General features: G+C 58.2%; 49 protein-coding genes and 1 tRNA gene (2 of these 50 cut by a window edge). 29 read left to right on the forward strand and 21 right to left on the reverse strand.

The genetic code is table 11. The features are described 5' to 3' along the window. Nucleotides 1-1,973 carry the 5' portion of an ATP-binding protein gene (locus tag Ga0074115_RS02565; protein WP_232432866.1) on the reverse strand. 142 nt of this gene lie to the left of the window's left edge, so only the first 1,973 of its 2,115 coding nucleotides appear in the window; the start codon lies at nt 1,971-1,973; the stop codon falls past the left edge of the window. 242 nt (nt 1,974-2,215) lie between these two features. Between Ga0074115_RS02565 and guaB the strand changes: the two genes are divergently transcribed. The 4 genes from guaB to Ga0074115_RS02585 all read left to right on the forward strand — a co-directional run bounded on the left by guaB (nt 2,216) and on the right by Ga0074115_RS02585 (nt 6,925). Next, a complete protein-coding gene (gene guaB, locus Ga0074115_RS02570; protein ID WP_060528189.1) occupies nt 2,216-3,679 on the forward strand; it encodes an IMP dehydrogenase in 1,464 nt (487 codons plus the stop codon). Between the two features lie 148 nt (nt 3,680-3,827). Continuing rightward, nucleotides 3,828-5,402, forward strand: coding sequence for a glutamine-hydrolyzing GMP synthase (gene guaA / locus Ga0074115_RS02575; protein ID WP_057957046.1), 1,575 nt, complete (start codon nt 3,828-3,830; stop codon nt 5,400-5,402). Then, nucleotides 5,403-5,894, forward strand: a complete 492-nt coding sequence (tadA, locus tag Ga0074115_RS02580; RefSeq protein ID WP_057957045.1) for a tRNA adenosine(34) deaminase TadA — start codon at nt 5,403-5,405, stop codon at nt 5,892-5,894. Nucleotides 5,895-5,932: 38 nt separating this feature from the next. Continuing rightward, entirely contained in the window at nt 5,933-6,925 is a 993-nt protein-coding gene (locus tag Ga0074115_RS02585) for a phospholipase A (protein WP_057957044.1), read from the forward strand. Nucleotides 6,926-6,932: 7 nt separating this feature from the next. Here the strand turns inward: Ga0074115_RS02585 and mltF are convergent, their stop codons facing one another. Continuing rightward, a complete protein-coding gene (gene mltF / locus Ga0074115_RS02590; RefSeq protein ID WP_087959716.1) occupies nt 6,933-8,336 on the reverse strand; it encodes a membrane-bound lytic murein transglycosylase MltF in 1,404 nt (467 codons plus the stop codon). Between the two features lie 360 nt (nt 8,337-8,696). Here mltF and Ga0074115_RS02595 point away from each other — a divergent pair. The 7 genes from Ga0074115_RS02595 to Ga0074115_RS02620 all read left to right on the forward strand — a co-directional run bounded on the left by Ga0074115_RS02595 (nt 8,697) and on the right by Ga0074115_RS02620 (nt 13,800). Next, nucleotides 8,697-8,787: transfer RNA gene (locus Ga0074115_RS02595), tRNA-Ser, on the forward strand. A gap of 299 nt (nt 8,788-9,086) precedes the next feature. Then, nucleotides 9,087-9,242: a hypothetical protein gene (locus Ga0074115_RS16110; RefSeq protein ID WP_157292618.1), complete on the forward strand. Its 156-nt coding sequence runs from the start codon at nt 9,087-9,089 to the stop codon at nt 9,240-9,242. 249 nt (nt 9,243-9,491) lie between these two features. Then, complete coding sequence (locus Ga0074115_RS02600; RefSeq protein WP_057956918.1) at nt 9,492-9,998, forward strand: Hsp20/alpha crystallin family protein; 507 nt, start codon at nt 9,492-9,494, stop codon at nt 9,996-9,998. Between the two features lie 59 nt (nt 9,999-10,057). Further along, nucleotides 10,058-11,533, forward strand: coding sequence for a DegQ family serine endoprotease (locus tag Ga0074115_RS02605; RefSeq protein ID WP_060528176.1), 1,476 nt, complete (start codon nt 10,058-10,060; stop codon nt 11,531-11,533). A gap of 51 nt (nt 11,534-11,584) precedes the next feature. Continuing rightward, nucleotides 11,585-12,541, forward strand: coding sequence for a DnaJ C-terminal domain-containing protein (locus tag Ga0074115_RS02610; RefSeq protein WP_057956919.1), 957 nt, complete (start codon nt 11,585-11,587; stop codon nt 12,539-12,541). A 6-nt stretch (nt 12,542-12,547) separates the two neighbouring features. Continuing rightward, on the forward strand, nt 12,548-12,859 hold the full coding sequence (locus tag Ga0074115_RS02615) for a chaperone modulator CbpM (protein WP_057956920.1): 312 nt from the start codon (nt 12,548-12,550) through the stop codon (nt 12,857-12,859). Beyond that, entirely contained in the window at nt 12,859-13,800 is a 942-nt protein-coding gene (locus Ga0074115_RS02620) for a zinc metalloprotease HtpX (protein WP_057956921.1), read from the forward strand. The genes Ga0074115_RS02615 and Ga0074115_RS02620 overlap by 1 nt, the downstream gene beginning before the upstream one ends. Before the next feature lie 273 nt (nt 13,801-14,073). On the opposite strand, the gene Ga0074115_RS02625 is transcribed toward Ga0074115_RS02620, so the two are convergent. Further along, entirely contained in the window at nt 14,074-14,715 is a 642-nt protein-coding gene (locus Ga0074115_RS02625) for a hypothetical protein (protein WP_057956922.1), read from the reverse strand. 77 nt (nt 14,716-14,792) lie between these two features. Next, on the reverse strand, nt 14,793-14,921 hold the full coding sequence (locus Ga0074115_RS17145; protein WP_324617005.1) for a hypothetical protein: 129 nt from the start codon (nt 14,919-14,921) through the stop codon (nt 14,793-14,795). Here Ga0074115_RS17145 and Ga0074115_RS16115 point away from each other — a divergent pair. Further along, nucleotides 14,865-15,077 carry a transposase gene (locus tag Ga0074115_RS16115; protein ID WP_157292620.1) on the forward strand — a complete coding sequence of 71 codons (213 nt, stop codon included), beginning with the start codon at nt 14,865-14,867 and terminating at the stop codon, nt 15,075-15,077. The two genes, Ga0074115_RS17145 and Ga0074115_RS16115, sit on opposite strands and share 57 nt — an antisense overlap. Before the next feature lie 102 nt (nt 15,078-15,179). On the opposite strand, the gene Ga0074115_RS02635 is transcribed toward Ga0074115_RS16115, so the two are convergent. Together Ga0074115_RS02635 and Ga0074115_RS02640 are read right to left on the reverse strand one after the other, a co-directional pair. After that, the gene (locus tag Ga0074115_RS02635; protein WP_087959717.1) at nt 15,180-16,046 is read right to left on the reverse strand and encodes an HDOD domain-containing protein; all 867 of its coding nucleotides are present in this window, start codon (nt 16,044-16,046) and stop codon (nt 15,180-15,182) included. 41 nt (nt 16,047-16,087) lie between these two features. Next, nucleotides 16,088-18,109: a putative bifunctional diguanylate cyclase/phosphodiesterase gene (locus Ga0074115_RS02640; protein WP_060528178.1), complete on the reverse strand. Its 2,022-nt coding sequence runs from the start codon at nt 18,107-18,109 to the stop codon at nt 16,088-16,090. A gap of 691 nt (nt 18,110-18,800) precedes the next feature. Here Ga0074115_RS02640 and Ga0074115_RS02645 point away from each other — a divergent pair. Then, the gene (locus Ga0074115_RS02645) at nt 18,801-19,205 is read left to right on the forward strand and encodes a Fur family transcriptional regulator (protein ID WP_006474242.1); all 405 of its coding nucleotides are present in this window, start codon (nt 18,801-18,803) and stop codon (nt 19,203-19,205) included. Between the two features lie 64 nt (nt 19,206-19,269). Here Ga0074115_RS02645 and Ga0074115_RS02650 read toward each other — a convergent pair whose 3' ends face one another. Genes Ga0074115_RS02650 through Ga0074115_RS02660 form a run of 3 tightly spaced genes read right to left on the reverse strand, consistent with a single transcriptional unit; the run spans nt 19,270 to nt 23,025 of the window. Beyond that, complete coding sequence (locus Ga0074115_RS02650; RefSeq protein ID WP_057955968.1) at nt 19,270-20,322, reverse strand: ABC transporter ATP-binding protein; 1,053 nt, start codon at nt 20,320-20,322, stop codon at nt 19,270-19,272. 9 nt (nt 20,323-20,331) lie between these two features. After that, entirely contained in the window at nt 20,332-22,017 is a 1,686-nt protein-coding gene (locus Ga0074115_RS02655; protein WP_060528179.1) for an ABC transporter permease, read from the reverse strand. Between the two features lie 3 nt (nt 22,018-22,020). Next, nucleotides 22,021-23,025, reverse strand: a complete 1,005-nt coding sequence (locus Ga0074115_RS02660; RefSeq protein ID WP_060528191.1) for a Fe(3+) ABC transporter substrate-binding protein — start codon at nt 23,023-23,025, stop codon at nt 22,021-22,023. 376 nt (nt 23,026-23,401) lie between these two features. Between Ga0074115_RS02660 and Ga0074115_RS02665 the strand changes: the two genes are divergently transcribed. Next, nucleotides 23,402-23,680, forward strand: a complete 279-nt coding sequence (locus tag Ga0074115_RS02665) for an RtcB family protein (protein ID WP_057955970.1) — start codon at nt 23,402-23,404, stop codon at nt 23,678-23,680. A 301-nt stretch (nt 23,681-23,981) separates the two neighbouring features. Here Ga0074115_RS02665 and Ga0074115_RS02670 read toward each other — a convergent pair whose 3' ends face one another. Beyond that, nucleotides 23,982-24,716 carry a hypothetical protein gene (locus Ga0074115_RS02670; RefSeq protein WP_060528192.1) on the reverse strand — a complete coding sequence of 245 codons (735 nt, stop codon included), beginning with the start codon at nt 24,714-24,716 and terminating at the stop codon, nt 23,982-23,984. An 84-nt stretch (nt 24,717-24,800) separates the two neighbouring features. Further along, nucleotides 24,801-27,578, reverse strand: a complete 2,778-nt coding sequence (locus tag Ga0074115_RS15630) for an MMPL family transporter (RefSeq protein ID WP_082626806.1) — start codon at nt 27,576-27,578, stop codon at nt 24,801-24,803. Nucleotides 27,579-27,867: 289 nt separating this feature from the next. Between Ga0074115_RS15630 and Ga0074115_RS02680 the strand changes: the two genes are divergently transcribed. Next, a complete protein-coding gene (locus Ga0074115_RS02680) occupies nt 27,868-30,981 on the forward strand; it encodes an efflux RND transporter permease subunit (protein WP_232432868.1) in 3,114 nt (1,037 codons plus the stop codon). A 37-nt stretch (nt 30,982-31,018) separates the two neighbouring features. Here Ga0074115_RS02680 and Ga0074115_RS02685 read toward each other — a convergent pair whose 3' ends face one another. The 5 genes from Ga0074115_RS02685 to Ga0074115_RS02705 all read right to left on the reverse strand — a co-directional run bounded on the left by Ga0074115_RS02685 (nt 31,019) and on the right by Ga0074115_RS02705 (nt 35,532). Continuing rightward, nucleotides 31,019-32,203: a GGDEF domain-containing protein gene (locus tag Ga0074115_RS02685; protein ID WP_232432869.1), complete on the reverse strand. Its 1,185-nt coding sequence runs from the start codon at nt 32,201-32,203 to the stop codon at nt 31,019-31,021. Between the two features lie 115 nt (nt 32,204-32,318). After that, a complete protein-coding gene (locus Ga0074115_RS02690; protein ID WP_057955972.1) occupies nt 32,319-33,446 on the reverse strand; it encodes an NAD(P)/FAD-dependent oxidoreductase in 1,128 nt (375 codons plus the stop codon). A 162-nt stretch (nt 33,447-33,608) separates the two neighbouring features. Next, nucleotides 33,609-33,842, reverse strand: coding sequence for a hypothetical protein (locus Ga0074115_RS02695; protein ID WP_057955973.1), 234 nt, complete (start codon nt 33,840-33,842; stop codon nt 33,609-33,611). Nucleotides 33,843-34,096: 254 nt separating this feature from the next. Beyond that, entirely contained in the window at nt 34,097-35,164 is a 1,068-nt protein-coding gene (locus tag Ga0074115_RS02700) for an efflux RND transporter periplasmic adaptor subunit (protein ID WP_057955974.1), read from the reverse strand. A gap of 11 nt (nt 35,165-35,175) precedes the next feature. Continuing rightward, a complete protein-coding gene (locus Ga0074115_RS02705) occupies nt 35,176-35,532 on the reverse strand; it encodes a S24 family peptidase (protein ID WP_006475339.1) in 357 nt (118 codons plus the stop codon). Between the two features lie 131 nt (nt 35,533-35,663). Here Ga0074115_RS02705 and Ga0074115_RS02710 point away from each other — a divergent pair, with 131 nt between their 5' ends. The 5 genes from Ga0074115_RS02710 to Ga0074115_RS02730 all read left to right on the forward strand — a co-directional run bounded on the left by Ga0074115_RS02710 (nt 35,664) and on the right by Ga0074115_RS02730 (nt 41,575). Continuing rightward, nucleotides 35,664-37,451 (forward strand): ABCB family ABC transporter ATP-binding protein/permease, encoded by a 1,788-nt coding sequence (locus tag Ga0074115_RS02710; protein WP_057955975.1) that lies wholly within the window; start codon nt 35,664-35,666, stop codon nt 37,449-37,451. After that, a complete protein-coding gene (locus tag Ga0074115_RS02715) occupies nt 37,448-38,635 on the forward strand; it encodes a tRNA nucleotidyltransferase/poly(A) polymerase-related protein (protein WP_232432870.1) in 1,188 nt (395 codons plus the stop codon). The genes Ga0074115_RS02710 and Ga0074115_RS02715 overlap by 4 nt, the downstream gene beginning before the upstream one ends. 10 nt (nt 38,636-38,645) lie before the next feature. Then, nucleotides 38,646-40,289 (forward strand): ATP-binding protein, encoded by a 1,644-nt coding sequence (locus Ga0074115_RS02720; protein ID WP_060528181.1) that lies wholly within the window; start codon nt 38,646-38,648, stop codon nt 40,287-40,289. Then, a complete protein-coding gene (locus Ga0074115_RS02725; protein WP_005960775.1) occupies nt 40,290-40,937 on the forward strand; it encodes a response regulator in 648 nt (215 codons plus the stop codon). It abuts the gene before it with no gap. Between the two features lie 173 nt (nt 40,938-41,110). Then, the gene (locus Ga0074115_RS02730) at nt 41,111-41,575 is read left to right on the forward strand and encodes a rhodanese-like domain-containing protein (RefSeq protein ID WP_057955977.1); all 465 of its coding nucleotides are present in this window, start codon (nt 41,111-41,113) and stop codon (nt 41,573-41,575) included. 70 nt (nt 41,576-41,645) lie between these two features. Here Ga0074115_RS02730 and cysG read toward each other — a convergent pair whose 3' ends face one another. Beyond that, nucleotides 41,646-43,070: a siroheme synthase CysG gene (gene cysG, locus Ga0074115_RS02735; protein WP_057955978.1), complete on the reverse strand. Its 1,425-nt coding sequence runs from the start codon at nt 43,068-43,070 to the stop codon at nt 41,646-41,648. Nucleotides 43,071-43,237: 167 nt separating this feature from the next. On the opposite strand from cysG, the gene Ga0074115_RS02740 reads away from it, so the two are divergent. The 3 genes from Ga0074115_RS02740 to dsrE2 all read left to right on the forward strand — a co-directional run bounded on the left by Ga0074115_RS02740 (nt 43,238) and on the right by dsrE2 (nt 44,466). Continuing rightward, on the forward strand, nt 43,238-43,567 hold the full coding sequence (locus Ga0074115_RS02740) for a rhodanese-like domain-containing protein (RefSeq protein WP_005960772.1): 330 nt from the start codon (nt 43,238-43,240) through the stop codon (nt 43,565-43,567). Between the two features lie 143 nt (nt 43,568-43,710). After that, a complete protein-coding gene (locus tag Ga0074115_RS02745; protein ID WP_057955988.1) occupies nt 43,711-43,941 on the forward strand; it encodes a sulfurtransferase TusA family protein in 231 nt (76 codons plus the stop codon). Between the two features lie 45 nt (nt 43,942-43,986). Next, nucleotides 43,987-44,466, forward strand: coding sequence for a sulfur carrier protein DsrE2 (gene dsrE2, locus Ga0074115_RS02750; RefSeq protein ID WP_057955979.1), 480 nt, complete (start codon nt 43,987-43,989; stop codon nt 44,464-44,466). Nucleotides 44,467-44,571: 105 nt separating this feature from the next. Here the strand turns inward: dsrE2 and Ga0074115_RS02755 are convergent, their stop codons facing one another. Then, nucleotides 44,572-45,843 (reverse strand): OmpP1/FadL family transporter, encoded by a 1,272-nt coding sequence (locus Ga0074115_RS02755; protein WP_060528182.1) that lies wholly within the window; start codon nt 45,841-45,843, stop codon nt 44,572-44,574. 636 nt (nt 45,844-46,479) lie between these two features. Between Ga0074115_RS02755 and Ga0074115_RS02760 the strand changes: the two genes are divergently transcribed. From Ga0074115_RS02760 to Ga0074115_RS02780, 5 genes are all read left to right on the forward strand, one after another. Continuing rightward, nucleotides 46,480-48,831: a PAS domain-containing hybrid sensor histidine kinase/response regulator gene (locus Ga0074115_RS02760; protein ID WP_057955980.1), complete on the forward strand. Its 2,352-nt coding sequence runs from the start codon at nt 46,480-46,482 to the stop codon at nt 48,829-48,831. Continuing rightward, nucleotides 48,821-49,420: a response regulator transcription factor gene (locus tag Ga0074115_RS02765; protein WP_232432871.1), complete on the forward strand. Its 600-nt coding sequence runs from the start codon at nt 48,821-48,823 to the stop codon at nt 49,418-49,420. The genes Ga0074115_RS02760 and Ga0074115_RS02765 overlap by 11 nt, the downstream gene beginning before the upstream one ends. Nucleotides 49,421-49,796: 376 nt before the next feature. After that, nucleotides 49,797-50,711: a selenium metabolism-associated LysR family transcriptional regulator gene (locus Ga0074115_RS02770; RefSeq protein WP_057955982.1), complete on the forward strand. Its 915-nt coding sequence runs from the start codon at nt 49,797-49,799 to the stop codon at nt 50,709-50,711. Next, the gene (locus Ga0074115_RS02775) at nt 50,708-51,103 is read left to right on the forward strand and encodes a hypothetical protein (RefSeq protein ID WP_057955983.1); all 396 of its coding nucleotides are present in this window, start codon (nt 50,708-50,710) and stop codon (nt 51,101-51,103) included. Before Ga0074115_RS02770 ends, Ga0074115_RS02775 begins: the two co-directional genes overlap by 4 nt. A 29-nt stretch (nt 51,104-51,132) precedes the next feature. Continuing rightward, nucleotides 51,133-52,185, forward strand: coding sequence for an AI-2E family transporter (locus Ga0074115_RS02780; protein WP_057955984.1), 1,053 nt, complete (start codon nt 51,133-51,135; stop codon nt 52,183-52,185). 49 nt (nt 52,186-52,234) lie between these two features. On the opposite strand, the gene Ga0074115_RS02785 is transcribed toward Ga0074115_RS02780, so the two are convergent. The 3 genes from Ga0074115_RS02785 to Ga0074115_RS02795 form a co-directional block, all read right to left on the reverse strand. Further along, nucleotides 52,235-52,423: a YgaP family membrane protein gene (locus tag Ga0074115_RS02785; RefSeq protein WP_005960763.1), complete on the reverse strand. Its 189-nt coding sequence runs from the start codon at nt 52,421-52,423 to the stop codon at nt 52,235-52,237. A 137-nt stretch (nt 52,424-52,560) separates the two neighbouring features. Beyond that, entirely contained in the window at nt 52,561-53,247 is a 687-nt protein-coding gene (locus Ga0074115_RS02790) for a Crp/Fnr family transcriptional regulator (RefSeq protein WP_057955985.1), read from the reverse strand. 18 nt (nt 53,248-53,265) lie between these two features. Further along, nucleotides 53,266-55,638 carry a response regulator gene (locus Ga0074115_RS02795; protein WP_060528183.1) on the reverse strand — a complete coding sequence of 791 codons (2,373 nt, stop codon included), beginning with the start codon at nt 55,636-55,638 and terminating at the stop codon, nt 53,266-53,268. A 268-nt stretch (nt 55,639-55,906) separates the two neighbouring features. Here Ga0074115_RS02795 and Ga0074115_RS02800 point away from each other — a divergent pair, with 268 nt between their 5' ends. Next, nucleotides 55,907-57,407 carry the 5' portion of a hybrid sensor histidine kinase/response regulator gene (locus Ga0074115_RS02800; protein WP_057955333.1) on the forward strand. The gene runs 1,316 nt beyond the window's last position, so the window shows 1,501 of its 2,817 coding nt (coding positions 1-1,501); the start codon lies at nt 55,907-55,909; the stop codon falls past the right edge of the window.

Genomic DNA, 57,407 nt, shown 5'->3' on the forward strand with positions numbered 1-57,407 from the left:
TCTTCAGCGGTGTTGGCGGAGAGGGCGATGATCGGTAGGTGGGTGCCAGGCTTCTCCCGGCTGCGGTAGATGCGGGTGAATTCGATGCCGTCCATGTGCGGCATGCGAACGTCCACCAGGGCGAGATCAAAGCCGCTGGAACGGCTCAGGTCGAGGGCCTGTTTGCCGTCCTGCGCACGCTTTACTCGGTAGCCGGCCTTCGTCAGCATGGTATTGATCAGCTGAAAGCTGATGCTGTCATCCTCAGCCACCAGCACGTGGGTCTCGCGGGTGGCCTCCAGTAGCGGTACAAAACCGCTCTCCAGGGCGAATTTCGAGTCTTCGTCCAGGGGCTGGTCGTCGATCAGCTGTTCGATGGCATGCCACAGATCGACCGGGTTGATCGGCTTGCGCAGGTTGAGATTGTGGTTGTCGCTGCTGATCGCGTGGGTGAAGGTCAGAAACAGTACTGGCGCGCTCTTTCCCAGATAGTTGAGGAGCCGTTCGGCGCGTTCCCGGGTGTCATCGGTGGCAGGGGATTCTGCCACCAGCAGCAGGTCTACCGGATTGCCGTTGAAGCCGGAGTCTGGATCGATCTGGCGATTGTCGTAATGATCCAGCAGGATCACCTGAATGCCAGCCTGGCAGCAGTAGTCGACCAGTGCATTGCGGCTCTCCGGCGAGGGTTCGGAGATGGCGACGGTAACCCCCTGCAGCGCCTCTGGAGGGCTGGGTGGGTCGTCCGGTATCTCTCTCAGGCAGGGTAGCTTCAACCAGAAGCAGCTGCCCCTGCTGGTCTCGCTGCCGAAACCGATCTCACCGCCCATCATCTTTGTCAGATCCCGTGCGATGGTGGTGCCGAGGCCGGTACCGCGGTACTCGCGGGTACGGGAGGAGTCCGACTGCCAGAATTCGTCGAAGATCCGGTTGCGCTTCTCTTTGTCGATGCCGATGCCGGTATCTTGCACCTCGAGCTGCAGATAGTGCTGTTCATCGTTATGCAGCGTCAGTGTGACGGTTATATGGCCGGAGGGGGTAAATTTCACTGCATTGCCGATCAGATTGTAGAGGATCTGGCGAAAGCGCAGTTCGTCGGCGAGGATCTCGTTCGGTACATTGGCGTCGATGCGGCAGACCAGCTCCACCCCCTTGCTGGCAGCGCTGGTGCCGAGGCCGTTGCAGACGTCGATGACGCAGCTGCGGAGATCGAACGCCGAGGGGTGCAGCTCCAGCTTGTTGGCGTCGATCTTGGAGAAGTCGAGGATGTCGCCGATCAACGCCGCCAAGGTGTCGGCGGAGGAGCTGATGGAGCCGATGTAGCCGCGCTGTTCGCGGTTGAGCCGGGTGGCGCCGAGCAGCCGAGAGAGGCCGATGATACTGGAGAGCGGGGTGCGCAGTTCGTGGGTCATGACCGCGAGGAAGTTGCCGCGGGCGCGGCTGGCAGCCTCGGCGGTTTGACGTGAGAAGTGTAGCCGGCGCAGCAACATAAACTGATAGAGCGGCAGGATGATCAGGCCAACCAGCAGGAACAGGGTGTAGAGAAAATGCTGCGACCAGCCGTCCATCAGGGTGATCACCAAGCTGTAGCCGATGATACTGGCGGCGCAGGAGAAGAGCAGATTGTGGGTGCCGTAGCGGGTGCCTTGGGAGACGAATGACCAGAGGTAGATGAGGAAAAAAGGGCTGAAGGGGTTGCCGCTGAGATAGATGCAGAAGGAGGTGCCGCTGACATCCGCAAGTGCGGCGTGCAACTGCCGTCTGGGGTTCGCTTGGGGTTTCCATATGGTATGCAGCAGCAGCCCGATGAACCAGGCGAGATGGATGCCAAAAAAGAGGATGAAATCCTCCCAGGCAAAGGGAAACAGCTCGCGCCATCTGCCGATGATGAGCACGCTCGCCATCATCACCCAGGCCAGCAGCCGTACCACGGATGATTGCAGTTCATCGCTGTTGCGCAATCTCGTCAGTATGGGGTGGTTTGCGTGTGTGAGCATTGGGGCGACCTAGTCTCTACTCAGCCTCTTTCTATTGCGGGCAGTATATCCCGGATCTTTTCAGGATGGTTGATAGCGATGTTTTCCAGCTACCCTGCTGAGGTGCCTGTCGATGACCAGACCATTCAACCAGCCGATCTCTGTTTGAGAATTTTGGCCCGTGGTAGGTGATCCAGTTTACCGGTACCGTGGCAGATTCTATAATGCCCCGCCTGATCCACTCCGATGCGGAAACGAAGACTATGCGTGTAATCGAGGATGCCCTCACATTTGATGATGTCTTGTTGGTGCCGGCCCACTCTACGGTGTTGCCCAACGATGTCGATCTGCGGACCAAACTGACCCGCGATATCAACCTCAATATCCCGCTGGTCTCAGCTGCCATGGATACGGTCACCGAATCCCGTTTCGCCATTGCGCTGGCCCTGGAGGGTGGTATTGGCATCGTCCACAAGAACATGACCCCGGAAGAGCAGGCCCAACAGGTCGCCAACGTCAAAAAGTATGAGGCGGGAGTGATCCGCAGCCCGATCACGGTGGCGCCCAACATCAGCATCGGCGAGGTGGTGGAGCTGACCAGTGCGCACAATATCTCCGGTGTGCCGGTGGTGGATGGCGACAAGCTGGTGGGTATAGTTACCGGACGCGATCTGCGTTTCGAGACCAAGATGGACGATCCGGTGCGCAACATTATGACCCGCAAGGATAAGCTGGTCACCGTCAACGAGGGCGCCGATCGTGACGAGGTGTTGCAGCTGCTGCACAAATACCGCATCGAGAAGGTGCTGGTGGTGAACGGTGAGTTCAAGCTGCGTGGCATGATCACGGTGAAGGATATCCAGAAGGCGAAGGATAACCCCAACGCCTGCCGCGACGATCAGGAGCGGCTGCGGGTTGGCGCCGCGGTCGGCGTTGGCGCGGGCACTGAGGAGCGGGTCGAGCGGCTGGCCGAGGCCGGTGTCGATGTGATCGTGGTGGATACCGCCCACGGCCACTCCCAGGGGGTGCTCGACCGGGTCGCTTGGGTCAAGAAACACTATCCCGAGGTGCAGGTGATCGGCGGTAATATCGCCACTGCCGAGGCGGCCCAGGCGCTGGTGGATGCCGGTGCGGATGCGGTCAAGGTGGGGATTGGCCCAGGCTCGATCTGTACCACCCGCATTGTCGCTGGTGTCGGCGTGCCCCAGGTGACGGCAGTCTCCAACGTGGCGAAGCAGCTGGAGGGCAGCGGCGTGCCGCTGATCGCCGATGGCGGGCTGCGCTACTCCGGCGATATCGCCAAGGTACTGGCGTCAGGCGCCTACTCGGTGATGGTCGGTGGCATGTTCGCCGGCACTGACGAGTCGCCCGGCGAGGTGGAGATCTTCCAGGGACGCTCCTACAAGTCCTATCGCGGCATGGGCTCGTTGGGCGCGATGTCCGGCAAGCAGGGCTCCAGCGATCGCTACTTCCAGGAGAGCACCGACAAGGAGAAGCTGGTGCCCGAGGGTATCGAAGGACGCGTCCCCTACAAGGGCTCGGTGACCAACATAATCTACCAGCTGGTGGGTGGTATCCGCTCCAGCATGGGGTACACCGGTTGTGCGAATCTCGATGAGATGCGCACCAAGCCGCGCTTTGTGCGAGTTACTGGCGCCGGCATGACCGAGTCCCATGTGCACGATGTGACCATTACCAAAGAAGCGCCCAACTACCGTCGGGACTGATTGACTGTAGGTCCGCCTTCAGGCGGACATCTCCGGCTAAAGCCGGACCTACGATACTGGATCGATCCAGAGAGGCACGAGGCTCGGGTTTTCGGTAGAAAACGCCCTGTAGCTTGGTGCCTTTCTGGTTTAAACGACTGGAAAAAACATGACCACTGACATCCACGCCCATCGCATCCTGATTCTTGATTTTGGCTCCCAATACACCCAGCTGATCGCCCGCCGGGTGCGCGAATCGGGGGTCTACTGCGAGATCTTTCCCTACGACAATGCGGGTATGGGGCTGGAGCACAAGCCCAGCGGGGTGATCCTCTCTGGCGGACCGGAGACGGTGACTGCCGACGAGGCGCCGCGCGCGCCGCAGCAAGTGTTCGAGCTGGGGGTGCCGGTGCTGGGCATCTGCTACGGCATGCAGACCATGGCGGCACAGCTGGGAGGTAAGGTGGCGGCCTCCGACAAGCACGAATACGGCTATGCTCAGGTGCGCGCCCGCGGCCACTCCAAGCTGTTGAAGGATATCGAGGACCATACCAATGAACAGGGCTATGGCCTGCTTGATGTCTGGATGAGCCACGGCGATCGGGTCGAGGTGCTGCCGCCCGGCTTCCATGTGATCTGCGAGACCGACAATGCGCCGCTGGCGGGGATGGCCGATGAAGAGCGTGGTTTCTACGGCATCCAGTTCCACCCGGAGGTGACCCACACCCGCCAGGGCAAGCGCATTCTCGATCACTTCCTGTTCCAGATCTGTGGTTGTGAGGCGCTCTGGACCCCGGGTCAGATCATCGAAGAGAGCATCACCCAGGTGCGCGAGCAGGTGGGGGATGCCCAAGTGGTGCTCGGCCTCTCCGGTGGTGTCGACAGCTCAGTGGTGGCGGCCCTGCTGCACCGGGCGATCGGCGATCAGCTGACCTGTGTCTTCGTCGACAATGGCCTGTTGCGGCTCCATGAGGGTGATCAGGTGATGGCGACGTTTGCCGAACATATGGGGGTGCGGGTGATCCGGGTCGATGCGGAGGATCGCTTCCTCAAGGCGTTGAAAGGGGTCTCGGACCCGGAGCAGAAACGCAAGATCATCGGCAACCTCTTCATCGACATCTTCGAGGAGGAGGCGAGCCGGCTGGAGGATGTGGCCTTCCTCGCCCAAGGCACCATCTACCCTGACGTGATCGAGTCCGCCGGCGCCGCCTCCGGCAAGGCCCACGTGATCAAGTCACACCACAATGTGGGCGGCCTGCCCGACTACATGAAGCTGAAGCTGGTGGAGCCGTTGCGCGAGCTGTTCAAGGATGAAGTGCGCAAGATCGGTGTCGAGCTCGGTCTGCCCTCCGAGATGATCTATCGCCACCCCTTCCCAGGGCCGGGACTGGGGGTGCGCATCCTCGGCGAGGTGAAGAAGGCGTATGCCGACATCCTGCGTCAGGCGGATCACATCTACATCGAGGAGCTGCGCAAGCACAACCTCTACGACGAGGTGAGTCAGGCGTTTGCGGTGTTCCTGCCGGTCAAGTCGGTGGGCGTGGTGGGCGATGCGCGCCGCTACGAATACGTAGTCTCGCTGCGCGCGGTGAAGACGATCGATTTCATGACCGCCAGCTTCGCCCATCTGCCGTTCGATTTTCTCGAAGAGGTGTCGCGCCGCATCATCAACGAGGTGGCGGGGATCTCGCGGGTCGCCTACGATATCTCGAGCAAGCCGCCGGCGACGATCGAGTGGGAGTAAATGACCCCAGACGAACAAGACCACCACTTCATGCAGCGTGCCCTTGAGCTCGCCGCCAAGGCGGAGGCCGCGGGCGAGGTGCCGGTCGGTGCCTTGCTGGTGCGTGATGGGGAGGTGATCGGCGAAGGCTGGAACCGGCCGATCGGCAGCCATGACCCCACTGCCCATGCGGAGATCTGTGCGCTGCGGGATGCGGCTCGGCGGGTCGGCAACTACCGTCTGCCCGATACCACGCTCTATGTCAGCCTGGAGCCCTGCCCGATGTGTGCCGGCGCGATCGTGCACGCGCGGGTCAAACGGGTGGTCTATGCTGCCTCTGATCCGCGTAGCGGGGCTGCCGGCAGTGTCTTCGATCTGCTGCCTTCGGATCAGCGTTTCAACCACCGAGTTGAGTCAGAAGGGGGGCTGCTGGCAGAGCAGAGCGCGAATCGTCTGCGGGATTTCTTTCGTGCGCGAAGAAACAAAGATCAAATAAAAGGGACATTGGGATGAGGGAATCGGCCGTTTCTATATGGGGCTGGGGTTATTCAATGACTCTGTGTGGAGCCATCTGTGGCCTCTCATTTGCCGTCTCGGCAGCCGACTCATTCAGTGAACGGGAGCGTTGTCTGCTGGATGCTTTGGCCAAGGCAGAGGGCTCAACTCCGGTGGCCCGGTTGCGCGAACAGTGCCTGCTGCAGTCACAATCGTCGCAGATGGTTGAAACGGTTCAGCTAATACTGCGCCAGGATGATGAGTCGCTGATCGCTCAGCGGGTTGAGGATGAGCACCGCACCCAGGACGATCCGTTTGTGATCACCCCCCACAAGCGCAACTATGTGATGTTCGCCAGCTACAACGCTTCCCCCAACTCCAGGCCCTACGCTGTGACGGATGAGGACTTCAGTAATACTGAGATCAAATTCCAGTTGAGCTTCAAGGTCCCGGTGGTGGATGACCTATTTGGCGACAATGGTGATCTCTATGTCGCCTACACTCACCTTGCTTTCTGGCAGGCCTATAACCAGAAGTTTTCATCACCCTTTCGTGAGACCAACTATGAGCCGGAGGTGTTTCTCTTGTTCGACAACGATTGGGAACTGTTTGGCTGGAAAAACCCGAAGATCAGGTTGGGGATGGTGCACCAGTCGAATGGGCGGTCAGAGCCACTCTCACGCAGTTGGAACCGGCTCTTTGCCCAGTTTATCTTCGAAAAGGACAATCTCTTTCTCGGGGTAAAGCCCTGGTATCGGATTCCCGAGTCTGAAGAGAACGATAACAATCCGGATATCCTTGACTATATGGGGTATGGCGAGCTGCAAGGGATCTATAAAAATGGTGAGCACAGCTACAGTTTCATGCTGCGCAACAATCTCAATTGGGATGAGAATCGGGGCGCGATTCAGCTCGACTGGATCTTCCCGTTACATCGCCGTTTTCATGGTTATCTGCAGTATTTTAACGGCTATGGAGAGAGTATGGTCGACTACAATGCCAGCAGTAACCGATTGAGTTTTGGAGTGGCGTTGACTGATTGGTTATGAGGCCAGCTCAGAGCGCTTCCGGTGAGATGGCGAGTGCCGGGTGGGATGGCTGCTCAGGGGGCGGTTCCTGTTTCTGCCGCTCTGTCCACTTCAGCAACTCATGGTAGGCGCGTACGTTATCGACGTAGTTGACCGGCTCCTGGCCGCGCGCATAGCCGTGTCTGACGGTGGAGTACCACTTTTTCCGGCTCAGCAGCGGTAGGTGCTGTTTTACGTCTGCCCATTTATCCGGGTTACCGCCATCACGCTCGGTGATGATGCGCGCATCCTCCAGGTGGCCAAAGCCGACATTGTATCCGGCCAGGATCAGCCAGGTCCGGTCCGGGTTTTCGATGCGCGGCGGGATCCGCGTATCCAGGTATTTCAGGTAGCGTGAACCGCCAAAGATGCTCTGCTCCGGGTTGAGGCGGTCTTCCACCTGCATCTGTTTTGCGGTGTTCTTGGTCAGCATCATGATGCCACGTACCCCGGTGGGGGACTTGGCATTGGGCCTCCAGTGGGACTCCTGATAGCCGATCGCCGCTAGCAGTTGCCAGTCGAAGCCAGTCTCTTCCGCGGCGGCCCGGAAAAATGCCTCATATTTGGGCAGGCGGTCCTTTATGTGACGCTTGAAGTCCCGTGTGTCGACAAAGTTAAGCCGCCCGATATGGCCGTAGTGGCGCTCCTTCAACTGGGCAAGGGTGCCGTTTTTCTTGATCACCGTGAAGAAGTCGCGGATCGCCTCGTAGAGGCTGGTATCATCCTTGTGCGCCATCGCCCAGGCTAGTTGTTGAGGCTTGGTCAGGTCGAAGCCGACACGGATATTGGGCATGAATCGGCGGTTGACGGCAACCTCGTTGGAGTCGGCGATAGTGAAGTCGATCTGGCCATCCTGCACCATCTGCAGCAGGTCGGAACTCTCCAACTCCCGGTGGGCGGTCCAGGAGAGTCCGGTATATTGCTTCTGTAGCCGTTGTAACTCCTCCTCGTGGCTGGAGTCGGCCAGAATCTCCAGTCGCTTGCCGATCAGATCGTCAACTTTTTTGGGGCGCAGGCTGCCACTACGGTAGACCACCTGTTGGGTGATCTCATGGTAACTGGGGCCAAAACGGATCCTGGTCTCGCGGTTGGGAGTGATAGTGAGGCCGGCGGCGGTAATGTGGGCTTTGCCTTCGATGATGCTGGAGAGTAGGCCGTCCACCCGGTTGGGGACGATAAACCGAACCTTGACCCCGATACGCTGGGCGAACAGTTTGACCAGATCGTACTCGAAACCGGTCATCTTTCCGTCCGGTCCCTCATAGTAGGTGGTTCCACTGTTGCGGGTGGCGACCACAAGCTCACCCCCTGCCTTGATGCGGTCCAGCAGGGGAGGGGGGATGCTACAACCTGAGAGGGAGAGCAGCAAAGCAAGTACAACAGCCAATCGCATCATTCAGATTGAGAAAATGTCAGTGTTTTATGTAGAATAGCCGCCCGTCCATTGATGGCCTCTTTAAGATACGAAAAACAGATACCTGAGTGTCTGTCAAGAATCAAGTGCCGCGGGAAAAATAGCGGGCAGCGCGCACAAAGGTACGGCAGTCTTCAAGTGAGTAACGCTGCGCCAGCGCAGTTTATCACGACGTATCAGGAGAGGTGCGGGAACTGGCCGAACGGCTTGAGTCGAGCAAATGGGCAGGAGGCCCGTTTCACAACGCCGTAGGCGTTGCCCACAGGGTGAGGCACATGGCTGTGCTGAATGAAATCAAGTGAACCGCAGCCCTATGGGCTGCTAGATAGCAGAGTTTTTGGAGAGGTGCCGGAGCTGGCCGAACGGGCTTGACTCGAAATCAAGTGAACCCTTGCGGGTTCCGAGGGTTCGAATCCCTCCCTCTCCGCCAAATAGTCTATAAAAACAATAAGATGTGGATTTTTGCAATGCTTCGATACCGTACCAGTCAACCAAGATAATCTTCCATCAAATCAGCCGCTTGTAAGATTTTTACTGAGCCGGCCCCCTGATAACTCATACTAATTAAGAGACGGTTTGCGTCGCGCCTGTCGGCGGAAATTCTAGGCTTATCCCGATTGGTTCGATTTCCAGGGCTGCTCCGGGAAACTCATCCAAACTCAGTCATGAGAAGGTCGTCTGCGTCTATGCCTCTCCAAAGGTGCAGCCAGCAAGTACGTCAATCTTACTGTGGCTCAGAGCATCAGCTGGTCGCTGTCCGAGGGTGTCAACGAGGCCCGTCTGTTTCCAATCCAAGCTAAATTCAATCGCTTTATCGAGTCGGGTTACTTCCGTATCTACCAGAAGCTGAAACGCAAAGGGGTGACCCTTCAATTATTGTGGTAACCGGCTGACGTGCTGTATCAGGAACGGGCGAGGTACTGCAGTGCCCAGGTCTTTGTTTCGGTGCTCGGTACCTCCAGCTACACTTTGATAGGGTCGGGAGCCGCCTTCTCAGGAGAGAAATGAACCTCTGTCGCTGCATGATTTCGGCTGGATGGAGAGGAAGAGGTTGCTCTTGAAAAATCGATCGTCAATTCCCACGTCTTTAGCAGTACCAGTAAAGGGAAAGATATCAATTTGGAGTAGGCGACGATGTCAACACTAGAGCAACTTGGTGAAGGAATGAATCACGCATGGGATGCATTGGTGGATGGCTGGCGTGATCTCTATCGCCGCGCGACAAATGCCATAACGCGATTCACGCCACATGGTTCTAAGGGGGAGCTTAGATCCAGAGATGGGGGGGAGATTGCTATCCGCAGTTCCGGCTGGGGCGTATTGGCAGCCGAGGTCTTTGATGATGATGACCGGGTGATCGTACGTCTGGAGGTGCCGGGTATGGAGCCGGATGAATTCAGGCTGGATGTCGTCGATGACATGCTGGTGGTTTGTGGTGAGAAGCAACTCCAGAGTGAACGCACTGAGGGGCGCTATCAAATATCCGAGTGTGCCTATGGTCATTTTGAACGCGCGATATGGTTGCCGGATGAAGTAGACAGCGATAAGGCCTCAGCCCGGTACAGGCGCGGCGTTCTGCGGGTGGAGTTGCCGAAATCGTCGGCCCGGCGCAGTAGAAGAATTAAAGTGAAAGTGCGCTGACAGCGCCCTCAAGAATTTAGCCAATACAGCTTTCTACACTTGTCACTGAGGAGTATGACATGAAGATAAATCGAATCGTTCCACTCCTGGTTTTGCTCTTGTGCATTGTATCGCCAGCTTATGCGCAGGACGGTGGTATCGAAAACCTGCGGGAGACTGGCAAGGCCTTTGCGTCGGTGGCCCGAACGGTCTCGCCATCGGTAGTTTTTATCCAGGTTGAAGGCAAGGCATCTGGCTCTGCAGTCACCGGGTTTTCTTCACCTTTCGGTGACAGGTCGCCATTCAACGATGATCTGTTCAAGCGATTTTTCGGTGACCGGTTTCCAGGAATCCCCCACAGTCCACGTTCTGAGATGCCGCGAGGTGAACGCCGTACAATCAGTCAGGGCTCGGGTTTTGTCTTCGCAACCAAAGATGGCCTGTTGTCCGATCAGAGCTATATCCTGACTAACAATCATGTGGTGGAAGATGCCGATAAGATACGGGTGAAGCTTCAGGACGGACGTGAATTCGATGCCAAGATTGAGGGTAGGGATCCGCAGTCCGACGTAGCCGTGCTTGTGATCAATACAGGCGGGCTTCCGGCGCTATCGTTGGGCGACTCCTCGAAGCTTGAAGTTGGTGAGTGGGTGGTAGCCATTGGCAATCCCTTTGGTCTGAGCCATACCCTCACGGTGGGTGTAGTCAGCGCCAAGGGACGCACCAGTCTTGGCATCAACGACTATGAGGATTTCATCCAGACTGATGCGGCCATTAATCCCGGCAACTCCGGAGGCCCACTGGTCAACCTGGACGGTGAGGTTGTCGGTATTAATACTGCAATTTTTTCTCGTAGTGGTGGCTATATGGGGGTTGGCTTCGCCATACCCATTAACCTGGCTAAGGCTATCGCCAATCAATTGATGGATGGTGGCGAGGTGACACGAGGCTATCTCGGGATTGTTATCCAGGCGCTAACCCCTGAATTGGCGGAATCTTTCGGCCTTGATCAGAACCTGGGCATTCTGATAGCCCAGGTATCAGAAGACTCCCCGGCCGCTCAGGCAGGTTTGCGGCAGGGTGATGTGATCGTTGCATATCAAGGCAAGCCTGTGACCGATGTTGGCCGTTTCCGTAACCAAGTCTCGCTTACCTCGCCGGGAAGCCGAGAACAACTAACCATTGTCCGTGACGGTAAGCGCCGAGGCATCACTGTAACCATCGGCACACTCGCCAAAGACAAACTAATTGCCGAGGGCCCTGCCCAAAGTGCTGATGAGCTTGGCCTGAGCGTGCAGACGTTAACACCTCAGTTGGCCGATCAGTTTGGCACCAAAGCGGGTGAAGGTGTGGTGGTGACGGAAGTCAGGCCTGGATCTATTGCCGCCATGGCGGGGATTAAGCCCGGTGCGGTGATCATGCAGGTGGAGCATAAACCAGTGAAAAGCGCTGCCGAGTTCAAGCATGCGGTGGAAAATGGTAGCAATGACAAGCGTGTGCTGTTGCTCATCCGTAGAGGTGATATGCAGCAATATGTGGTGCTGAACTGGCAATGACAACCTGAGTGATTTCTATTAGAGGCTTAGGGCAGAGACAACAGTACTACTATGGAATACAAAGACTACTACAAGATCATGGGTGTCGAAAAAGGCGCTACTCAGGATGAAATCAAGCGAGCCTACCGCAAATTGGCGCGTAAATATCATCCGGATGTGAGTAAGGAGCCGAATGCCGAAGCCAAGTTCAAAGAAGTGGGTGAAGCCTACGAGGTGCTGAAAGATCCGGAGAAGCGGGCGGCCTACGATCAACTTGGCGCCAACTGGAAGGCTGGCCAGGAGTTCCGGCCGCCGCCGGACTGGGATGCAGGGTTTGAGTTCCGCGGTGGCGGCTTCACGCCGGGGGACGCCTCGGCCTTCAGTGACTTTTTTGAGACCCTTTTTGGCAGGGGAGGCAGTGGTGGTTTTGCTGATGCACGGAGAGCCGGGCCGCATTTCCGCACTCAAGGAGTAGATCATCATGCCAAGGTGTTGATCGATTTGGAGGATGCCTTCCATGGTGCCACCCGCACGATCACTCTACGTGCACCTGAACTGGACGCCCAGGGGCATGTGATTACCCATGAGCGCACTTTGAACGTGAGAATCCCAAAAGGGGTCAAACAGGGACAGCAGATCAGGCTGGCGGGACAGGGTTCTCCCGGTGTGGAGGGTGGAAGTGCTGGCGATCTCTATCTGGAGGTGGAATTCAGGCCGCACCCCTTCTACCGCGTTGAAGGACGGGATCTCTATCTGGAACTGCCGGTAGCCCCCTGGGAGGCAGCGCTTGGGGCCAAAGTCAAAACCCCGACTCCAGCGGGGATTATCGATTTGAGGATACCTGCCGGCTCCACCTCGGGGCGCAAGCTGCGGCTGAAAGGACGGGGTATCCCCGGAAAGAATCCTGGTGATTTCTATGCCGTTTTGCGTATTGCGTTGCCGTCTGGGGATACGGAGCGCGCACAAGCCCTTTATCGCAAGATGGAACAGGAACTGGCGTTCAACCCACGCGCCAGATTGGGAGTTTAGCTGAGCATGAGCAAAGATATTCTGACTGGTTTTCTGCTGGATGAAGAGAGCTTCCTGACTCTGGGTGAGCTGAGCCGTGCCTGTATGGTGCATGCCGAATGGATCATTGAACTGGTGGATGAGGGCGTTCTGGAGCCGAGTGGCTGTGATGCCGTCCACTGGCGTTTTTCCGGACTCTGCCTGCATCGGGCGCGTACCGTCAGGCGTCTCCAGCAGGATCTCGGAATTAATATTGCTGGTGCCGCGCTGGCGCTGGATCTGATGGACGAAATTGACGGTTTGCGAGCACGACTGCACTGGCTGGAGCGGGGTTGCTAATGGCCATAGACTCACAAATCTGGCATCAACACGCATTGGCAAATCGCATTCAATCTTTGTTGTTGCTCGTGGCTATGGTGAGCTTTCTGTCTCTGCTGGGCTGGGTGCTATGGGGAGTTGACGGCATCTTCTGGCTGTTGCTACTGGGTTTTGTGTTGTTGTTGTTCAATCCAGTCGCTTCACCCTGGCTGATCATGCGCATGTACCGGGCTACTCGCCTGACGTCGGTTAAGGCGCCAACACTTGATTCAACTTTGAGGGAGCTGGCCCACAGAGCAGGGCTCCACAGGGTTCCTGAGCTTTTCTATGTCCCTAGCCCTATGGTCAATGCCTTTACGGTGGGAAGCCGGAACGAAGCGGTAATCGCGGTGACCGATGGCCTGTTGCGTTCACTGGATACACGGGAGACAGTCGGAGTATTGGCACATGAAGTGAGCCATGTTCGCAATAACGACATGTGGGTGATGGGGATGGCTGATCTGTTCAGCCGTTTGACCAGCCTACTCTCCCTGCTTGGTCAGTTCCTTCTGCTGCTCAACCTGCCACTGATCGTGATGTCGAATGTGAGCATCAACTGGTTCGCTATTCTGTTGCTTATCTTTGCCCCCAATCTGAGCGCGCTGGCCCAGTTGGGGCTCTCTCGTACCCGGGAATATGAGGCGGATCTCAGCGCAGCCCGTCTCACGGGTGATCCAGAAGGGCTGGCCAATGCCCTGGTCAAGATCGAACAGCGCTCCGGTTCTTTGCTTGAACGACTTTTTCTGCCCGGACGGCGCATCCCGGAGCCTTCACTGCTGCGGACCCACCCGCCGACTAAAGAGCGGGTGCGCCGCTTGATGGCACTCAAGCCACCCGTTGTGGAACCTTTATCCTTTATCAGGCGTGAGCGTGGCTTCTTACAAGACGATGCCCCAGTTTATTTAGTGAGTCGAAGGCCGTGATGGCATGTAACAGGTTTGTGGCATTAATGTTTCTGGAGGATTGTATTCATGAAAGATCCTTTTCATATGGCCTGCTCCCATCGCGCGGCGATCAACCGGTAATGGAAGAAGAGTTGGCTGGCGCCGGTGTGACCTTGACCCGGCAACAGCAGGAAATTGTCCTTGTGGCCAGCGTGCCTTAGCCGAGGGGGCCTGGCGCTCCTTGGGAGAGGGAGCGGTTGTCGTATTGGCGGGCGGTGAGGTTATGGAAGCCAGCTGGCAGGTTGGCCCGATTTATCTATCTTCTCCGTCTTGTGAGGCGGGAGACGCGGTTTTCTTCAAAGTGGCGATCTCCTGCCGCAGGGCCTTCAGCCTAGCCGTATAGGCGTCAGCATCCCCATAGTCCACAAATCGCTCAACCAATCGATGGGGGTCTGGAGTGCGTCGTGCATGTTTGATGGGGCACCAGTATTGTTCAGTTCTGGCGGCAATCTCACGGACATACTCGATCAAGCCGCTGCCATAACCACAGTAGATGCAGTTAAGTTTTTGGATGGCGTTGAGATAAGCCAGGTGCTGCCGGTCAATGACCAGGTAATCCCTGCGCACCACGCGTGGAATGCCGTACACACGGAAACAGATATGCTGGTAGAGCGTAGCTATGATGTCCAGCAATACGAAAGGGATGAACACACCATAGATAACAGGTGCAGTGAGCAGATGTCCAAGCCGTGCCGCACGAAGATAGGTCCAAATCCCCACTTTCTGATGGCGTTGCAACGCCCGCATGCCCTGTTCAAATCGGACCCTGCCTTGTTCCAGGGTGTAGTGGAAGAGTTTGCGTTTTTCGTCCAGTAGTTGGTCGATCTCACGTTCCAATTCCGCCTGCAGGGTATGCAGACGGTGGAGGATGTCGTCTATGGGGGAACTGGGCATGAATGATCCTTTGAATGAATGCTCGGTAGGTAATTTAGAGGTCGCATTGTTGTGCTGCACGAAACGCATCGGTCAGATTAATATTGCACAATTATTTTGTGCGTATCATCGATCACGGGCATCGCCTCTAATTCAAACTCCATCATACGATGCAGCACATTATCCAGTTTCTCACCTGGAGCTGCAGAGACAAGGTCCCTCCCCATCAGCTCCCTTGCAATGGCCTCGCCGAAGGGAACAATCGTCGCATCAAAGTGGTCAGGGTACGGAGCAGAGGATTCCATAATAAGCAGCACTTCGCTACGCCCACCTACTTCCATCTTGGAGGACTGAATCGCTACCCCGAAGGGGTTGAGCTGTAGGAGTTGCCCACCAAATTAGGGGAAGAGCCATCTGGAACTTCCGGCTTGTAGCAGAAAATTTGATCTCGAAATTCTGCTCGTCCCGCGTCGTTCAGCGGCTCCTCAATTGTTTTGGAAAAGCTCCTTGGCCAATTCTTGGGTTCGTTCGAACTGATCGGCAAGTTTTTGAAACACGCTCTCCAGCTCGGATTCGTCGAATTCAAGTTTTTTCACTCTGGGGTCTTCTGCTTGAAAATCCTCACCTCGATAGAGTCTGGAAACCATATTGGCGGCGCTGCCAACTAGTGCTGCGGTCTGCCATGATGTGCCGTGGTAACTCTTGTCGCAGTGGTATCTCATGGCATTTGTCAGAACATCGGGTAGAGCCCAGGCCTGGCCCAAGCATCCGCCGACGCTACAGTAGTCATCGCCAACTGTTTGTCTGAGGGCTTGGCGAACGCTGGAGGTTGGATCTGCTTCGTCGAGGCTGAGCGCCTGTGCGGTTTCTTCCGGTATGTTGTCGGCGAGCCACAACAGCCCCAGGCTGTGTAGCAGTCCGGCGGTACGCGCTGTCTGTGGGTCGCATTCGAGTCGTGCTCCGGCCTGTTCGCTGAGTCTGCCGGCCCCTTCGCCAACCAGCATGCAGGTGCACCAGAATCGTTCGGCGTGGAATGCCGGACAGCGTGATGGGCTGAAGGGTGATGAGATAGCGAGCGCGATGCTCAGGCTCCGTACTACCTGTAGTCCAAGTTGCACACAGGCCTGATTCAGGTTGGTGACCGGGCTACGGGGGGATGCCCAGGCGGAGTTGGCGAGGGAGATCAGTCGAGCGGTGATAGTGGGGAAGCGCTCAATCTCATGGGCCAATTCGTGAAATCCAATCTCGTCATCCATGACCACCTTTAGTAGATAGGAGACCCCGGGGGGTAATACCGGAAGTCTGGTGTTTCCACTCAGGCGTTGGTTCAGGGTAGCGTTGTTACATTCCATGTGTAGCCGGTTGTTTGCTGTGATGTGGAGCTATCAGCCTGCTAAAAATGTACTTTGCTGACCAGTGAGGGGATCTGATCGGCTGGTACTGGCGGGCTGAAATAGTAGCCTTGGACTTGGTGACATCCCAGCCCCCGCAAGATCTGAATCTGTTCGAGTGTTTCGGCTCCTTCGGCAACCACCTTGTAACCCAGTGCCTGGGCCATGCCAATAATGGTGCCGACGAGCACAGTGGATTTTGCCTCGTGTTGCAGATCCTTGATAAACAGCCGGTCCACCTTGAGGGTGTCGATCGGCAGCTGTTTCAATACCGCGAGGGAAGAGTAGCCGGTGCCAAAGTCATCAACCGCTACCTTTATCCCGAGTGCATCCAACTGCTGGCAAGTGATGGAATAGTTGTCACCCAGCTGTATAACACTTTCGGTGACTTCGATCTCCAATCGCTTCGGATCAATGCCGGTGGTGTTAAGCACCCGCGTGACCATATTCACGAAGTCGAGATCAGTGAAGTGGATGGCGGAGATGTTGACCGCAACCTGGAGTTGATCGAGAGCATCGTGATGCCAGCTAGCGGCCTGACGGCAGGCGGTTTCTAGAACCCATTCACCGATCTCCTGGATCAGGCCGATCCGCTCGGCGAGGTTGATGAATTCGCTCGGAGGGATGTCACCAAGTTCGGCGTGGTGCCAGCGGATTAGGGCTTCAACGCCGGTGACTTTGCCGCTGCTCAGGGATATCTGTGGCTGATAGTGGAGTGTGAAGTCGTTGTTGTCGACCGCTACCCGTAGCTGCTGCTCAAGGGCGAGGCGTTGGCTGGCCTGAGTGGTCAATTCGGGGATATAGAAGGCATAGCGGTGTTTGCCCGCTTCCTTGGCGGCGTACATGGCGCTGTCCGCCGCTTTGAGCAGTTGCTGCATGTCGCTGCCATCCTTGGGAAACAGAGCAATGCCCAAGCTTGCCATCGGGCGCACTGTCTGGGTGCCGAGCTCGACCGGCTGATGGATCTCTTTTAGACAGCGGTTGGCCACCTCGGCGGCGTCGAACTCATCAGTAATATTGTCGACGATGATGCAGAACTCATCGCCGCCAAAGCGGGCCGCGAAGTCGACATCGCGCAGCGGTTTTTCGAGGCGTTGGCCGATAATGGCGAGGAGTTGGTCTCCCGTCTCATGCCCCATGCTGTCGTTGATATCCTTGAAACCGTCCAGATCGAGGAAAATCAGCGCCAGCTGTTCGTCACGCCGGGTTGCCGCCTTGAGGGTGTCGCTGAAGCGCTGCAGAAAGTGCGCCCGGCTGGCGAGGCCGGTGGTTTTATCGAAGAAGGCGAGTTGGCGGATCTCCTTTTTCCGGCTCTCGTTGATCCTCAGGATTCGGCTCAGAGTATTGACCGAGTCGGCGAGCCGGATCAATTCCTTGCCGCTGGAGATGTGAACCTCACTGGTGAGATCGCCTTGAGCGATCATGTGGAGTCGTTTGTTCAGGGTGTTGATTGGTTTGGAGATCAGCAGATAGATCCAGAAAAGGATCAGGCCGGTTAGCGCAATCAACACTGCGGTACTGAAGAGGCGCATGCTGAGAACATGCAGGTCGATCTGTTGTTGTAGTGGTTGGATGTTCCAGTCGATGAAGATGCGTCCGAAGTGTTCGCCGTCGAACAGGATATCCTCGGCAAAGGCGAGGTGAGTCATAGCGCCGGTATCGCTGATTCGCTGCCAGTGGGCGAGAGTTTCTCTTCGCTCATTCTCCATTGTCAGGGAGAGGATGTTCGGGTCCAGGGTTGCCAACTGGGTGATGATGGTCTCGAGTCGCGCCTGATCTTCGCTGATTACCGCATCGATACTGGTGGCTGAGAGGACGCTCAGGATTCTGTGATTCTGTTCTTCCAGATTTTGCCTGAGATAATCTGTCTCTAGTTGCTCGAACACTATGCCGACGGCATACCCGACCAGCAATATGCTCCCTCCAAGCAACAGCAGGATCTGCCGCCAGATCGGCAATTGGGAGAATGTGAAGTTGTTGCGTGGGTTGACCATGCCCTGTCTGACGGTTTCAACTTGATGCATGGGGTGCTTCTGCTTTCTGCAGGAGAGGCGTCCCCCCGATCTCTAGTACAGCCCTGGAAGGTCTAGCTTGTAACGATTTTTCAGCAACTCCGGCTTCTCTATGCAGTGGGGCTGAGATGAGTGTTTGACCCGGCGGCAAGATCAAAGTGCTATGGAGAAAGGCTGCTCTGGGGGGCTGCTGGTTCGGAATGTGGCGGCTGGTCCTTTTCATGTGTACTAATTCCAATACCCTCTTCGAATCCTTCCAGCAATAAGTATTGGAGACCTGGCTTTGGAATTATCTGAGGTCGCTAAACGCCGATGCGCGGGTTGTGCTTCGGTTCAGGAGTCGCGCAGATCCCCTTCTGCCCCCCCCACTTCATCCTAGTGGATTCTGCCGAAAATGCATCGTTACCCCCATGGGGGGTAATGCCCAGTGCAATCCCCTGTATCGGTGCTGAATTCAGCTCTGAGGGGAAAGGTGATCAGCGGAAAATCTTGCTGGGGCAGATGCAGCGCTCTACTGCATATTTGTGGTGGCCGGTGCAGTGGTTTTCTGAAGATCTTTTGCAACCGGAGTAGTGGGCAGAAAGGGAATCAAAGTTGTGCCGTACCGATGCTGGGAGAATAGTTGACAAAAACATTTGGATTTGACGCGACAAGGTGAATTATACTGGTCGCCATGAATGAAGCTTTGCGCAGAGCTGACGATATGGAACCAGCAGTAGATGTTGAGTCGATGCTGCGTTCGAGTGGTATCTATCCGACGCCTCAGCGGGTCAGCATCGGCGAGCTGTTGTTTGCCCGCAAGCAACATCTAACGGCTGAGCAGATCCATGAGCGGGTCAGTCAGCGTTTCAGGCGGGTCTCCAAGGCGACTGTCTATAACACCCTCGCGCTGTTTGTCTCGAAAGGGCTGCTACGGGAGCTGGTTGCCGATCCGGCACGTACCTTCTACGACAGCAATACCCAGCCTCATCACCACTTTTTCAATATCGATACCGGTGAGCTGAGCGACATCCCAGGCGATCAGCTACTGAATCTTCCAGAAGGCATTCTGCCGGAGGGGACCAAAGTGAAAGCTGTCGATATCGTTGTGCGGGTTTGCAATCGCTAACCCCCTGTAGCCACGACGGCGGGGCGACCTTTATCGGCGATGATCCCCTCTTGCGTGGGCTATCTTACTGCGGCCCCTGACGGAACAGGATCAAGTGTTCCACCTGTATCTTCACCCCAGTCCGCTCGCCCACCCGATAGTCGTTGTGGCTCGGTAGCAGCGAAAGCAGCTCACCCCCCTCCGGCAGCGCCAGAGTATAGAGCGTTTGGGCGCCGCGAAAGGCGCGCTCGATGATGCGGCACCCAAGGCCGGCGCCCGGGGCCAGGGTGATATCGTCCGGGCGTAGCAGCACCTCCACTGCGGCGCCCCTGGGCCAGCCGTAGGCGCGATTGCCCTGGATCTCGCCGAGTGGGGTCTCAACTCGATCGGGTGCGCTCAGCCGGCCTTTGAGAAAACGCCCCTCGCCGATGAAGTCGGCGACAAAACGGTCCGCCGGTTCGTGGTAGAGATTGAACGGGCTGTCCCACTGCAGGATCTTGCCCGCCTGCATCACTCCCACCTGTTCGCCCATCACAAACGCCTCATGCTGGTCATGGGTGACGAAGATGGCGGCGGTGCCACGGGCCTTGAGGATATCCCGCACATCAGCGGCAAGTCGTTCGCGCAGCTCCACATCGAGATTGGAGAAAGGCTCGTCGAGCAGCAGCAACGGCGGCTCCGGGGCCATCGCCCGGGCCACCGCAACGCGCTGCTGCTGGCCCCCCGATAGCTCATGGGGAAAACGTTGGCCGTAGCCCTCTAACCCCACCAGCTCCAGCATCTGCTCCACCTTGCGCCGGCGCTCAAAGCGGCTGATGCGCTGCAGGCCGAAGTCGATATTGTTGGCCACGCTGAGGTGAGGGAAAAGTGCGTAGTCCTGAAACACCATGCCGAGCCCGCGCCGCTCCGGCGGCAGCGTGTAACCAGGGCTTGAGACGATCTGACCGTTGAGGCGGATCTCGCCCTGTTTGATCGACTCGAAACCGGCGATGGCGCGCAGCACTGTGGTCTTGCCGCAGCCACTGGGGCCGAGCAGACAGCTCAGCATACCGGCGCTGACGTTGAGTGATAGATCAGTGACCACATCCTGATCAGCGTAGCGGCAGTGAAGGCCTTCGATTTCCAGCAGTTGTGTCATGGCAAGAGGTCAGTGTGGTTGGGTTGAATGGGGATGGCTGGAGCTGCGTACTAGCAGGATCACCGGCAGCAGCCCGGCCAACACCAGGGTTACCGCCGGCAGCGCGGCACGCTCCCACTCGCCTTCGGATGTCATCTCGTAGATGCGTACTGCCAGGGTGTCCCAGCCGTAGGGGCGCAGCAGTAGGGTGGCGGGCATCTCCTTCATTACATCCACCAGCACCAGCAGCAGTGCGGTGAGCAGGCCGGGGCGCAACAGTGGCAGGTAGACCCGGCGCACCACCCCGAGCGCACGACAGCCGAGGTTGTGAGCGGCATCGGAGAGACTCGGTCGGATGCGCTCTAGGCCGCTCTCGATAGGGCCGTGGGCGACTGCCAGAAAACGGGTCAGATAGGCGCTAAGCAGCGCCAGCAGGCTGCCGCCAAAGATCTGCCCAGGGGGGGTGTTATCGAAGATGCGCCAGATTGCGTTGATCAGATTATCCAGGCCGCTAAAGGTCAGCATGATGCCCACCGCCAGCACTGAGCCGGGCAGGGCGTAGCCGAGGGTGGCGATGCGCGCCGAGCTGGCGGTGAGTCGGTTGTCGTGAAAGCGCCGTGCACAGCCGAGCAATAGTGCCGCGATGATGGTGATCAGTGCGGAGATGCCGCCCAGCGCCAGAGTGTGGGCGAGCAGCTCGAAATAACGGGGGTCGAGATCCTGCTGCACCACCTGCCAGGCCCAGATCAGCAGTTGGATCAGCGGCAGCAGAAAGGCGAGACTGAACACCAGTCCCGCTGCTGAACTTGCTACACCGCCCCGCCAGCCCTGCAGGCGGAAGCGCTGTGGCGGGGCGCCGCGACTGGTCTCGTGGTAACGGGCGCGGCCGCGCAGGCGGCGCTCTGCGACCAGCGCCAGGGCGACAAACAGCAACAGCAGCGAGGCGAGCTGGGAGGCGGCCTGTAGGTTGAACAGGCCGAACCAGGCCTTGTAGATGGCGGTGGTGAAGGTGTCATAGTTAAACACCGATACTGTGCCGAAATCGGCCAGGGTCTCCATCAACGCCAGTGAGGTACCGGCGACGATGGCGGGGCGGGCCATCGGCAGGGCCACGCGAAAAAATGCAGCCCGTGGTGTCAGACCGAGGCTGCGCGCCGCCTCCAGGGTGCTGCGCCCCTGGGTGAGAAAGGCGGAGCGGGCCAGCATGTAGACATAGGGATAGAGCACCAGTACCAGCACCACGGTCACCCCGCCGCTGGAGCGCACCTCGGGAAACCAGAAGCCGCCTCGGCCGAATAGCTCCCGCAGCAGCCCCTGCAGGGGGCCGGTGAAGTCGAACAGCCCCAACACCACGAACGCCAGCACATAGGCGGGTACCGCCAGCGGTAGCATCAGCGCCCAGTCGAAGAATCGCCGTCCAGGGAACTCACAGAGGCTGGTGAGCCAAGCCAGCCCGACGCCGAGCAGCAGCACTCCGACTGTGACTCCAGCGAGCAGGATCAGAGTGTTGTACACCAGTTCCGGCAGCACCGTCTCAGCAAGGTGGTGCCAGACCGCGTTCTCTCCCTGCAACCAGCCGGAGAAGATCAGCAGCAGCGGTACTGCGATCAGTGCCGCGAGCGCCAGGCAGCCCAGCTGCCAGCCTGGTAGCCGTACTCCTGAATCAGACAGCCGGGCCGCATGAGTTGACTGAAGATGAGAGGGAGCGGTGGGCATGGCTCAGCGGTAGCCGGCCCGGTCCATCAGCATCACCGCCTTGGCCTGCAACCTTCCTGCCTCAGCAACGTTGAGCGGGTCGCCCTTGAACTCGCCCCAGGTGGTCACCATCGGATCGGGCTGGACTGCCGGATTGACCGGGTACTCCATATTCAGGGCCGCAAATCGGGCCTGGGCCTCGGGGGAGGCGAGCCACTCCAGCAGCTTCACCGCTGCGTCGCGGTGCTTGGCATGACGGGTGACGCCGGCGCCGGAGACGTTAATGTGTACGCCGCTACTCTGCTGGTTGGGCCAGAACAGTGCCAGCTTGATCGATGGATCTTTTTTCTGCAGCCGGCCAAAGTAGTAGGTGTTGACTATGCCCAGGTCACACTGGCCGGCGAGGATTGCCTGCATCGTCTTGGTGTCGTTGGAGAAGGGCGGCGCGGCCAGGTTGGCGACCCAGCCCGCGACGATCTGCTGCGTCTTCTCCTCCCCCAGACGGGCGATCATCATCGCTACCAGCGACTGATTGTAGACTTTCTTCGAGGTGCGCAGACAGAGGCGGCCCTTCCATTTGGGATCGGCTAGCGCCGCATAGCTGCTTAGCTCTCCCGGCTGTATCCGCTCGCTGCTGTAGACGATAGTGCGGGCGCGCACCGAGAGGCCGAACCAGCTGTTGTCGGGGGCGCGCAGATGCTCCGGCACGTTGGCGCTGAGGATCTGCGAGTCGATAGGGGATAGTACACCCTGTTCGGCCGCCTGCCAGAGATTGCCCGCATCCACCGTGATCAGCAGATCCGCCGGGGTGTTGGCCCCCTCCGCCTTTAGCCGCGCCAGCAGCGGTCCGGCTTTGTCGGTGATGTAACGGATCTTTACACCGCTTTTTTGCGTGTAGGCGTCGAACAGCGGCTTGATCAGATGCTCCTTGCGGGCCGAGTAGACGACGATCTCATCGTTGGCCTGGGCGGCGGGCAGCAGCATCAGGGTGGCGAGCAGCAGTAGCATCGGTTGGTGCAGATATTTCATGATCGTCTCGAATGGATGTGCAGGGATGTGAGAGTGGCTGGTTGGGCAGATGGCCTCATCGAGCACCGTCTGCCCAGCGGAAGTTGGTGCCAGATTGCCCAGATGCTGTCCGGCTAGCGCAACAGGGCCTTGCGCATTAACCGCCAACGTCTTGTTCTATGGTTCTCTGAGTGCTGTTTTGCCTGGCGATGGAGTAGCCAGGCGTGGGCTAAGGTGGCAGGTGTTGCAGGGTGGCTGATCTTGCTGGTTGTTTCGGCGTACATTGTTGATCTCACCAAGTGACCTAAAAATAGACCTTGATTTAAATATTATTGCAAATCGTTCGTATTTGCAAGTGAGTCACTCCCACTCTCCTGTTGGTGGGCAAGAAGACGTTATGCCAGTGAAGATGATCCTCGACCAGGGACGGGGGCCGATGCGGATCTACACCGATGAGGTGGAGTCCGCCGCGCTGCAGCAACTAGGCAATATCGTTAGGTTCGACCTCGTGCACCACCATGTGGCGGCGATGCCGGATGTGCAGCTGGGCATTGGCGCCACGGTGGGCGCGGTGATCCCCACCAAGGGGGCGATCATCCCCTTGGTGGGGGTGGATATCGGCTGTGGCCCAGCCCCCCTAGGCTGGCTCAGAACCCCACTGCCAGATGGACGGTAGCGGTTGTCGGCGGTCTCGCTGCTGCTGCCGCCGTCTACAGTGTCGTAGTCTGCGTCGAGGGCCCACTCGAAAGCGAGGGCTGCGGTCCACGGGGCTTTGACAGCTCAAGGGCTAACGCTTCGACCATCGCCGCTGGCCAAATGAATTCTTCGTTAATGCGGGATCTTGCACCTTATCAGGAGCCTGGATATTGGTGAGCCAGTCACGATGAGGCAAGGACCGGCTGGAGAGCCATGCGTGGGAGAACCATACGCATGGTTTGGAGGGCGGGGAAGCTCCCTAACCCTATCGTATTATTACATCAGGGTCTGGGCACGGGACCGGGCAGGTTCTGTGGAATGGTAAAAGGTCCATCTGCCTGTTTGCGGGTTAACGGCAGGATTAGAGGGCCGCGTCTACCGCCCCGTCCTAGGGGCAACAACCGCAGGGTGACATCCTGATAACCATCGCCATTCACATCGGCATAGTCGATGGCAATCACCCGAAAACCGGTGGCCAAGGGATCGGTCTCGCAGTCGAGACCTGTCGATTTGAAGTCGACGCGACCACGGAAAAGGCCGTTTTTAATGCGGCAGGCCTGGAGATCGTCCGCCGGTTTCTCACTGCTGGGCTCGACTCTGGTCAGAATACGGGTGAGGTCGGGTACACCGGGCGGTAGGGGGCGGCAGTTGCCTGAGTCACTCTCTGGATTACAATCGGCCTGAATTGGCAGATCGTGCAGTTTGGCATTCATGAAATCATAACCACTGACAAAGTCATGGGTTGGTGGTCCATTAAACCGGTATAGAAAATTCACATAGTCACAATCCTGTTGCACCTTGCTCCAGATAGTGCGCTCCACGCGATTACACCACTGTTGGGCTCCCTGTCGGAAGGCAGTCTGTGCCGCAGCACAGTCGGCAGGGATACGGAACGGCTTTTTAATATGCCGGCTGATCGGCAGGTTGACTTCATATTCGGTGACCTTTTGGCCGCTGTAGGGTGCACTGAAGTAGAGATCGGCATGGCCGGCCTCGGAAGCGGTAGAGATGGTCATCAGAAGGAGGAGCCAGCAGAGTGGGTGACGCATTGCACGTGCGGTATTAGGTTGTTGGTTTAGAGACTGTTTCATCGAATCACCTTATTGGATTCCATTCTGCCTCTCGTGTTCCGGGCCAGCAACATTTCTATCCCCTCGCTTTGCTGGGACCGTGTCAGTGGATGTTGGTGGATTGATCTTGTCTATGAATGTGACCCAGCGGCAGCTGACATCGGTGGCGAGGTTGTAGAAGAGGCGGCTGCCTATAAACGGATGGAGTAGGGTGACACTGCGGAGGCTGCTCTTCTCCAGAGCCACCGCCTGGGTCTTGCGCGGTTCGTCGGCGAGCAGAGCGATATCACCGAACAATTTGCCGGGGGCAAAATGATTGACGACCAGTCTCTTTTCCGAGTTCTCTCTGCCCGGCATGCTTACCTCCACCGCACCCTGCATTACCAGATACATGGCATGGCTTTTGTCGCCGGGTTTGAACACCTGCTCTCCTGCGGCGTACTCAGTCACGGTGCTGGCGAGGATGAAGCGACGGATTTGCCAGGGCCGCATCTCCCGGAACAGTACACTCTGCGGGATGACCTCCTGACGCAGTTGAGCTGAGAGCAGATCCCACAGGCTGACCAGTCGCAGGGAAGAGATCACCAGTGGCGTGATGACGAAATCGGCGATCAGAGCGGTGGCGATGACCAGTGCGCTCAACAGCCCGAAGAACGCGATGGGCTGAAAATCAGACAGGGTAAAGACCAGGAAGCCGGCAATTAGCGCCACTGAGGTGGAGACCACCGGCAGCGCTTCGTTGGCCAGCGTGGCGTGCATCGCCAATGCCTGATGGCGGGATGAGCGCAGCTCCTGGTTGTAGCGCAGCATGAAGTGGAGGGTATCGTCCACCGCGATGCCGATGGCGATGGCTGCCGCCATGGTGGTACCGATGTTGAGGGGAATGCCGGCAAAACCCATCACGCCGAACAGCACCACCACCGGGAAGGCGTTGGGCAGGGCGGCTAGCAGGCCGACCCGCAGATCGGTGAAGAGCACCGAGATGATCAGCACAAAGAAGAACAGCAGCAGCAAGATCGACTGCAACTGTCCATTGATCATGGATCGGGTGGCTGAGAGGGTGAGTACCGAGGAGCCGGTGATGTGCGCCTGCAGACCGGGATCGAGCTGCTGGTCGATGAATCCCTGCAGGGCATTGACGAAGGACTGCAGTTCGCGGGTCGAGTCGGCGGCGTGCCGGACCAGGATGCGTACCCGACTGTAGTCCTCGGAGACGTAGGCATGCACATGCTTGTGGTCGAGAAAGATCATCAGTTCGTTCACCACATCGTCCGACTCCGGCAACTCGGCCTCATCCAACTCCTGAAAGGCGCGATTGAGGATCGACAGGTAGTTGGCGAATGAGGTGGTAGAGCGGGAGATCCCCTGGCTGTCGATAAACTGCTGTATCTCAACGATCTCCTCCAGATAACGGACCTTGAGGAAGGTGTCCTGGATGCCGGAGTCGAGGATGATGGAGAAGTTCTCAAGCCCGGCCAGATCACTATTCACTGCCTCCACTTGCTGCCGCACGGCCGAATCCCGGCCAAGGCTTTCGATGGTGCTGTGGTTGACCTGGATGGCGGGTACGCCCAGGGCGGCAACCAGGGTGATGGTGAACAGAACCAGCAGAATGAGCCAGCGGTAGCGCTGCAATCCCCGCCAATAGGCGTCTGCCAGCCTGCCCGGCTTGGCCTGGACGAAGCGCGATTTGCCGTCCAGTTGCCAGCGTCCGGCAAGCGACAGTAGGGCAGGGATCAGCATGATGGTGGCGATGAAGTTAAACAACAGCCCGGTGGAGGCGAGGATGCCGAACTGCCAGAGCACCTCGATGCGGCTCAAGCCCACCGAGAGAAAACCGACGTAGGTGGTGACGAAGGTGAGCAGCACCGTGCGCCCCATCTTGCGCGCCATGTGCTGGATGGCGACCTGGGTCGTCATGCCCTGGCGCTGGCCGTGGCGGAACTCGGAGAGCAGGTGGATATCCTCGGTGGAGCCGACAATGATCAGCAGGATCGGCACGATCGATGTCACCACATTGAGGGGGATGCCGCTGAGCCCCATCAAGCCCAGAGTCCAGAGGATGCTGATGCCGGCAGTGAGGATTGGGGTGAGGATATCGACAAACTGGCGCAGCAGCAGAAACAGGGCGATCAGCAGGGCGGCGATGGCGATGGGGAAGAGGTCGGTCTGTTCCTGCTGGATCTGCCGCGTTATGGCGGTGCGTACATAAGGGTAGCCGATGGTGAAAAACTGCGCGTAGTGGCCTGACAGCGGCCTGGTCAGCTGGTCGATCGATGTGGTGATGCGAAGATCATCGAGGCCGCTGACCGCCTCCTTCAGGACGATCGCTGCGGTCATCACTTGGCCGTCATCGGAGAGCAGTACATGTTTGATGAAGGGGTCGGTGAGCGCCTGCTTTTCCAACGTCCTGCCTGCGGTGAGATCCTTCGGCAATTTGGCTAGGTAGGGGTCTTTGTTGAGATAGCCATCGACGCTCTTCAGGTAAGGGACCGAGAACAGGCTCTCCACCCGATCGACGAAAGGCAGCGCCTTGATCGTGCCGATCACCTGTTGCAGAGCCCGCAGCTTTTTCGGCGCCATCAGCTCAGCATCCCGCAGATAGAGCAGCACGATCTTCTCGTCGCCGAACTGTGCGCTGATCTGCTCGTAGTAGTCCCGCTCCGGATCATCGAGCAGCAGCAGCTCCTCCGCCGAGATATGCACCTGAACTTGCTGCAGCTGGGTTGCCGCCAGCAGCGAGAGGATCAGCAGTGTGGCGAGCGCCCACCGGGGATGGTTGGCGCAAAGCATCAGAATACGCTGCATCAGGGTCTTCTGATGTGCCAGCTCAGGTCCGTCGGACGGAGCGGATGGTAGATATCAAAGTGGCAACTCATCTGCTGGAGCATAGGCAAGATGCCTGGCTAATGCGAATATGCGAGGTTCATCAAGGGGCGGAGTCGATTGCGTTGAGATTGTGGGAAAATACAGATCCATTTGCCGCAATTGACTCCGACCCTGAGCTTCATACATCTGAATGTGCGTCTATTGGCGTTCATTTGCGGCATTATGATCTGCTTTGAATCTGGCTGGTGCTGAGAGCGGGGCATTTTTCATGACAAAGAACATCGGTGGCGGGCTGGCTGCCTGGTCGATTCGCCACCCGATCGGGGTGGTGATGATCACCCTGGCGGTGATGGTGCTCGGGGTCTTTGCGTTGGGACGCCTAGGGGTGGATTTACTGCCGCATATCATCTACCCGGATGTGCGGGTGCGGGTGCTCGATCCTGGCGTGCCGGCGAGCATCATGGAGGATCGGGTCACCCGTCAGCTGGAGGAACAGCTGGCGATCACTGAGGATGCGATCCACATCCAGTCGCGCACTAGTGAGGGGCGCAGTGCGGTGGATCTCTCCTTCGCCTATGGCACCGATATCGACCAGGCGCTGCGCGACGCCTCCACTCGCCTCGACCGGGCCAAGCGTTTCCTGCCCGATAGCATTGAAGCGCCGGTAATCTACAAGCGTGACCCCTCGCAGCGGCCGGTGGCGGAGTTTGTGGTCAGCTCCACCCTGCGCGATGCGGTGGAACTGCGCAGCTGGGCCGATTACGACTTGGGCAAGTGGTTTCTGACTCTGCCGGGGGTGGCGGCGGCAGAGGTTGGTGGCGGGCGGGTGCGGCAGATCCAGGTGATCCCCGATCAGATCCGTCTTGCCGGGCTCGATCTGCAGTTGCTTGATCTGGAAGCGGCGCTGCAGGCGGCCAACCAGGACACCCCGGGTGGGCGGCTGATGATGCCTCAGGGAGAGATCAGCGGCCGTACCGCCGGGCGCTTCCGTTCGGTGGAGGAGATCGCCCAACTGCCGTTGCGCACGTTCGGCGCCGACCAGAGCGAAAGCCTGATCTACTTGAGCGAGGTGGCGCAGGTGGTGGATGGGGCAGAGGATGAGACTCTGCGCATTCGTCTCAACCAGCAGCCAGGGGTAAAGCTGTCGATCCAGAAACAGCCCCAGGCGAACACCATCGAGGTGGTCGATGGGGTGCTGGCCAGGCTCGCTGAGCTGGAGCACAAGGGGCTGATCCCGGAGGATATCGAGATCCGCGCGGTGGACGACCAGGCCCGTTACATCCGCCGTGCCCTGAGCAATGCGCTCAACTCGGCGGCGATCGGTGGACTGCTGGCGATGTTGGTGGTCTATCTTTTTCTCGGCAGCCTGCGCCGCACCCTGATCATCGGCAGCGCGATCCCGATTGCGATCCTGGTGACCTTCATCCTGATGTCGTCGGCGGGTTTGACCCTCAACATCATGACCCTGGGCGGCCTGGCGCTGGGCATCGGCATGCTGGTGGACAGCACTATCGTGATGCTGGAGAACATCTACCGCCATCAACGTGAACGGCGGGGGGATGAAACGCTCTCTGTTGCCGAGAGTTCGGGGCGGGCGGCGTCGGAGGTCAACAGCGCCATCGTCGCCGCCACCACCACCAATCTGGCTGCGGTACTGCCGTTTCTGTTTATCGGCGGGCTGGTGGGGCTGCTGTTTCGTGAGCTGATCTTCACTATCTCAGCAGCGATTGTCGCCTCGCTGATGGTTGCCCTGACCCTGGTGCCGGCGCTGGCCGGGCGCATCCCGGCGCGGCGTGAGGCGTTGCTGCGGCGTGGCGTGAACCGGTTCTTCGAAGGCCTGCAGGCGGGATACGGCTGGCTGGTACGACAGCTGCTGAGGGTCCCTTGGCTACTGCCGCTGCTGTTCATCGCCGCGCTGGCGCTGATCTGGCCGCTGCTGAGTCAGGGGCGTCAGGTGTTTCTGCCGAACATGGATGAGGGGCGCATCTATGTCAGCGTGACTGCCGATCGCGGCATTAACCTGCCGAATATGGATCGCATCGTGCGGCGTCTTGAAACCCTGTTCAGCGAGCAGCCGGAGGTGGAGACGATCTTCACCCAGTCGGGCGGCTCGGTGTTTGGCCGCTCCCAGTATCAGGCCGCAAATCGTGCCAGTCTGCAGCTGACGTTGAAGCCGATCCGTCAGCGCGGCATCGACAGCCGCGCCTGGGTCGCGCGTATGAAAAAGGCGGTAAAAAAGTTGCAGCTGCCGGGGGTGCGGCTCTATATGCGGGTGCGGGGGATTCGCGGTATCCGCCTGAATCGGGGCGAGGATGATGTGGATCTGCGTCTGCAGGGCCCGGATCTCGAGACCCTGGCGCGGCTGGCCGAGCAGCTGGTGGTGCGGCTGCGGGAGGTGGAAGGCTTGAGCAACCTGAGCCACTCCAGTGAGGATGTGAGCCAGGAGATCTCAGTGCGGGTCGATCGCGAGCGGGCCGCGCGGTTTGGTCTCAGCGTGGAGGATGTGGGGCGCTATCTGCAGCTCGCCCTCGGCGGGATTAAGGTGACTGAATTCCTGCAAGGGGATCGGAGCGTGGATGTGCGGTTGCGCCTGAGTCGTGACGAGATTGCCAACCCCGCTGATGTGGAGTCGATCATTATCTTCAGTCGTAGCGAGCCGCGGGTGCCGCTGCGGCTTGGTGAACTGGCGCAGATCGAGCTGCTTCCGGCACCCTCGTCGATCCACCGCGATCAACAGCGGCGAGTGGTGGAGATTAGTGCCTCGCTGGGCAAAGGAGTCTCACTCGAGCAGGCGATGCAGTGTGTCGACAAGGCGCTGGAAGGGTTCGAGCTGCCGGCGGGGTACCGTATCTACGACGGTGGTGGTCTGGAGCAGCTGAGGGAGGGACGTGAGATGGGGCAGTTGTTGCTGGGGCTGGCGCTGTTTCTCGTGTTTGTGGTGATGGCGGTGCAGTATGAGTCGCTGCGCAACCCGCTGGTGATTATGTTGAGCGTGCCGTTTGCGTTGATTGGTGTGGTGTTGGGGCTGCAGTGGAGCGAGTTATCGCTCTCGATGCCGGTCTGGCTGGGGTTGATCATGCTGGCGGGGATCGTGGTCAACAACGCGATCGTGCTGGTGGAGTATATTAGCCTGCAGCTGCAGCAGGGGGTGGCGTTGGATGCAGCGATCGTTGAGGCAGCGCGATTGCGGCTGCGGCCGATCCTGATGACCACACTGACCACGGTGGCAGGCATGTTGCCGCTGGCTCTGGCCCTGGGGGAGGGGGCGGAGATGCTGCAGCCGCTGGCGGTGACGATCGTTTCCGGGCTCTCTTTTTCGACCCTGGTGACGCTGCTTTTGATCCCGGCGGTCTATCGATTGATTGGCGCACGGGCTGGTTGATGTTGATTCGCGCCGCATGCGGCGCGAATAGATTGGGTCAGATAAACGCAACCTGGTTGCGACCGTTCTCTTTGGCTTGGTAGAGCGCGTCGTCGACCCGCTTCATCAGGCTGTCGGAGTTGTCATCGGAGAGCAGGCAGGTTACGCCGAAACTGCAGGTCAGCGGCTCGCCGGTTGGGAACTCGTGTGCCTCGATGCGCTGGCGCAGCCGCTCACTGAGGGCCATGCCGTCATGCTTGTTGGTCTCGGGGCAGATGATGAGAAACTCTTCGCCACCCCAGCGTCCCACCTCGTCGTTGCCGCGCAGTCCGTTGCGCAGTTGGCTGGCGACAGCCCGGATCACCTTATCGCCCATCTGATGACCATGTTGGTCGTTGACCGACTTGAAGTGGTCGATGTCGAGCAGTATCACGCAGAGTTCGGTGTTGCTCTTGCGGCTCTGCAGCGCCATCTGTTGCAGGATCAGGTCGATCTTGCGCCGGTTGTAGAGCTGGGTGAGGGCATCAACCTCCGAAAGATGGGCTAGCTCCCGGTTTCGCTGGGCCAGCTCTTTCTGGGTGGCGCGCAGGCGGTCAAGAGTGTAGATCAGCCGCAGGCTGCGTTCCTCCTCCAGTCCCGAGACGATGGCTCGCTCGACAATGCTGCGGTAGCGCTTGGAGATATAACTGGCGAGCAGCACAAAGAAGGCAAGGAAGGCGATGCGCAGCAGGCTGTTGCTGCCACTCACGGAATTGGTGGTGAAGGCCTCAGTGATAGAACCGAGCTGGACGCTGCCGCTACTGATGGTGACGAGGGTGACGAAACTGTAGGCGGCCACGGCAAATGCTCCGGAGGCCAGGGTCAGGCGGGGCGAGAAGCGTAGTGTGGAGAGGCCGATCCAGATGAAGTAGAGCAGAAATGCCTCGGTCTTGAGGGTGCGATAGCCGCCAAACGCGAAGATTACTAGCGAGAGCAGAAGAATATCGGTGGAAATTGAGACATAGCGTAGCCACCAGACCATAGGGCCCTTCTGCAGCTGCAGATGGATCACACCGGCATACAGCAGGTTGATCAGAGAGCCAAACAGGATCATTTGGAAAGAGTGGGCGGGAATCTCCTGACGGATGCCCACAGCTGCCCCGATATAGAGCAGAGTGAGCCAGAGGCGCACTCGGTTGATATAGAGCTCGCTCTTATGCTCTTCCTGCTCGAACGGTATCGGAGCCCGGTGTTGTGATTCCATGCTGCTCATGTGGGCATTATATCCATTCCAATGGACAAATACCCTTTAGGAATCAGATTCTTAGCTAGGGCGTGATCCAGGCTGTCAGCAGCAGTTGATTGCCGGCAGCGGTGAATTAACGATATTTGCGTAGATACCACCATTCGAAGAAACGTTTCAGCCAGTGGAACAGGCGCATGCTCGGCATCACGATATTGTGTTTTTGGGTGCGTGCCACCAGCATGCCGGTAGTTTGGCTGTCGATGATGCAGACCAGTTCCACCTTGAAGGTTTGTGTCGGTTCATGCCCCTTGAATTCAGCGACCAGGTTGGCGGCTGCCGCCTCCGCCTGCAGATCCGCCATGTGTGCCTGTTTTGGCATCCACTCGGGACCGGGGAAGCTGCCGGAGTCACCCGCTACATAGACCTGCGGCATTCCCTCCACCCGGCACTGGAGATCAGCTTTGATCAGCCCGCCAGAGGAGCGTGGCAGTTCGGTGTTGTCGAACCACAGATTGCCGGTCATGCCTGGCATGAAGAGGATCAGATCGGCGTGAAAGGCACCGCCCTCGGTGATCACGTTGGTCGTGGTGAACTGCTTCATCTTCTGCCCCAAGTGGGTCTCGATGTCACGCAGCTTCATCTCGCGCACCAGCCCCTCTACCGCCTTGGGGCCGAGGCGCTGACCGGGGTTTTCGGCTGGAGTGAAGAAGATCAGATTGAATTTGTCGCGGCGTTTCTCCAGGCGCAGCTGACGGTCGATGCCGAACAGGAACTCAAACATCGGGCCGCCGCGCATCGCACTCGGCTCCTTGGGGTTGCCGGCAAAGCCGATAGCGATGGTGCCGCCCTGCATCGCTTTCAGGCGCTCGCGGATCCGCACTGCGGCATCAATGCCCTCGCAGGGGGTGATGGCGTTCTCGATGCCCGGCAGCTTTTTGATAAAGCGGCCGCCTGAGCAGAGGATCAGACCGTCGTTCTCGATCTCGCCATCGCTGGTGATCAGGGTACGACCACCATCCTTCAGGCCGATCGCCTCAGCGGCGTGGTGCTTGACCCGCATGCGCTGGAAGAAGGGGTTGAGGGGGACGATCAGATCTTCCGGCTGACGGATACCGCTGGGAATCCAGATGATCCCCGGTAGGTAGTGAAACTCTGCCTTGGGAGCCACCAGGGTGATCTCCATCTCCATGCCGCTGCTGCGCAGCTTGCGAATAGCGGTGAGGGCGGCAAAACCACTGCCGACGACGGTAACACGCTTCATGCGGGACTCTCCGGGATTGTTGGGATTGCAAGCAGCGGCCCTGTGGAATTGTACCTGGGCCTCGGGTTGACGCAGGGGTGCCTGCAGCCACAGGGATAGTAGCGGCAGTGTGGCTGCCGCTCAACCTGTGGATGATGTTATTCCCTTTGCAAAAGAGAGGTCTTAGAGCCCAACTAGCTCGCCATGCAGTCCCTGAAAATGGGTAATGCTGAGCAGATCTCTGCCACTGACTTTTTCGGGATTATATTCAAGGATGAAGAGGTGAGGGCGATTGTTTTCGTGGTGGACGGAGACTACCCCCTCACGTTCGCGAAATGCAGACTCCAGCTGCTTTTGCCCGTTCTCATCCAGCGTCTCATCGACATGGATGGTGATGTCAGCCAGGTTGATATCCATGATGCTTCTCCCCTTCAGTCAGGACCAACATATGCCGTGCTGCGGCTTCCACTTTTAGAATAGTTCACTGGCGCTGCCGTGGCGGGAGAAGTCGGGTTAGCATAGATATCGATCAAGGCCGGGATTCAGTCCGCAAAAAATGCACATGAACGCGAACAATAATTTCTGACAACGGGCTGAAGTGGCGTAATCAGCTTTACATAACATTCGCGTTTTTTTGCGTCATTTGCGGACTATTATCTTGCGGAGCCTGCTTAGGGAGCCTCCACCACCTTTATTTTGCTGCCGTCACGCAGGTTGAGAAAGCCTTTGATGATGACCTGGTCGCCGGGTTCGATCCCTTGGCTGATCTCGATCCGGCTGGCCAGGTGGAGGCCGCTCTTTACCGTCACCCGCTCTGCCCGTTGCTGGCTATCGACGCGAAACAGATATTCGCCTTGGGTGTCACGCTGCAGTGCGGTGAAGGGGACGCTGAGGCGTTCCTGCTGGGTGCTGCTGAGGGTGACCCGGCAGAGCTGGCCGGGGCGTGCCCCCTTGGGGTTGGGCGTGAGCAGGATCTCCACCCGGCCCATGCGGCTTTTCGGGTCCAGCTCCGGATGGATGCGCAAAATTCTGCCGCTGTGCAGGGTGGGCCCCAGACCGTCGATGCTGACCTGCACCGGGTCGTTGATCTTCAGCTGCGGGATCAGCAGATCGGAGACCAGGATCTCGGTGATCAGGGAGTTGAGGTCGATCAGGGTCAGTAGATGAGTGTGGCGTGGCACCACGTCCCCCGGTTCTACCAGCCGTTGGCTGATGGTGCCGCTGAAGGGGGCCTTGATGACGGTGTGGCTGATGCGGGTTTCGAGCAGGCTTTGCTCCGCCTCGGCTACCTCCAGCTCGGTCTTGGCCCTGGCCAGCTCATCCTCTGAGGTGGCCTTGTGCTGCACCAGACGCTGGATGCGCTTCAGGTTGACCTGGGCCTGGCGGGTGGTGGCGCGGGCCTTGTCCAGTTCGGCCTTGAGCAGGTCATCCTCCAGTCGGGCCAGTAGGCGGCCCTTTTTTACCCGGTCGCCCTCGAACAGGGGCAGTTGGGTGATGCGTCCCTCCTCTTGGTTGAAGATGCGTACCCGCTGCCGTGCCCGCAGCGTGCCGCTGCGCTGCTGGTGGATGGTGCTGGGACGTCTCTCCACCCGTTCGACCACCACCAGGTGGGCGCTGGGTGGGCGCTTCTTCTGCTTTACGCTTGCTGCCTGCTGCCCGCCCGAGAAGGGATTCTGGCAGCCCGACAGCAGTATCGTTGTCAGCAGCAGGAAGCAGAGAGGCTGTCGCTGCAGGCACATGGCGGTGGGGATCAGTTCAGGCTGCTGGGTTGCGGGGTGCCGTTGTCTGGCACATAGGGGGAGTAGTGTTTGATCTTACGACGCAGGTTGCGCTGTACGATCACGCCGAGGATTTTGAATTCGCTGCCCTGCAGGTCGATCTCGGGATAGCCCGGTTTCAGCGCCACCAGGCGTTTTTTGCCTTCGCCTTCCGAGATGTACTGGCGGAACCAGCGTTCGCCATCCACCTCGGCGATGATGTAGGCGCCAGTGGCGCAGACTTCGGCAGGCTCGATGACGATGATGCACTTTTCCGGAAACTCCGGCTCCATGCTGTCGTCCAGCACCTGTAGGGGGTAAAGCTCGTTATAACTACACTCGTTGCTCATCACTCTTCAGCCAGAAAAATTGCCTACATATAACGGGGCTGGCGCGAGGCCAACCCTGGGGATTGAACGGAATTCTGCGCAAAGCCGCCTGATTTCGATAGAATCCCGCTTTTTCACCGACGCATTCTAGCATGTCACACATCATGGCCGACTCCCGGGTCCACAGCGACCGGCGGGACCTCCACAACCTTAGAAATATGCTGCCGTTTCTCTGGGAGTACCGCGGTCGGGCACTGTTCGCCCTGGCCTGCCTGGTGCTGGCGAAGATGGCCAACGTGGGTATCCCGCTGCTGCTGAAAGAGATTGTCGATATCCTGGAGCAGAGTGATAAAGCGATGCTGCTGCTGCCGCTCAGCTTGCTGCTCGCCTACGGCGCGTTGCGCCTCTCCAGTTCGCTGTTCAACGAGTTGCGCGACGCGATCTTCGCGCGGGTGCGCTACCGGGCGATGCGGCGTCTCTCGAACCGGGTGCTGAGCCATCTGCACGAGCTCTCGCTGCGTTTCCACCTGGAGCGCCAGACCGGTGCCATCAGCCGTGATCTGGAGCGCGGCACCCGCTCGGTCAGTTCGATCCTCAACTACATGGTGTTCAGCATCCTGCCGATGTTGGTGGAGTTCTCCCTGGTGGCGGCGATATTGCTGAGCCAGTACGACATCATCTTCTCCCTCGTCACCTTCGGCGCGGTGGCGGTCTACATCGGCTTCACTCTGGCGATCACTGAGTGGCGCATGGAGTTCCGCCACGCCATGAACCGGCTCGACTCCCAGGCAAACACCCAAGCCTTCGACAGTCTGATTAACTACGAGACGGTGAAGTATTTCGGCAACGAACGGCTGGAGCTGGATCGTTTCGACACCACCCTCTCAGAGTGGGAAGAGAATGCGGTGAAGAGCCAGACCTCGATGTCGCTGCTCAACTTCGGTCAGGGCGGCATCATCGCCATCGGTGTCACCCTGATCATGATCCTCGCGGTTGACGGCGTGGTCACAGGAGAGATGAGCATTGGTGATCTGGTGCTGGTCAACGCCTTGCTGCTGCAGCTCTTCATCCCGCTGAATTTTTTGGGCATGGTCTACCGCCAGATCAAATACTCGCTGGCCGACATGGATCTGATCTTCAAGCTGCTGGAGCGTGAACCCGAGATCACCGACGCTCCGGATGCCCGGCCGCTAGTGCCGAAGGGCGGCGAGGTGCGCTTCGAACAGGTCGACTTCTACTACCAGCCGGAGCGGCCGATCCTGCACCAGATCGACTTCACCATCCGCCCAGGCGAGAAACTGGCGGTGGTGGGCCACAGTGGCGCCGGCAAGTCGACCTTGTCGCGGCTGCTGTTCCGCTTCTACGATGTCACCAGTGGGCGGGTGCTGGTGGATGGCCAGGATCTGCGTTCGCTGACCCAGGAGTCGCTACACCAGGCGATTGGCGTGGTGCCTCAGGACAGCGTGCTGTTCAATGAGTCGATCCTCTACAACCTCGCCTATGGCCGCCCCGATGCCAGCCGTGAGGAGATCGAAGAGGCGGCGCGACTGGCCCATATCGCCGAGTTCATCGAGTCGCTGCCCGACGGCTACGACACACGAGTGGGGGAGCGTGGGTTGAAGCTCTCCGGCGGTGAGAAGCAGCGGGTGGCGATTGCCCGGGCGATGCTGAAGCGGCCGCAGATCCTGATTTTCGACGAGGCCACCTCGTCCCTCGACAGCAAGACCGAGCAGGCGATTCAGCAGACCCTCAAAGAGGTGGCGCGCCACCACACGACCCTGGTGATCGCCCACCGCCTCTCCACCGTGGTCGACGCTGACCGTATCCTGGTGATGGACCAGGGCAGGGTGATCGAACAGGGCACCCACCGTGAGTTGCTGGAGCGGCAAGGGCGCTATCAACAGATGTGGTTGCTGCAGCAACAGGAGCGGGAGTCGTGAGCGACTGGCCGCAGATCGATGGCGCCCAGGTCTACCTGGTCGGCGGTGCGGTGCGTGATCAGCTGCTAGAATTGCCGGTTCATGAGCGCGACTGGGTGGTGGTGGGGGGCGATGAGACGAGGATGCTGGCGGCCGGTTTTTGTCGCGCCGACAGCGAGTTCCCGGTGTTCCTCCATCCCGACAGTGGTGAGGAGTTCGCGCTGGCCCGCACCGAGACTAAGACCGGTGCTGGCTACAAGGGGTTTGCGGTGCAGGCCGGTCCCGATGTGACCCTGGAGGCCGATCTGCGACGGCGTGATCTGACCATCAATGCGATGGCGCTGGATCAGCAGGGGCGGCTGATCGATCCCCTCCACGGACGTGATGATCTGGAAAACGGCCGGTTGCGCCATATCAGCGATGCCTTTATCGAAGACCCGGTACGGCTGCTGCGGCTGGCCCGGTTTGCCGCCAAGCTGGGGCGCTGGGGCTTTCGAGTCGCCCACTCCACCCATCGGCTGCTGCAGCAGATGGCGGCCAGTGACGATCTGCTCAGCCTCAAGCCGGAGCGGATCTGGAGGGAGATGGAGAAGTCCCTGGCCGAGCTCCAACCTTGGCGCTTCTTCGAGGTGTTGCAGCGCTGTGGTGCGCTGCAGCGGTTGCTGCCCGAGTTGGACACTGCGCTGGGCTCGCCGGCTGGTCACGCTAAGCAGAGTGAGGCTGATAAGTTTGCTGCGCTGAAGCGGGCCACCGGGATCAGTACGGAGAGCCATGTTCGCTTCGCCGCGCTCTTCTATCCGCTGCTGGGGCCGGGTGGTGATGTGCAGACGCTGGTGCGCCAGCTGCGGGCTGGTCGTGCCTATGCAGATCTGCTGCGGCAACTGCAGCAGGCGGATCGTGGTGGGTTTCTGGCAGCTGCGCCTGAGGCGTTACTCAATACCGTCTCTGGCCTGAAATCGCAACAGCAGCCGCATCGATTGGCGGGCTTCGTGGCGGCGGCCAAGGCGCTCTGGCCTGGGCCGATGCAGCGCCTCGCACCACAGATTGAGCTGGCCTGCCGGGCGCTGGCTGAGGTCGATGCGCGGCAGTTGCAGGCGACAGGCTTGCAGGGAGCGGAGCTGGGCCAGGCGTTACGCCAGCGGCGCCTGCAACGGCTCGAACAGTGGCTGCGGGATGCTGACTTAAACGGTGAGGAATCGTGCTAGCATCTGCGCCATGACGACACTGGAGAGAGATGTGGCCGGCGCTGATCGAGCCCGCCCCGGCAGCCTGACGAGCGACGGCGAACAGTGGCCCAGCCTGCGCATCCTGGTGTCGGGCCACCTACTGCTGCCGGCCTCGGTACTGACACTGGCGCTACTGGCCGCCCTGGTATTGGCGATCCTGCTCTACCTGAATGTCGGTAATGCCAAGCTGAACATGCCGCTGTTGGTGATTGCGGTGTCGCTGGCGGTGGTGATGCTGATCGTCACCATGGAGCGGCTGCGTACCCAGCTGCTGCTACCGCTGTCGCTGCTCGAGGAGACTGTCACCCAGGTCTGCCAGGGCGAGCCGGTGATCACGCCCCATCCGCCGGAGAAGAGCGGGGTGTTGAGCGCGATGGCGCGGGATATCGACAGCCTTAGCGAGGAGTTGACCGATATCTACGAGGATATGCAGGTCAGGGTGGCGCGGCAGACCGCGCGATTGGCGCAGAAGACCACCTCGCTGCAGCTGCTCTATGACGTTTCCGCCAGCATTAACCAGTCGGAGAATGTGGATGAGCTGCTGCTGCAGTTTCTGCGGGTGCTGAAGGGGATGCTCAACGGCCGCTCCGCCACTGTGCATCTGGTGGGGAGTGATGAGCAGGTGCGCCTGGTCGGCAGCCTCGATCAGAATGACCGGCTGATGAGTGAAGAGGCACTGCTGCCGGTGCGGTTCTGCCAGTGCGGCAAGGCGCTGGTGCCGGGGGATATCATCTGCCCTAACGATCCGCGCGAATGTTCACGGCGAAATGGTCGACGTGTTTTTAGTGTGGAGCAGGTGGAACGGGTTTCGGTGCCACTCTGGTACCATGGCGACGTGCTTGGTTTCTACCATATCTATGTGAAGCGCCCCGGCATCTATGATGGCCGTGAGGATGTGCTGGATATCCTCAACACGGTGGGCAGTCACCTCGGCATGGCGGTGGCGAAACACCGTTCCGACAAGGAGGCGCGGCGTCTCTCGGTGGTCGAAGAGCGCACCACCCTGGCCCATGAACTGCATGACTCGCTGGCCCAGACCCTCGCCAGTCTGCGCTTTCAGGTGCGGATGTTGGAGGAGACTCTGGAGAAGCCGGGGCAGATGGGCGAGGCTCAGCAGGAGGTGCAGCGGATTCGCAACGGTCTCGACGAGGCGCATATGGAGCTGCGTGAGCTGATCAACAGCTTTCGCGCCCGGGTCGATCAGGGGGGGTTGCTGGCGGCGCTGGAGAAGTTGGTGGAGCGGTTTCAGCAGGAGACCGGCATCGCGACTTTTTTTCAGCAAGATTGCCGCAAAATCAATATGAACAGCAGTCAGGAGCTGCAGGCGCTGCGCATCGTGCAGGAGTCGCTGGCGAATATCCGCAAACATGCCCAGGCGCATACCGTGCGGGTGCTGGTGCGCTGTCGTGGCAAGGGTGACTACCTGCTGCTGGTGGAGGACGATGGTGTCGGTTTTGAAGAGACTACCTCGGAGGGCAATCCGGGCGAGCATATCGGCCTCTCGATCATGGAGGAGCGGGCGCGCCGGGTCGGTGGGCGACTCAATATTGAAAGTGAGCCGGGGGAGGGCACACGGGTGGAACTAACCATCCATCGTGCCGAGACGACGCCCCGGTCTGTAGAGGTGGATTAGATGCGGGTAATGTTGATCGACGACCATGCGCTGTTTCGCATCGGCCTGCAGGAGCTGCTTGAGCGCCGTGGTATCGAGGTCTATGCGGTGGGGGACTGCCTGCAGGGTGTCGAACTGGTGTTGGAGGAGCGGCCGGATGTGGTGCTGCTCGACATGCGCATGCCAAATATGAACGGCATCGAGATGCTTAAGCAGTTGCGTCAGAGCGAGGCGAATATGCCGATTGCGATGCTCACCACCAGCCGCGAGGAGAAGGATGTGATCGACTCGCTGCAGAATGGTGCCCAGGGGTATCTGCTCAAGGATATGGAGCCGGACGAATTGATCGATGCCCTACAGGAGATCGTTCAGGGCAACTCGGTGGTCGCAAAAGAGCTGACCAGCATCTTGGCGAAAGCTGTACAGGGGGGTGAGCAGAGCCAGGAGAAGGAGAGTCACCACTCTCTGGCGGATCTGACGCCACGGGAACGGGAAATCCTCTGCCATCTGGCGGAGGGACAGAGCAACAAGGTGATCGCACGCAATCTGGGGATCTCCGATGGCACTGTGAAGCTGCATGTGAAGGCGATCCTGCGCAAACTCGACGTGCACTCCCGGGTGGAGGCGGCGGTGATCGCGGTGGAGCAGAATTTCTGTCTGCGTGGCTGAGGCTGTGAATTATCATGGCGGCGCAGTGGCGGCTGCGGCCAAATGGCCCTGTTCGTTTTGTAGTAGCTAAGGAGCCTCTGAACGAATCCTGGTCTCGCATCTTGGGTCCGGAATCCCAATCTGCTTCGCCCAGATCCATTCAGAAGCTCCCTAACGAGTCCGAGAAGAATCTAATGAAAAAATTTCTGCAACTGATCAGCGATTGTCTCACCGATGTGGGAGAGATCATGCCCTGGGATCTGGAAGAGCGACTGCAGGCTAACCCGGAGTTGTTGGTGGTCGATGTGCGTGAGCCCTACGAGTACGATGCGATGCATATTGAGGGCTCGCTCTGCGTCCCCCGCGGCATCCTCGAATCGGCCTGTGAATGGGATTATGAGGAGACCATCCCGGAGCTGGTGCGGGCGCGTCAGCGTGAGGTGGTGGTGGTTTGCCGCTCCGGTTATCGTAGCGTGCTGGCAGCCTTCTCCTTGATGGTGTTGGGCTATGAGAATGTGGTCTCGTTGAAGACCGGTCTGCGCGGCTGGAACGACTATGAACAGCCCCTGCTGGATGTGGCGGGCGAGCCGGTTGATATCGAGGCGGCGGATGACTATTTCACCTCAAGGGTGAGAGAGGATCAGCTCAGCCCAAAGTAGCTCTTTTGAGCGCCGGCGTAGAAGCGAGTTGGAAACTTGCAGGGGCGCAGCTTGTGCGCCCCTGAGCTTCTCAGAAGTCGATTGGCGAGGTGGCACCCTGTTCTGAGCGCGGTGGAGCCTGATACCAGGAGAGCTTCTCCTGCAGCTCCACCACCCGGCCGACAATGATCAGGGTCGGCGGCTTCGGTTGTTCCCGTTCCACGATCTCCAGGATGTTGGCCAGGGTGCCGGTGAAGACCCGTTGTTTATGGGTGGTGCCCTGCTGCACCAGGGCAATCGGCATATCCGCTGGCACCCCGTGGGCCTGTAGCTGTTCACGGATTACCGGTAGTCCCATCAGTCCCATATAGAAGACCACCGTCTGGTGCGGTTGCGCGAGCATCTCCCAGTTGAGGTTGATGCTGCCATCCTTCAGATGGCCGGTGACAAAGGTGACCGACTGGGCATAGTCGCGATGGGTCAGGGGGATGCCGGCGTAGGAGGCGCAACCAGCCGCCGCGGTGACGCCGGGCACCACCTGGAACGGCACTCCCTCGGCGGCCAGGGTGTCGATCTCCTCTCCTCCGCGGCCAAAGATGAACGGGTCACCGCCCTTCAATCGCACCACCCGCTTGCCCTGTTTTGCCAGTTTCGCCAGCAGCTTGTTGATCTCCTCCTGGCGCATGGCGTGTCTGTCCCGCTCCTTGCCGACATAGACCCGTTCCGCGTCCTGACGGGTCATCTCCAGGATCGGTTGCGCCACCAGCCGGTCAAACACCACCACATCCGCCTGCTGCATCAGGCGCAGGGCGCGGAAGGTGAGCAGGTCAGGGTCACCTGGGCCAGCTCCAACCAGATAGACTTCACCCATCTCGTCGCTAGGTCGGGCCTTTTCGAGCGCCTGCTCTAACAGATGTTCGGCCTCGTCGGCATGTCCGGAGAAGACCCGTTCCGCGACGCCGCCCTGCAGTGCTCGCTCCCAGAAGATGCGGCGGTCGCTAGGCTTGTGGAAGGTCGTTTTGACTTGATCGCGAAACTGGCTGCAGAAGGCCGCCAGGCGACCGTAGCCGGCCGGGATCAGTGATTCAAGCCGGGAGCGAATTAGGCGTGCCAGTACCGGCGAGGCGCCGCCGGTGGAGATCGCTGCGACTACCGGCGAACGGTCGATCACCGAGGGCATGATAAAGCGGCACAGCTCGGGCTGGTCGACCACATTGACTGGGATGCGCTGTGCCTCAGCCAACTCGGCGATCTGGCGGTTGACGTCGGGGTCATCCGTGGCGGCGATTACCAGGCGGCATTCATCGATGTCCGCCGGCTCGAACTCTCGCGCACGGTGAGTGATGGCGCCGTCTGCGGCGAGAGATTCCAGGTTTGCGGTGAGTTGGGGGGAGACCACGGCTACCTTGGCACTGGATTTAAGCAGTGCAGAAACCTTGCGTTCAGCGACCTGGCCGCCACCAGCGATCAGGCAGGGTTGTTCGCGGATATCGATAAAAATTGGGAAAAAGTCCATAAATACAACCGATTGTTTTGTTGGTCAGGAAGATGACAGATGGCGTTCGTTCGGCTTGGTTGTGCGGTGCAAGGTCGCAGTGTGCAGTAGCCCGTGTCGCTGGGGGGTTGAAATATGCAGAAACATTAATATACTAATGCGCTCGGTTATTCAATAGGATTTTTATTGTGATAGTTCAGGAAATCGATGCTTCCGATCTGCAGACCCGTCTTTCCAATGGTGAAGAACTCCAGTTGCTCGATATTCGCAGTGCTGGTGAGGTAGCGCAAGGCATGTTGCCGAACTCAGAGCATATGGCAATGCATCTGATCCCAATAAAGATCAATGACATCCCCAAGGATAAGGATGTTGTTCTTTACTGTCACAGCGGCGCTCGCTCCCATCATGCCTGCGCCTATCTTGCCCAGCAGGGCTTTACCAACGTCATTAACCTGCGCGGCGGCATCCTGGGATGGGCCCGTTCAGGTTATGAGATCGCTGCCCGTATGGCGGGCTGATCGAGGCGGATATCGCCATCTGACAGGAGGTTGGGCGGAGTCGGGAGACGCTTTTTTTCTTGCGTTTCATTAGCGCTTCGCATATAAACTAGCTCCCGTTATTTCATACATTTCGAATAGAATCATATTCTGGAGGTCCTACCATGGCTGACTTCGATCAAGAACTGGATGCAAGCGGACTGAACTGCCCTCTGCCGATCCTGCGTGCAAAAAAGGCCCTGGCCGGTATGGAAGCCGGTAAAGTGCTGCACATCATCGCTACCGACCCGGGTTCTGTGAAGGACTTCGAGGCCTTCTCCAACCAGACTGGTAATGAGCTGATGGAATCCAAGGAAGTCGGCGGCAAGTTCGAGTTCCTGATCAAGAAGTCCTGACCTCTCGATCACCATCCAGATACTCCATAACGAGGAGAGACATCGATGGACGAAAAGAAGTTAGCCATCATTGCGACCAAGGGTTCCTTGGACTGGGCCTACCCGCCCTTCATCCTGGCCTCGACCGCATCCGCCCTCGGTTACGATACTGAGATCTTCTTTACCTTCTACGGTCTGCAGCTTCTGAAGAAGGATCTGCAGCTGGAAGTCACCCCGCTCGGCAATCCCGGTATGCCGATGCCGATGGGTATGGACAAATGGTTCCCAGTACTGGGTCTGACACTGCCCGGTATGCAGGGCATGATGACCAGCATGATGAAAAAGAAGATGGCAGACAAGGGTGTTGCCAGTCTGGAAGAGCTGCGTGAGCTCTGCCAAGAGGCCGAGGTGAGGCTGATCGCCTGCCAGATGACTGTTGATCTGTTCGAGCTTGATACCGCTGAGTTTATCGATGGTGTCGAGTACGCTGGCGCGGCGCGATTCTTTGAGTTTGCCGGCGAAAGCGATGTCTGCCTCTACATCTGATCCGTTGTTTTGAGCAGCCCAAGCGCCGTCCCCACAAGGGGCGGCGCTTTTTTTTTATGGATGAAGAAACCCGGGCAGCAGCCCGGGCCGTGGTCTGAAGATGATCTACATGAAGACGCGGTTGATGCTGATGCCAAACAGGTGTACATCGGAATCGTAGGTGCCGTTAACCACGCTGGTGCCGTTCAATTCGGTTCCGGTTGGGGCGGGCTGGTTGAGAGTGCGCTCGTCGAATTTCACATACATATAACCAACATCGAGCGACCAATCGTTGTCAAAATTGTGTCCCACACCAACACTGAACAGGTGGCGGTCCGCATCGGGTACCCGTACGCTAAAACGCTCATCGCCCTGTGGGGTCTCGTCGAAGGTATAGCCGGCACGCAGCTGGGTTGCCTGGGTGAGATCATAGGTACCGCCGATGCGATAGGCGTTGACGTCTTTCCATTTGTTCTCGCTGGTCATCAGGGTGGTGCTATAGGTGCTGTCCTTGACGATGGTGGCGTCGAAAGAGCTCCAGCCGGTACGCGTGAAATCGAATTCCAGCGCCAGCTTTTTGGTGGTCTGGTGGCGGATGCCTAGCTGCAGTCTTGATGGCATCTCCAGACTGGTATTGGCGTCCGAGTTGCCGGTTGGGGACTGGATTTGACCATCGACCGGGATATCGGAGGAGGTGTGGTAACTGCCGCCAAAACTCCAGTCGCCGGCGACATAGAGTCCACTCAAGTGGAAACCGACGCCCCTGCCGTCGCCCTCTAGCGTGACATCGGGGAAGCTGGCACCGTCGTTTACCTTGCTGTTGAAGATCACCTTCTTCAGCCAGTAGAGGTCAACGCCTGCGGCGAGACTAGCATTGTCGTTGAGTTTGTAGGCGAGGGCCGGGCTGAAATCGACGATTTCAAGCTTGGAACGGGTCGGCATCGAGGTTCCAGGAGCATAACCGCCTGGGTTTTGCGCAGACTGGATGAAGGTCGAGCTAGACCAATCGGTCTCCAGCCCGAACGGGGCGTTGACGGCCAGGCCGATACTCCAGTTTTCTGTCAGGGTATGGTGTGCGCTGATCGAGGGCACTGCCACCAGGCCATTGCCATCACTGTCGAAGGTTCCGTTGCCGGTGGTGACACTGAGGCCGGGTTTGATCAGTAGGGCGCCGAAGCTGACAGAGCTGCCTTCATGAAAGGCCATGGCGGACGGATTGTAGGGCAGGGCACCCAACTCCTTGTGATTGGCGACCATCGCGTTGGATGTGGCAAGACCGGCTACGCTGAGCTCGGGAACCGCAAATCCAGATGCCGCTACTTGTTGTGCCGAGAAGGCTGCTGTCACTCCGCAGGTAATTGACAGTACCTTGATTTTAAAAGATTTATTCTTGCTCATGGGTCTCTCCGCCCTTGCTCTGATGGTAGTCCTCCTGCCTGCAGATTCTGCAGGACCCGCATGAGGCTAAGAGATTCCAGAGAAAAATTCCATAGGTGGAAGAAAAAACCTTATATTCAAGTTGAATATTGCAGGAGGCGTAGGTGCCGATGTAGGTGCGGCGTGTAGCCACGAATGATCCTGAGGATTCCCTCATGATCTCCTTTGCTCATGAGTCGTTTGTCTGCTTTGGCGTACATCTGACTAACCTTGTTTTGCTTGGTCCAGCCAAGCACCTCTAAAAAAGGTGGGCCACCTTCTTTTCCTATCAAGGCTAAAGATTCATATTCTTTGTGCCGAGACACATGGAAGCGCTGAATGAATTATGGATGATAGCCTTGTGGCCAAAACTCCACAGCTGCTTCGTTTGTGCCCCAAAGGTATTTTTTGTAGGCATAAGCTTGGCGATAGATCAGCCATTACACCGCACAGGGGTGTGCAAGTGTTGTGGTGACAGGATGTTGTTGAGCAACCCTGCGATTTCCACCTTGCATCGAAAAAGCTGGCCTCACAATCCCACTCGCCCAGATTCATGCAGAGGCTCCTTAGTGATTATTGGTATGAAAGCATTCGATAGCTCGGTTCGGGAAAACGCGCATGAACAGAAAACCCAGAACTGCCACCCACTCATCCATACCGACGGATGATTTGCTCGAAAAAATCCTTTGTGAGGGCGTCGCTGATATCCTGACATCTGTCGGTGAGGGTATTGTGATACTGGATCGGTCAGGCGTGGTGAATTATTGCAATCCCGCCGCTCTTGAGCTTCTTGATTACTCACAAGAGGAAGTGTTGGGCTTGGTGTTTCACGATGTCGTACATAACAAGGGCGGGGAGGATTCAGCGCACGACATAGCAGACTGTCCCATCCTCTCCACAACCCATCGTGCTGAGGAGTACCAATCCGAAAGTGAGGTGTTTCTGGCGAAGGAAAACAACGCTATACCCGTACGGATCACCGCCAGAGCAGTCGTTCATGGGGGGGTGATGGTCGGCAGCGTGATCTCTTTCCATGATATCTCTGTCCGTAAAGAGGTTGAACGCAAGTTGCGGGACAGTGAGGAGCGCTTCGAACTTGCTGTCCAGGCTGCCAATGAGGGCATCTGGGACTGGAACATCCGCACCGGTAAGGTTTACATATCTCCACGCTGGAAGATGATGCTTGGCTTTGAGGCTCACGAACTGGAAAACAGTCTCGAGACCTGGACATCCAGGGTTCATCCGGAGGATCTCTCCCAGGCGATGATGGATCTAGAGGACTACCTAGACGGTAAGCGGCCTGAGTATGAAGAGACTATCCGGGTCATGCACCACGACGGGAGTTACCGTTGGCATCGCAACCGCTGGATCGCCATTCGTGACGAAAGTGGCATGGCAGTGCGCATTGTTGGCACCTGTAGTGATGTCACCGAAGACGTGTGTCTGCGTGAGAAACTGGAACATGCCCTTGAGAGAGCCGAAGCCGCCAACCTGGCGAAAAGCGAATTTCTTGCCAATATGAGCCACGAAATCCGCACGCCCCTGACCGCCATCATCGGCTTTGCCGAGTCGACATTTGAGAGTGGGCAGAGCATGGAAGAGCGGATAGAGTCGATTGGCGCCATCATTGCCAACGGCCAGCACCTGCGGGTGCTGATCGACGATATCCTGGACCTCTCGAAGATTGAGGCCGACCGTCTTGAGATTGAAGAGATCGAGATCAATCTTATTGGCCAGCTGACAAAGTTTGTCAGTAGCATCAAGGCCCAGGTGGAGCAAAGAAATCTTGGCTTCGGTATCCACTACGTACCACCTTTGCCCTCCACGATTCTCACCGATCCCACCCGGCTGCGACAGATTCTCTACAATCTCTGTAACAATGCGATGAAGTTCACCGAGCATGGTGATCTACGTGTGATCATCAGTTGCGATGTCCCTTCTAGAAAACTGCTAGTGACCGTTTTCGACTCGGGCATCGGTATGACTCAGGAACAGGTCGAACGTATCTTCGAGCCTTTTGTACAGGCTGATTCCACGGTGGCTCGGCGCTTCGGCGGAACGGGCCTGGGACTCAATATCTCGCGCCGCTTGGCGCATCGTCTTGGCGGTGATATTCAGGTGCTTAGCCACCCTGGTACCGGCAGTGTGTTTGTACTGACTATCGATACTGGCCACATTGATGAAGACAAGTTGCTCTATGAATTCAGAGACCTTCCCCAGGAAGATGAGAGAACAGGAAGCAGTCGGCGGCCGCCCAGTGTCCAGGGCAAAATTTTGCTGGCTGAGGATAACCTTTACAACCAGCGTCTCATCTCACTTTATGTCCGTAAGACGGGGGCCGAACTCGCGATTGCCGAGAATGGCGAACAGGCAGTTGAGATGGCGTTAAGGGAGACCTTCGATCTAATTCTTATGGATCTTCAGATGCCTATCATGGGGGGATTGGATGCCACCCGCATGTTGCGTCAGACGCTCTATCCTGGACCTATCGTTGCGCTAACCGCACATTCCATGATTGGCGACCGTAGCAATGCCCTGGAAGCTGGCTGTACGGACTTTCTTAGCAAGCCCGTTGATTGGCCGGCATTGTATGAAGTGATAGGTAAATATCTTCCGGAAGATGACGGCAATCCATCATTTGCACTGCCTGGCAGCCTACCCGACATGGGCGACACAGAATTTACCGAGCTGGTAGAGAAGTTCATAATAGAGCTTCCCGGCAATATTGAACAGTTGATTGCACACAGTGGCAAGGGTGAATGGGACGAGGTCCGGGCGCTGGCCCACCAGCTGAAGGGTGTTGCTGGTGGGTTCGGTTTTTCGGGTATTACCCAGCTTGCCGGTGATATTGAATTCCAAACCACGAGACAGTCTACCCAGGAGGCTGTTTATCTGATTCAGAATCTGCAAGAACTAGTCATGGATCTTATTAACAAGCACTTGCACAATCGAGAGAATGATGAATCTTAAACGTTTGCATGATGCACTGCTGAGTTTTGGAAAACCCCTCTCACAGCCAATATATTGTAATAAAGGTCAATTGCTCGCCAATACGGGCATGGTGATAGACGACGAGGAGCTTTATCGTGAACTGCTCGACTTCGGCTATGTCGTAGCCGAAGATGAGGAGAAAGATGACACTCAGGCCGAACAGAGTGTGACCTCCGCTATGGACTACGGGGTACTTATCGCCGATGACACGCCATTGATGCTCGACACGCTGGAGAATCATCTGAAGGCGATCGGTTTCATACGCATCCTACGGGCCAACGATGGTGAGATCGCAATGGCGAAGGTTGGGCGCTATCGCCCAGAAGTGGTGTTCCTCGATATCGATATGCCGAGAAGAAATGGCTTGGAGGCTCTGGAAATCCTCAGAGAGGAGTTTCCGGATCTATTTATCTGTATGCTTAGCGCTCACAGTTCGCTGGACAATGTACGCACCGCTCTGAGTAAAGGTGCCTCCGGATTTCTTGTCAAACCCTATCAGCGGACGCGGTTGGAACATATCCTTAATCAATTTTTGTCCACCCAAAACGCGGCCCTCGAGATAGCCTGAACCCCATAATCCGACAGCCTCCTAGCCGTGGGTCAGACCAGATCGACCGCTGATGCTCTAAAAGCGTCCAGTGCGGCATCCTGAAACATCGCTCAGGGCAAGCCTTTGATAGTCTCTCGATAGAAGTGCGGAGCGAAAGCAGGCGCCATCAGTGGTGGCGCCTGCGCAAGATTCTATCGTAGATCTGTACCCACATATGTTGAGACTGTATCTCGAAATGTTGGATTTGCAGGGGGGGGGAATGAGGCTGCAGTTAGCCGCGGCAGGATGCTGGGGAGAGGGTAGGTTGGATGTGAATTAGCATTCACTCATAGACTCAATTTGTGATATAAGGTGATTTTATCTATACCCATAAAAGCATTTTTGCGGGATTTATATGGCTGATCGCAGACTTCAGGTTTTTCACACAGTTGCGCGTTTGCTGAGCTTCACCAAGGCAGCCGAAACACTCCACATGACTCAGCCGGCGGTCACCTTCCAGGTGCGTCAACTCGAGGAACATTTCAACACCCGTCTGTTTGATCGTACCCACAACCGGATCAGCCTCACCGAGGCGGGTGAGCGGGTGTTTGAATATGCCGATCGTATCTTCGATCTCTATGCCGATATGGAAAACTCGGTGCGCGAGATGACTGGCGAGATCCGCGGCGCGCTGACCATCGGTGCTAGCACCACCATCGCAGAGTATATGTTGCCGGCACTGCTCGGTAATTTTGGTCATCGCTACCCGGAAGTGACGATTCACCTGCGGGTATCCAACTCCGACGGGATCGTCTCGATGGTGGAGAACAACTCCATCGACCTGGGGGTGGTGGAGGCGCCGGTCGGTAACAAAAATCTGGTGGTTGAGGTCTGCCGTAAGGATCAGCTGGTGGCGATTGTGCCGCCGAGCCATGTGCTGGCCGAGCGCAACTCGGTTGGTTTCAAGGAGTTGATCGAGTATCCGTTCATCTGTCGAGAAGAGGGTTCGGGCACTCGCGAGGTGATCAACGAATATATGTGCCACCAGCTGGGTAACTGTAACAATGGCCTGACTATCGCCATGGAGCTGGGCAGCCCGGAATCGGTGAAAGGTGCGGTCGAGGCCGGTATGGGGGTCTCGGTGGTGTCGCGTGCCTCGATTCAAAAGGAGCTGAAGCTGGATACGCTGCGTGCGATCCCGCTCGATCCGCCGCTGGAGCGCCCCTTCTCTTTTGTGCACCAGAAACAGAAGTTTCGTCTGCGGGTGATGGAAGAGTTGCTCGATTTTGCCCGCGCTTACTGTGAACAGCACCAGAGCGAACTTGCATGATGATGCCCTCTCCTGCAGCGGGCAGGCCGCAAAATGCACAACAGCGGCATCTGCTCAAGTTGTTCAACGAACTGGATGAGGCGGGCCGCCGCAGTCTGCTCGACTATGCCGAGTTTCTGCAGACGCGTACGAGTCAGGAGACGATGGCGGAGCCCGAGCCTGAGCCACTGCTCGAACCCAAGCTGATCCCCCGGCCTGAGAATGAGTCGGTGGTGAAAGCGATCAAGCGTCTTTCCGCCAGTTTTTCGATGCTGCCACGGGAGGCGCTGTTCAATGAGACATCCTCGCTGATGATGGCGCATGTCATGCAGGGGCGCTCCGCGCCGGATGTGATTGATGAACTGGAAGCGCTGTTCGAAGCGCACTATCAGAAGTATCGCCAAGGCGGCTAGTATTCGTCGTTTTGGCTGGGAGATCTGGTATGCAGGCCATTACCAACTGGTTCAAACGCTACTTTTCTGACCCGCAGGTTGTCTTTCTGACGCTGCTGCTGCTGTTGGTGTTTGGTGTGGTTCTCACCATGGGCGACATGCTGGCGCCAGTGCTGGCAAGTCTAGTGATCGCCTATCTGCTGGAAGGCGTGGTGAGTCAGTTCGAACGGCGCGCCTGGCCGCGGTTTCCAGCGGTGATCCTGGTGTTTATCTGCTTTCTGCTGTTTGTGGCGCTGATCCTGCTCGGCCTGATGCCATTGCTGTCGCGTCAGGTGACCGAGCTGATCCAGCAGTTTCCGGCGATGCTCTCTTCGGGACAGCAGGTTCTGCTGCAGTTGCCGGAGCGCTATCCTGAGATTCTCTCCGAGGCGCAGATCAAGCAGATCATCAGCGGCATCCATGCGGAGATCGGCGCCTTCGGGCAGCAGGTGCTCTCCTGGTCGTTGGCCTCGGTGGTGAGTCTCATCACCCTGGCGGTCTATCTGATCCTGATGCCGCTGCTGGTGTTTTTCTTTCTCAAAGACAAGTCATTGATTCTGGGCTGGATCAACCAGTTTTTCCCGAAGCATCGTCGCTTTGCTGATACCGTCTGGTCGGATGTGGATCGGCAGATCGGTAACTATGTGCGCGGCAAATTCTGGGAGATCATCATCGTCTGGGCGGCGAGCTTCGTGGTGTTTTCCCTGATGGGGCTCAACTATGCGCTGCTGCTGGCGGTGATGGTGGGGTTGTCGGTGATTATCCCCTACATCGGGGCGGCAGTAGTCACCTTCCCTGTGCTCTTCGTGGCCTGGTTTCAGTGGGGTTGGTCGGCCGATTTTGCCTGGCTCACCGCCGCCTACTTCATCATCCAGGCGCTCGACGGTAACGTGCTGGTGCCGCTGCTCTTCTCTGAGGTGGTCAACCTCCATCCGGTGGCGATTATCGTGGCGATCCTGGTGTTCGGCGGCTTCTGGGGCTTCTGGGGGGTGTTTTTCGCGATACCGCTGGCGACCCTGGTGCAGGCGGTGCTGGTGGCCTGGCCGCGTCAGCCGGCGGGTTAGAGTTGGCCGCAGGGCAGTGGCGCTGTCCTGCGGCCTCAGATGCGATCAACTATTTGTTGGTATTCATTCCGATCAGCGGATAGATCGGGCACCAGTTGATCAGCGCGGTGAACAGAGGCACGATGCCGATGGCGCCCCACCAGTTGATCGGGTCACTCAGGACAAAGCCCCATACCAGCAGTGCGATACCTACGATAAGGCGCAGAATGCGGTCGATACCGCCAACGTTTTTGGTCATGGTTTGATCTCCGGGTTTGCGTTGCGTCGGACAGTGAGGGGATGCATCGATCGAAACGAATCCACTGCACCCCCAATGTGCTGCCCATCATAAACACAGAGGTGGGCAAACTATGTGACTTAGTCACATTGATAAGGTCACTGTTCTTGTGCCTTTTCTTCCAGGGCTTTCAAATCGCTGAGATCGATGTGACCACGGCTGGCGTGGATCATGCCGCGACTCTCGAACTCTTTGAGGATGCGGCTGACCACTTCGCGGGAGGTGCCGAGATCAGAGGCGATCTCCTGGTGTGTCAGGTGGATCTGTCGGCTGTTGCCGGAGGTGGCGCGCTTTAGCAGCAGCGAGGCGATGCGTCGGTCGACCCGCTGGAAGGCGATGGCTTCGATGATGCTGATGACATCTCCAAGACGCTCAGAGACCAGGCCAAATAGGTAGGCGCGCCAAGGTGGATAACGCTCCATCCACTGCTGGATTTCGGCGGCGGGGATGACCACCGCCTTCAGCGCCTCCTCGCAGACGGCAAACGCTGGGAAGGGGCGCTGGCTGATGATACAGGAGGCGGTGAGAATACAGCTCTCCCCCGGGCCGACCCGGTAGAGGGTGATCTCGCGGCCATTCTCACCGAGCTTGAAGACCCGGGCGGTGCCGTTTAGCACCAGTGCCAGATGCGAGCACTGCATACCCTCCTGGCAGATCGGTTGTTGTGGGTCCAGCCGCACCAGATTGCTGTGGGCCAAGAAGTGGCGCATCAGCTCATCCTCAGGCTCAGGCAGAAACGGGAAGCGCTGACGGATCTGCGCAATGGTTTGTGGGTCTGAGATCATCCCGTCTGGCTCCCCTGCTTAGGCAGAGAAGAAATCGGACTGCACCAGATCAGCATGTTGCTCCCAGGTTTTCGGGATGCGTGAGGGGTTGTCGATGCGGGGTAGGATAATCTTGATCTGACGTTTCTGAAGCTGACCGGTGATTGCGTCAATCTTGTCCTGCTTCGCTTTGACCAGTCGTTTCGAGAGGCGCACGCAGTCGGGTTTGAGAAAGCCCAGTACCTTGAAGGCGGTTTCGTTGCCGATAAAGCGTGACAGGATCACATTGATGCCCATCTCTTGCAGGCTGCGGATGTAGCTTTTTGCCTGTTTCAGATTGGCGGCCAGATCGGCCAGATCGAACTCGATAAAGATGCCAGTACCCACCAGCTGTCTGAGGCGCAGCTGCTCACGAATCCAGCTGAGGTTCGACGTATCCTGGACCGACTCCATCGACTGATGGATGATCAGCGCTGTCGGTCGCCCTTGCTGGCGGCGCTGGTCGAGTACCGACAGGGCGTGTTCCAGCAACCAGCGGTCGATCTTTTGGAACAGGCCGGTGCGCTGGGCAACCAGGTTGATGCGGGCGGTGGGGATCGATTCTCCGTGGCTGCCCATCAGTCGGGGGATCAGCTCATGGAACTCTAGGTTACCCCCCTGGGTATCGCTGTAGGGGAGGAAGAGCAGCTGGATCGAGTTCTCCTCCAGCGAGTGGCTGATGTGTGAAAACAGCGCCTCATCGGAAGAGTCTTCATCCAGCGGCTCCTCTTTAACCGAAAACTGCACTACCTGGTTGATGCCGGTGGCACGGGCAGAGGAGGCCGCGTTGGCGCTGCGCGAGAGCATCTCGCTGGCGGTGAAGAGCGAATCGTCTAACTGGCAGAGGCCGACATTGGGGATGATTCGGTGTTCGCGGCCGCCAATGACAAAGCGGTGTGATGCGATCTGTTCACGGATTTGCTCGGCGAGCGCATTCAGGTTGTTGATGTGGGGGCGCTGGGCCAGTACCACGATGGTCCGTTCGTCATAGCGGGCGGCGATATCCTGGGGTTCGATGCTGCCAGAAACCATGCTGCCGATCTGCCGCAGTAGGTCATCCGCATCCTGGCCGTTGGCGCTGCCGCCGCCTCTTCTGCGGATATCGAGCTCCAGGTAGATCACGCCGAGTCCGGCTGATGAGGGGTCGGACTTGAGCAGCAGGCTGTCGAGATGCTCATAGAAGTGCCGGCGGGTTGACAACCCGGTCAGCGGGTCGCGCGAATTGACCGGTTTCTGGGTCTGCTGCAGCATCCGTGAGCGCTGGATGCGATTGATTACGGTGGTGATCAGAAAGCGCGGCCGGATCGGTTTGGCGATGAAATCGTCGCCGCCGACGCTGAGGGCGTCCAACTGCTTTTCGGTATTCTGCTCACCCGAGAGAAACACGATCGGGGTACCGATAAACTGCGGCTGTTCGCGGATGATGCTGGTCAGCTCGATGCCGTCGGCATCGGGCATGTAGAGGTCCATCAGGATCAGGTCGGGGCGGTATTGGTCGAGGGCCTCGAGGATCTTGAGTGGTTCGGTGACGATCAGCGAGTCGATGCCCGATTTGCGTAACACTGCACTGGCGAAATCGGCCTGCGCTGGATCGTCTTCGACGATCAGCACCCGGTAGCTGGGGCCCTCGTCTGGTTCGGTCATGGTGTGGATTCTGTCCGCCAGTTCGGAGATGTCGTAGGGCGGTACAAAATAGCCCTCGGCACCGGCGCGCATCGCCTGCAGGCGTAGCTCCAGCTCCTTGGCGCGGGACAGAAACAGCAGCTTGGGCACTGGCTTCTGCTGCTTCTTCAGCTGCTCGAAGGCATCGGTGATGCTCTTCAAGGCCGGCAGATGCACGGTATCGATGAGCAGCAGCTGCGGCACCCGTTTTTCCATCTCGGCAAGCAGGTCGTCGGCCCGGCTGTAGGTCAGCACGATGCACTTTTTTGCCTCCAGCGCGGCCACCAGTCCGGGGGCGATCTCCTCGGTGTGACGCAGATAGTAGATGGCCTCATCGGTGGGCTGACTTGGAATGGCGAGGTTGAAGTGGCGTGCGCAGACGGTGCTGAGCGCCTGCTGCAGGCGGGCCATCTGTTGATCCAGCTCCGCCAGCTCTGTTTCGTTGGGACGTAGGCCTGAGTCGACAAACTGACCCAATTCGGTCTCCAGGGAGAAGACCTCCTGGCTGATTTCGAGCAGACCGAAGCGACCTGAGGCACCGGTCAGGTCCTGGATCTGGTGGTAGAGGCGAGCGCAGAGAATCGGATCCCAGTGCGCGTCGAGCGCTTGCCAGGATTTATCAATCGCCGCAAGCCGTTCCGGAAGATGGCCCAGAAATATCTGCTTGAGCTCTTCGGTTTTGCTTGTCTGGGGCTGTCTGCTGTCCTGCATATCTTATAAGGTGACGGGCGTTGGTTTTAGCCTGCTGCTAGAGACGTGATAAAACAATGCAGTTTCACTCAAATCGGTGAGACAAGTCCAGCCAGCTTCTAACTCTGATGAAAAGAAGAATTAATCGACTTTTTGGGAAAAATGGAGCCATTCCAGGTAGCTAGGGTAGTAATTTAAAGAATATGCTACTTTTAGTCGGGAGCCCTATTTGTGGATGTGTTAACAGTTGCCGGCTTGTGCGAGTGACGGAAAGTTGTGCGGAAGTCCAATGGAATCTGAGAACCGGGAAGAGATAAACGTAAAGTCGGAGCAGGTGCGGTTGCTCTATGCCAGGGGCATGGTGCTGTTGCCGATCAACCTACTGGTGTTTGCCGCGCTCGCCTGGCTCAAGACTCCCTGGGAGACGGACTGGGGTATGGTCTGGAGCGTCGGCCTGGCGCTGCTTCTGCTGGGGGTGTTTGGGCTGGTAGCGATGGGGCGTAGGATCCCTCCTGCACAGCTGGAGCGTTGGCGTTATCCATTTATTGGTGGGCTGCTGCTGATCGGGCTGCTGTGGTCGGCAGCGTTGCTCCAACTGATGATAGAGCCGTTTACCTCGGCAGAGTTGTGGAGTTTTTCGCTGATCGGTGTGGTGGTGCTGTTTTCCGCCATGCTGGTGAGTATGGATGGGCTTGCCAGCGCCACCTTTCTGTTGGCAGTACTGCTGCCGCTGTTTGCTGGCATGCTGCTGACGCCGCTGGCGCTGCCGGAAGGCGGCTGGATTGGTCTGATCGTCTACGTCTGTTCCCTGGTTGTGCTGGTGATCTGGTCTGTGCTGAACCAACAGCGCCTGCTGTTATTTGCGGCCAACCGCTCGCTGCTGCGCGAGCGTATGCTCCAGGCCGAGGGGCAGCTCTCTGAACTTACCAATCGCTTGAGCATGGAGAACGATCAGCGTCGAGACGTAGAGCGGGAACTGTCGCTGGCGAAGGAGGCGGCGGAGACGGCGAATATGGCGAAAACAGAGTTCCTCGCCACCATGAGCCACGAGATCCGCACGCCGTTGAATGGCATCCTGCCGATCCTGGAGATGTTGCGCGAGACCAAACTCAGCGCCGAGCAACGTCAGTTTGTGATGACCGCGCTCAACTCCACCCAACTGCTGCTGAGTATCATCAACGACATCCTCGATTTCTCAAAGGTGGAGGCCGGCAAGCTGGAGCTGGAGTTCATCGAGCTGAATGTGCGTGAGCTGGTGGAACAGGTGACCTCGCTGATGACTAATGCCGCCGATCGGCGTGGCCTGAAACTCAAGCACAAGGTGGCGCCCGAGGTGCCGCGTTCCGCCCGTGGTGATCCGATCCGGCTACGCCAGATCCTTACCAACCTGGTGAGTAACGCGGTCAAGTTCACCGAGAAGGGGGGGATCTCAGTAGAGATCTCGTTGCGCCACGCCAGCCGCACCGAGGTAGAGCTACTGTTTGCGGTGCGCGACACCGGTATTGGTATGTCGGAGAAGCACGTCAACCGGCTGTTTCGCCCCTTCTCTCAGGCCGATGCCTCAACCACCCGAAAACATGGTGGCACCGGTCTGGGGCTGGCGATCTGCAAGCGTCTGACCGAACTGATGGGTGGGCGCATCGGCGTCAAGTCGGTTCGCGGCAAGGGCTCGCTATTCTGGTTCGTGGTACCGCTGCGAAAATCCCTTGAGGAGGTGCCTTCGGCGCGGCGGGATCTGCAGGGGGTGCGTGCGCTGATTCTGGGTGGCGATGCAGAGGAGACCGACCAGA

The sequence above is a fragment of the endosymbiont of Ridgeia piscesae genome (assembly GCF_001443665.1).
Taxonomy (GTDB): Bacteria; Pseudomonadota; Gammaproteobacteria; order Chromatiales; family Chromatiaceae; genus Endoriftia; species Endoriftia persephonae.

Bases quoted from the DNA above. Each gene is read 5' to 3' on its own strand.
- cysG (WP_057955978.1), bottom strand. From the start codon at position 43,070: ATGGACTTTTTCCCAATTTTTATCGATATCCGCGAACAACCCTGCCTG.
- Ga0074115_RS02745 (WP_057955988.1), top strand. From the start codon at position 43,711: ATGGCTGACTTCGATCAAGAACTGGATGCAAGCGGACTGAACTGCCCT.
- Ga0074115_RS02695 (WP_057955973.1), bottom strand. From the start codon at position 33,842: ATGGATATCAACCTGGCTGACATCACCATCCATGTCGATGAGACGCTG.
- Ga0074115_RS02645 (WP_006474242.1), top strand. From the start codon at position 18,801: ATGGAACCAGCAGTAGATGTTGAGTCGATGCTGCGTTCGAGTGGTATC.
- Ga0074115_RS02610 (WP_057956919.1), top strand. From the start codon at position 11,585: ATGGAATACAAAGACTACTACAAGATCATGGGTGTCGAAAAAGGCGCT.
- Ga0074115_RS02725 (WP_005960775.1), top strand. From the start codon at position 40,290: ATGCGGGTAATGTTGATCGACGACCATGCGCTGTTTCGCATCGGCCTG.
- Ga0074115_RS02605 (WP_060528176.1), top strand. From the start codon at position 10,058: ATGAAGATAAATCGAATCGTTCCACTCCTGGTTTTGCTCTTGTGCATT.
- mltF (WP_087959716.1), bottom strand. From the start codon at position 8,336: ATGCGATTGGCTGTTGTACTTGCTTTGCTGCTCTCCCTCTCAGGTTGT.
- Ga0074115_RS16115 (WP_157292620.1), top strand. From the start codon at position 14,865: ATGCAGCACATTATCCAGTTTCTCACCTGGAGCTGCAGAGACAAGGTC.
- Ga0074115_RS02655 (WP_060528179.1), bottom strand. From the start codon at position 22,017: ATGCCCACCGCTCCCTCTCATCTTCAGTCAACTCATGCGGCCCGGCTG.
- Ga0074115_RS02685 (WP_232432869.1), bottom strand. From the start codon at position 32,203: ATGGAATCACAACACCGGGCTCCGATACCGTTCGAGCAGGAAGAGCAT.
- Ga0074115_RS02620 (WP_057956921.1), top strand. From the start codon at position 12,859: ATGGCCATAGACTCACAAATCTGGCATCAACACGCATTGGCAAATCGC.
- Ga0074115_RS02780 (WP_057955984.1), top strand. From the start codon at position 51,133: ATGCAGGCCATTACCAACTGGTTCAAACGCTACTTTTCTGACCCGCAG.
- Ga0074115_RS17145 (WP_324617005.1), bottom strand. From the start codon at position 14,921: ATGGGGAGGGACCTTGTCTCTGCAGCTCCAGGTGAGAAACTGGATAAT.
- Ga0074115_RS02730 (WP_057955977.1), top strand. From the start codon at position 41,111: ATGAAAAAATTTCTGCAACTGATCAGCGATTGTCTCACCGATGTGGGA.
- Ga0074115_RS02635 (WP_087959717.1), bottom strand. From the start codon at position 16,046: ATGGAATGTAACAACGCTACCCTGAACCAACGCCTGAGTGGAAACACC.
- Ga0074115_RS02690 (WP_057955972.1), bottom strand. From the start codon at position 33,446: ATGAAGCGTGTTACCGTCGTCGGCAGTGGTTTTGCCGCCCTCACCGCT.
- tadA (WP_057957045.1), top strand. From the start codon at position 5,403: ATGACCCCAGACGAACAAGACCACCACTTCATGCAGCGTGCCCTTGAG.
- Ga0074115_RS02650 (WP_057955968.1), bottom strand. From the start codon at position 20,322: ATGACACAACTGCTGGAAATCGAAGGCCTTCACTGCCGCTACGCTGAT.
- Ga0074115_RS02705 (WP_006475339.1), bottom strand. From the start codon at position 35,532: ATGAGCAACGAGTGTAGTTATAACGAGCTTTACCCCCTACAGGTGCTG.
- Ga0074115_RS02640 (WP_060528178.1), bottom strand. From the start codon at position 18,109: ATGCATCAAGTTGAAACCGTCAGACAGGGCATGGTCAACCCACGCAAC.
- Ga0074115_RS02585 (WP_057957044.1), top strand. From the start codon at position 5,933: ATGACTCTGTGTGGAGCCATCTGTGGCCTCTCATTTGCCGTCTCGGCA.
- Ga0074115_RS02615 (WP_057956920.1), top strand. From the start codon at position 12,548: ATGAGCAAAGATATTCTGACTGGTTTTCTGCTGGATGAAGAGAGCTTC.
- guaB (WP_060528189.1), top strand. From the start codon at position 2,216: ATGCGTGTAATCGAGGATGCCCTCACATTTGATGATGTCTTGTTGGTG.
- Ga0074115_RS02770 (WP_057955982.1), top strand. From the start codon at position 49,797: ATGGCTGATCGCAGACTTCAGGTTTTTCACACAGTTGCGCGTTTGCTG.
- Ga0074115_RS02700 (WP_057955974.1), bottom strand. From the start codon at position 35,164: ATGTGCCTGCAGCGACAGCCTCTCTGCTTCCTGCTGCTGACAACGATA.
- Ga0074115_RS02755 (WP_060528182.1), bottom strand. From the start codon at position 45,843: ATGAGCAAGAATAAATCTTTTAAAATCAAGGTACTGTCAATTACCTGC.
- Ga0074115_RS02665 (WP_057955970.1), top strand. From the start codon at position 23,402: ATGCCAGTGAAGATGATCCTCGACCAGGGACGGGGGCCGATGCGGATC.
- guaA (WP_057957046.1), top strand. From the start codon at position 3,828: ATGACCACTGACATCCACGCCCATCGCATCCTGATTCTTGATTTTGGC.
- Ga0074115_RS02600 (WP_057956918.1), top strand. From the start codon at position 9,492: ATGTCAACACTAGAGCAACTTGGTGAAGGAATGAATCACGCATGGGAT.
- Ga0074115_RS02785 (WP_005960763.1), bottom strand. From the start codon at position 52,423: ATGACCAAAAACGTTGGCGGTATCGACCGCATTCTGCGCCTTATCGTA.
- Ga0074115_RS02795 (WP_060528183.1), bottom strand. From the start codon at position 55,638: ATGCAGGACAGCAGACAGCCCCAGACAAGCAAAACCGAAGAGCTCAAG.
- Ga0074115_RS15630 (WP_082626806.1), bottom strand. From the start codon at position 27,578: ATGCAGCGTATTCTGATGCTTTGCGCCAACCATCCCCGGTGGGCGCTC.
- Ga0074115_RS02680 (WP_232432868.1), top strand. From the start codon at position 27,868: ATGACAAAGAACATCGGTGGCGGGCTGGCTGCCTGGTCGATTCGCCAC.
- Ga0074115_RS02775 (WP_057955983.1), top strand. From the start codon at position 50,708: ATGATGATGCCCTCTCCTGCAGCGGGCAGGCCGCAAAATGCACAACAG.
- Ga0074115_RS02765 (WP_232432871.1), top strand. From the start codon at position 48,821: ATGAATCTTAAACGTTTGCATGATGCACTGCTGAGTTTTGGAAAACCC.
- dsrE2 (WP_057955979.1), top strand. From the start codon at position 43,987: ATGGACGAAAAGAAGTTAGCCATCATTGCGACCAAGGGTTCCTTGGAC.
- Ga0074115_RS02790 (WP_057955985.1), bottom strand. From the start codon at position 53,247: ATGATCTCAGACCCACAAACCATTGCGCAGATCCGTCAGCGCTTCCCG.
- Ga0074115_RS02760 (WP_057955980.1), top strand. From the start codon at position 46,480: ATGAACAGAAAACCCAGAACTGCCACCCACTCATCCATACCGACGGAT.
- Ga0074115_RS02710 (WP_057955975.1), top strand. From the start codon at position 35,664: ATGTCACACATCATGGCCGACTCCCGGGTCCACAGCGACCGGCGGGAC.
- Ga0074115_RS02625 (WP_057956922.1), bottom strand. From the start codon at position 14,715: ATGCCCAGTTCCCCCATAGACGACATCCTCCACCGTCTGCATACCCTG.
- Ga0074115_RS02670 (WP_060528192.1), bottom strand. From the start codon at position 24,716: ATGACCATCTCTACCGCTTCCGAGGCCGGCCATGCCGATCTCTACTTC.
- Ga0074115_RS02720 (WP_060528181.1), top strand. From the start codon at position 38,646: ATGACGACACTGGAGAGAGATGTGGCCGGCGCTGATCGAGCCCGCCCC.
- Ga0074115_RS02660 (WP_060528191.1), bottom strand. From the start codon at position 23,025: ATGAAATATCTGCACCAACCGATGCTACTGCTGCTCGCCACCCTGATG.